Annotated in this window: 50 protein-coding genes, 3 tRNA genes and 1 pseudogene (1 of these 54 running past the window's edge); 34 read left to right on the forward strand and 20 right to left on the reverse strand. The window is 61.6% G+C overall.

Translation table 11 applies throughout. From position 1 onward, the window contains the following. Positions 1-26 precede the first annotated feature (26 nt). The 3 genes from VMP31_RS11240 to VMP31_RS11250 form a co-directional block, all read right to left on the reverse strand. Positions 27-111 (reverse strand) — tRNA-Leu (locus VMP31_RS11240). Between the two features lie 55 nt (positions 112-166). Continuing rightward, positions 167-242 (reverse strand) — tRNA-His (locus VMP31_RS11245). A 34-nt stretch (positions 243-276) separates the two neighbouring features. Next, positions 277-353: transfer RNA gene (locus VMP31_RS11250), tRNA-Arg, on the reverse strand. Between the two features lie 270 nt (positions 354-623). Here VMP31_RS11250 and folD point away from each other — a divergent pair. The 7 genes from folD (at position 624) to VMP31_RS11285 (ending at position 5,085) form a co-directional block, all read left to right on the forward strand. Next, positions 624-1,478, forward strand: coding sequence for a bifunctional methylenetetrahydrofolate dehydrogenase/methenyltetrahydrofolate cyclohydrolase FolD (gene folD, locus VMP31_RS11255; RefSeq protein ID WP_325507092.1), 855 nt, complete (start codon positions 624-626; stop codon positions 1,476-1,478). Positions 1,479-1,634: 156 nt separating this feature from the next. Further along, positions 1,635-2,027 (forward strand): sulfurtransferase complex subunit TusD, encoded by a 393-nt coding sequence (gene tusD / locus VMP31_RS11260; protein ID WP_325507093.1) that lies wholly within the window; start codon positions 1,635-1,637, stop codon positions 2,025-2,027. 1 nt (position 2,028) lies between these two features. Then, a complete protein-coding gene (gene tusC, locus VMP31_RS11265; RefSeq protein ID WP_325507095.1) occupies positions 2,029-2,388 on the forward strand; it encodes a sulfurtransferase complex subunit TusC in 360 nt (119 codons plus the stop codon). After that, the gene (gene tusB / locus VMP31_RS11270; protein WP_325507096.1) at positions 2,388-2,687 is read left to right on the forward strand and encodes a sulfurtransferase complex subunit TusB; all 300 of its coding nucleotides are present in this window, start codon (positions 2,388-2,390) and stop codon (positions 2,685-2,687) included. Before tusC ends, tusB begins: the two co-directional genes overlap by 1 nt. Beyond that, on the forward strand, positions 2,684-3,019 hold the full coding sequence (locus VMP31_RS11275) for a TusE/DsrC/DsvC family sulfur relay protein (RefSeq protein WP_325507098.1): 336 nt from the start codon (positions 2,684-2,686) through the stop codon (positions 3,017-3,019). Before tusB ends, VMP31_RS11275 begins: the two co-directional genes overlap by 4 nt. Then, on the forward strand, positions 3,016-3,999 hold the full coding sequence (locus VMP31_RS11280) for a glycosyl transferase family protein (RefSeq protein WP_325507100.1): 984 nt from the start codon (positions 3,016-3,018) through the stop codon (positions 3,997-3,999). Before VMP31_RS11275 ends, VMP31_RS11280 begins: the two co-directional genes overlap by 4 nt. 87 nt (positions 4,000-4,086) lie before the next feature. Beyond that, positions 4,087-5,085, forward strand: a complete 999-nt coding sequence (locus VMP31_RS11285; protein ID WP_325507102.1) for a glutathione S-transferase family protein — start codon at positions 4,087-4,089, stop codon at positions 5,083-5,085. Positions 5,086-5,109: 24 nt separating this feature from the next. Here VMP31_RS11285 and cysG read toward each other — a convergent pair whose 3' ends face one another. From cysG to ftsK, 6 genes are all read right to left on the reverse strand, one after another. Then, positions 5,110-6,498 (reverse strand): siroheme synthase CysG, encoded by a 1,389-nt coding sequence (cysG, locus tag VMP31_RS11290; RefSeq protein ID WP_325507104.1) that lies wholly within the window; start codon positions 6,496-6,498, stop codon positions 5,110-5,112. A 71-nt stretch (positions 6,499-6,569) separates the two neighbouring features. Beyond that, on the reverse strand, positions 6,570-7,850 hold the full coding sequence (gene serS, locus VMP31_RS11295; RefSeq protein WP_325507107.1) for a serine--tRNA ligase: 1,281 nt from the start codon (positions 7,848-7,850) through the stop codon (positions 6,570-6,572). A 124-nt stretch (positions 7,851-7,974) separates the two neighbouring features. Next, the gene (gene crcB, locus VMP31_RS11300) at positions 7,975-8,355 is read right to left on the reverse strand and encodes a fluoride efflux transporter CrcB (RefSeq protein ID WP_325507109.1); all 381 of its coding nucleotides are present in this window, start codon (positions 8,353-8,355) and stop codon (positions 7,975-7,977) included. Then, entirely contained in the window at positions 8,352-9,677 is a 1,326-nt protein-coding gene (locus tag VMP31_RS11305; protein WP_325507111.1) for a replication-associated recombination protein A, read from the reverse strand. Before VMP31_RS11305 ends, crcB begins: the two co-directional genes overlap by 4 nt. Positions 9,678-9,709: 32 nt before the next feature. Next, positions 9,710-10,336: an outer membrane lipoprotein chaperone LolA gene (gene lolA / locus VMP31_RS11310; protein WP_325507113.1), complete on the reverse strand. Its 627-nt coding sequence runs from the start codon at positions 10,334-10,336 to the stop codon at positions 9,710-9,712. Positions 10,337-10,365: 29 nt separating this feature from the next. Further along, a complete protein-coding gene (gene ftsK, locus VMP31_RS11315; protein ID WP_325507115.1) occupies positions 10,366-12,771 on the reverse strand; it encodes a DNA translocase FtsK in 2,406 nt (801 codons plus the stop codon). 229 nt (positions 12,772-13,000) lie between these two features. Here ftsK and trxB point away from each other — a divergent pair, with 229 nt between their 5' ends. From trxB to infA, 4 genes are all read left to right on the forward strand, one after another. Further along, entirely contained in the window at positions 13,001-13,951 is a 951-nt protein-coding gene (trxB, locus tag VMP31_RS11320; protein WP_325507117.1) for a thioredoxin-disulfide reductase, read from the forward strand. A 54-nt stretch (positions 13,952-14,005) separates the two neighbouring features. After that, positions 14,006-14,686, forward strand: coding sequence for a leucyl/phenylalanyl-tRNA--protein transferase (gene aat / locus VMP31_RS11325; RefSeq protein ID WP_325507119.1), 681 nt, complete (start codon positions 14,006-14,008; stop codon positions 14,684-14,686). A gap of 54 nt (positions 14,687-14,740) precedes the next feature. Beyond that, positions 14,741-15,448, forward strand: coding sequence for an arginyltransferase (locus tag VMP31_RS11330; protein ID WP_325507121.1), 708 nt, complete (start codon positions 14,741-14,743; stop codon positions 15,446-15,448). Between the two features lie 100 nt (positions 15,449-15,548). Continuing rightward, the gene (gene infA / locus VMP31_RS11335) at positions 15,549-15,767 is read left to right on the forward strand and encodes a translation initiation factor IF-1 (RefSeq protein ID WP_002553999.1); all 219 of its coding nucleotides are present in this window, start codon (positions 15,549-15,551) and stop codon (positions 15,765-15,767) included. Between the two features lie 120 nt (positions 15,768-15,887). Here the strand turns inward: infA and clpA are convergent, their stop codons facing one another. Together clpA and clpS are read right to left on the reverse strand one after the other, a co-directional pair. Beyond that, the gene (clpA, locus tag VMP31_RS11340; RefSeq protein WP_325507126.1) at positions 15,888-18,158 is read right to left on the reverse strand and encodes an ATP-dependent Clp protease ATP-binding subunit ClpA; all 2,271 of its coding nucleotides are present in this window, start codon (positions 18,156-18,158) and stop codon (positions 15,888-15,890) included. A 29-nt stretch (positions 18,159-18,187) separates the two neighbouring features. Then, positions 18,188-18,550, reverse strand: a complete 363-nt coding sequence (gene clpS / locus VMP31_RS11345; protein WP_325507128.1) for an ATP-dependent Clp protease adapter ClpS — start codon at positions 18,548-18,550, stop codon at positions 18,188-18,190. Positions 18,551-18,777: 227 nt separating this feature from the next. Here clpS and cspD point away from each other — a divergent pair, with 227 nt between their 5' ends. Then, positions 18,778-19,041 (forward strand): cold shock domain-containing protein CspD, encoded by a 264-nt coding sequence (gene cspD, locus VMP31_RS11350; RefSeq protein WP_325507130.1) that lies wholly within the window; start codon positions 18,778-18,780, stop codon positions 19,039-19,041. A 289-nt stretch (positions 19,042-19,330) separates the two neighbouring features. Here the strand turns inward: cspD and icd are convergent, their stop codons facing one another. Further along, on the reverse strand, positions 19,331-20,587 hold the full coding sequence (gene icd, locus VMP31_RS11355) for an NADP-dependent isocitrate dehydrogenase (protein ID WP_325507132.1): 1,257 nt from the start codon (positions 20,585-20,587) through the stop codon (positions 19,331-19,333). A 363-nt stretch (positions 20,588-20,950) separates the two neighbouring features. Between icd and VMP31_RS11360 the strand changes: the two genes are divergently transcribed. The 12 genes from VMP31_RS11360 to VMP31_RS11415 all read left to right on the forward strand — a co-directional run bounded on the left by VMP31_RS11360 (position 20,951) and on the right by VMP31_RS11415 (position 35,392). After that, the gene (locus VMP31_RS11360) at positions 20,951-23,176 is read left to right on the forward strand and encodes an NADP-dependent isocitrate dehydrogenase (RefSeq protein WP_325507134.1); all 2,226 of its coding nucleotides are present in this window, start codon (positions 20,951-20,953) and stop codon (positions 23,174-23,176) included. A 121-nt stretch (positions 23,177-23,297) separates the two neighbouring features. Further along, positions 23,298-23,738: an NUDIX hydrolase gene (locus VMP31_RS11365; protein WP_325507136.1), complete on the forward strand. Its 441-nt coding sequence runs from the start codon at positions 23,298-23,300 to the stop codon at positions 23,736-23,738. 60 nt (positions 23,739-23,798) lie between these two features. Then, positions 23,799-24,917: a tRNA 2-thiouridine(34) synthase MnmA gene (gene mnmA, locus VMP31_RS11370; protein ID WP_325507138.1), complete on the forward strand. Its 1,119-nt coding sequence runs from the start codon at positions 23,799-23,801 to the stop codon at positions 24,915-24,917. Beyond that, positions 24,914-25,534 carry a high frequency lysogenization protein HflD gene (hflD, locus tag VMP31_RS11375; protein ID WP_325507140.1) on the forward strand — a complete coding sequence of 207 codons (621 nt, stop codon included), beginning with the start codon at positions 24,914-24,916 and terminating at the stop codon, positions 25,532-25,534. Before mnmA ends, hflD begins: the two co-directional genes overlap by 4 nt. Further along, positions 25,531-26,391 (forward strand): DMT family transporter, encoded by an 861-nt coding sequence (locus tag VMP31_RS11380; RefSeq protein ID WP_325507142.1) that lies wholly within the window; start codon positions 25,531-25,533, stop codon positions 26,389-26,391. Before hflD ends, VMP31_RS11380 begins: the two co-directional genes overlap by 4 nt. A 228-nt stretch (positions 26,392-26,619) precedes the next feature. Further along, on the forward strand, positions 26,620-27,990 hold the full coding sequence (gene purB, locus VMP31_RS11385; RefSeq protein WP_325507144.1) for an adenylosuccinate lyase: 1,371 nt from the start codon (positions 26,620-26,622) through the stop codon (positions 27,988-27,990). A gap of 77 nt (positions 27,991-28,067) precedes the next feature. Further along, on the forward strand, positions 28,068-29,234 hold the full coding sequence (locus VMP31_RS11390) for a cupin domain-containing protein (protein WP_325507146.1): 1,167 nt from the start codon (positions 28,068-28,070) through the stop codon (positions 29,232-29,234). Then, entirely contained in the window at positions 29,227-29,649 is a 423-nt protein-coding gene (locus tag VMP31_RS11395) for a GNAT family N-acetyltransferase (protein ID WP_325507148.1), read from the forward strand. Before VMP31_RS11390 ends, VMP31_RS11395 begins: the two co-directional genes overlap by 8 nt. Before the next feature lie 8 nt (positions 29,650-29,657). Beyond that, entirely contained in the window at positions 29,658-30,299 is a 642-nt protein-coding gene (locus VMP31_RS11400; protein WP_325507150.1) for a histone acetyltransferase HPA2, read from the forward strand. Then, a complete protein-coding gene (locus VMP31_RS11405) occupies positions 30,296-31,105 on the forward strand; it encodes a secretin N-terminal domain-containing protein (protein WP_325507152.1) in 810 nt (269 codons plus the stop codon). Before VMP31_RS11400 ends, VMP31_RS11405 begins: the two co-directional genes overlap by 4 nt. Positions 31,106-31,605: 500 nt before the next feature. Beyond that, positions 31,606-33,201: an isocitrate lyase gene (locus VMP31_RS11410; RefSeq protein WP_325507154.1), complete on the forward strand. Its 1,596-nt coding sequence runs from the start codon at positions 31,606-31,608 to the stop codon at positions 33,199-33,201. A gap of 196 nt (positions 33,202-33,397) precedes the next feature. Continuing rightward, positions 33,398-35,392 (forward strand): PhoX family phosphatase, encoded by a 1,995-nt coding sequence (locus VMP31_RS11415; protein ID WP_325507156.1) that lies wholly within the window; start codon positions 33,398-33,400, stop codon positions 35,390-35,392. Positions 35,393-35,500: 108 nt separating this feature from the next. Here the strand turns inward: VMP31_RS11415 and VMP31_RS11420 are convergent, their stop codons facing one another. Both VMP31_RS11420 and VMP31_RS11425 read right to left on the reverse strand, forming a co-directional pair. Continuing rightward, entirely contained in the window at positions 35,501-37,183 is a 1,683-nt protein-coding gene (locus VMP31_RS11420; protein WP_325507158.1) for a methyl-accepting chemotaxis protein, read from the reverse strand. Positions 37,184-37,302: 119 nt separating this feature from the next. After that, entirely contained in the window at positions 37,303-38,622 is a 1,320-nt protein-coding gene (locus VMP31_RS11425; protein ID WP_325507160.1) for a Na+/H+ antiporter family protein, read from the reverse strand. A 474-nt stretch (positions 38,623-39,096) separates the two neighbouring features. Between VMP31_RS11425 and VMP31_RS23380 the strand changes: the two are divergent. From VMP31_RS23380 to VMP31_RS11435, 3 genes and pseudogenes are all read left to right on the forward strand, one after another. Further along, positions 39,097-40,164: pseudogene (locus VMP31_RS23380) on the forward strand (HAMP domain-containing protein); the annotation flags it as partial. A 102-nt stretch (positions 40,165-40,266) separates the two neighbouring features. Continuing rightward, positions 40,267-41,022, forward strand: a complete 756-nt coding sequence (locus tag VMP31_RS23385) for a methyl-accepting chemotaxis protein (RefSeq protein ID WP_414705452.1) — start codon at positions 40,267-40,269, stop codon at positions 41,020-41,022. Positions 41,023-41,116: 94 nt separating this feature from the next. Further along, complete coding sequence (locus tag VMP31_RS11435) at positions 41,117-41,713, forward strand: NADPH-dependent FMN reductase (protein ID WP_325507164.1); 597 nt, start codon at positions 41,117-41,119, stop codon at positions 41,711-41,713. Between the two features lie 179 nt (positions 41,714-41,892). On the opposite strand, the gene VMP31_RS11440 is transcribed toward VMP31_RS11435, so the two are convergent. The 4 genes from VMP31_RS11440 to VMP31_RS11455 are packed head-to-tail and all read right to left on the reverse strand — an operon-like array spanning position 41,893 to position 44,500. Beyond that, on the reverse strand, positions 41,893-43,212 hold the full coding sequence (locus VMP31_RS11440) for a sensor histidine kinase (protein ID WP_325507166.1): 1,320 nt from the start codon (positions 43,210-43,212) through the stop codon (positions 41,893-41,895). Further along, the gene (locus VMP31_RS11445; protein ID WP_325507168.1) at positions 43,209-43,877 is read right to left on the reverse strand and encodes a response regulator transcription factor; all 669 of its coding nucleotides are present in this window, start codon (positions 43,875-43,877) and stop codon (positions 43,209-43,211) included. The genes VMP31_RS11440 and VMP31_RS11445 overlap by 4 nt, the downstream gene beginning before the upstream one ends. Next, on the reverse strand, positions 43,878-44,186 hold the full coding sequence (locus VMP31_RS11450; RefSeq protein ID WP_325507209.1) for a PepSY domain-containing protein: 309 nt from the start codon (positions 44,184-44,186) through the stop codon (positions 43,878-43,880). Positions 44,187-44,191: 5 nt separating this feature from the next. Then, positions 44,192-44,500, reverse strand: a complete 309-nt coding sequence (locus VMP31_RS11455) for a PepSY domain-containing protein (protein ID WP_325507170.1) — start codon at positions 44,498-44,500, stop codon at positions 44,192-44,194. A 183-nt stretch (positions 44,501-44,683) separates the two neighbouring features. Here VMP31_RS11455 and VMP31_RS11460 point away from each other — a divergent pair, with 183 nt between their 5' ends. From VMP31_RS11460 to VMP31_RS11485, 6 genes are all read left to right on the forward strand, one after another. Further along, entirely contained in the window at positions 44,684-45,763 is a 1,080-nt protein-coding gene (locus tag VMP31_RS11460; RefSeq protein ID WP_325507172.1) for a patatin-like phospholipase family protein, read from the forward strand. A 51-nt stretch (positions 45,764-45,814) separates the two neighbouring features. Beyond that, on the forward strand, positions 45,815-46,636 hold the full coding sequence (locus VMP31_RS11465; RefSeq protein ID WP_325507211.1) for a hypothetical protein: 822 nt from the start codon (positions 45,815-45,817) through the stop codon (positions 46,634-46,636). A gap of 206 nt (positions 46,637-46,842) precedes the next feature. Continuing rightward, a complete protein-coding gene (locus VMP31_RS11470) occupies positions 46,843-47,112 on the forward strand; it encodes a hypothetical protein (protein WP_325507174.1) in 270 nt (89 codons plus the stop codon). 123 nt (positions 47,113-47,235) lie between these two features. After that, positions 47,236-48,231 (forward strand): GlxA family transcriptional regulator, encoded by a 996-nt coding sequence (locus tag VMP31_RS11475; RefSeq protein ID WP_325507176.1) that lies wholly within the window; start codon positions 47,236-47,238, stop codon positions 48,229-48,231. A gap of 26 nt (positions 48,232-48,257) precedes the next feature. Then, a complete protein-coding gene (locus VMP31_RS11480; protein WP_325507178.1) occupies positions 48,258-48,506 on the forward strand; it encodes a DUF1272 domain-containing protein in 249 nt (82 codons plus the stop codon). Positions 48,507-48,546: 40 nt separating this feature from the next. Next, entirely contained in the window at positions 48,547-49,719 is a 1,173-nt protein-coding gene (locus tag VMP31_RS11485; RefSeq protein ID WP_325507213.1) for an MFS transporter, read from the forward strand. Positions 49,720-49,995: 276 nt separating this feature from the next. Here VMP31_RS11485 and nfuA read toward each other — a convergent pair whose 3' ends face one another. Both nfuA and VMP31_RS11495 read right to left on the reverse strand, forming a co-directional pair. Beyond that, positions 49,996-50,580 carry a Fe-S biogenesis protein NfuA gene (gene nfuA, locus VMP31_RS11490; RefSeq protein ID WP_325507180.1) on the reverse strand — a complete coding sequence of 195 codons (585 nt, stop codon included), beginning with the start codon at positions 50,578-50,580 and terminating at the stop codon, positions 49,996-49,998. 103 nt (positions 50,581-50,683) lie between these two features. Further along, complete coding sequence (locus VMP31_RS11495; RefSeq protein WP_325507215.1) at positions 50,684-52,963, reverse strand: fatty acid cis/trans isomerase; 2,280 nt, start codon at positions 52,961-52,963, stop codon at positions 50,684-50,686. 168 nt (positions 52,964-53,131) lie between these two features. On the opposite strand from VMP31_RS11495, the gene metH reads away from it, so the two are divergent. After that, positions 53,132-56,812, forward strand: partial view of a methionine synthase gene (metH, locus tag VMP31_RS11500; RefSeq protein ID WP_325507182.1) — the 5' portion only. 36 nt of this gene lie beyond the right edge of the window; 3,681 of the gene's 3,717 nt are visible here — the first part of the coding sequence; its start codon is at positions 53,132-53,134; its stop codon lies beyond the right edge, outside the window.

Genomic DNA, 56,812 nt, shown 5'->3' on the forward strand with positions numbered 1-56,812 from the left:
GCAAACGGGAGGGAGCTAAAGAAAGATGGTGCGGACGGAGAGACTCGAACTCTCACGCCTTGCGGCGCTGGAACCTAAATCCAGTGTGTCTACCAATTCCACCACGTCCGCAGAGGTAAAACCTTGTATACAAAAACGCCAGGCTTTCACCTGGCGCTTTGGAATATGGGGTGGACGATGGGAATCGAACCCACGACAACAGGAGTCACAATCCTGCGCTCTACCAACTGAGCTACGCCCACCATATTGCATGTTGCTTGCGCCAAGACTGCCAAATGGCACGCCCGGCAGGACTCGAACCTGCGACCATCCGCTTAGAAGGCGGATGCTCTATCCAGCTGAGCTACGGGCGCCTATCCATCTGCAGCGCAGACTTAAAGCTTTCGGCTTAGGAAAAAACCTTGCGACTCTTACCTTTGCCGTCTTACCCAGCGACTGGCTGTGCTCGACAAGCGGGGCGAATGTTATAGAGGTGATTAACGGTCGTCAACAGGGAAGATCAAAAAAATTCAGCTATATAAAGGAGTTACGCGAAAACCGCGGCATGCGCCTTTGCCCCATCGCACGGTCATGCGAGAATGCGCGTCCTTTTTCCATCCTTTCTTTATGGTTAACCAAGCGCAATGACCGCACAACTGATCGACGGCAAAGCGATTGCCGCCAGCCTCCGCCAGCAGATCGCGCAACGCGTCGCCGAACGACGCCAGCAGGGCCTGCGCGCACCGGGTCTGGCTGTAATTCTGGTTGGTAGCGACCCGGCTTCCCAGGTCTACGTCTCGCACAAGCGCAAGGACTGCGAAGAGGTCGGCTTTGTTTCCCAGGCCTACGACCTGCCGGCCACCACCAGCCAGGACGAGTTGATGGCGCTGATCGAGCGCCTCAACGACGAGCCGAGCATCGATGGCATCCTGGTTCAGCTGCCGCTGCCCGAGCACCTCGACTCATCCCTGTTATTGGAGCGTATTCGCCCGGACAAGGATGTAGACGGCTTCCATCCGTACAATATCGGTCGCCTGGCCCAGCGCATGCCACTCCTGCGCCCCTGCACCCCAAAAGGCATCATGACCCTGCTCGAAAGCACCGGCGCCGACCTTTATGGCATGCATGCCGTGGTGGTGGGTGCCTCCAACATAGTCGGCCGCCCCATGGCCATGGAGCTGCTGCTGGCCGGTTGCACCGTCACGGTTACGCACCGCTTCACCAAGGACCTGCCAACCCACGTCGGCCAGGCTGATATCGTCGTGGTAGCCGCCGGCAAGCCTGGCCTGGTCAAGGGCGAGTGGATAAAGGAAGGGGCCATCGTTATCGACGTGGGCATCAATCGCCAGGCCGATGGCAAGCTGATCGGCGATGTGGTGTATGAAACCGCCCTTCCCCGCGCCGGCTGGATCACCCCGGTACCCGGCGGTGTTGGCCCAATGACACGCGCCGGCCTGCTGGAGAACACCCTGCACGCGGCGGAACACCTGCATAGCTGATTCGCCTCGTCCCGCCAGCAATAGACAGCGCCCCGACCCGCTCGGGGCTGTTTACCGACCTTGCGCTCACGCCTTCCCCTGGTTTTTTCCAGCCCTGATGCGCATGCTGGCCGCTCAGGCCTTATCATTTCGCCAGATGTCCTTGCCGGGTTTGCCATGAAATTCGCCATTGCCCTGTTCGCCCCTCCTCACGCGCCCTCCTCACGCCGCGCCCTGCGCTTCGCCCAGGCGGTGCAGGCGGGCGGGCACGAGATCGTCAGGTTGTTCTTCTATCAGGATGGCGTGCACAGCGCCTCGAGCAACGTGGTCAGCCCCCAGGACGAATTGGATTTAACCAGCGAATGGCGCGACTTCGTCCACACCCAGCAGCTCGACGGCGTGGTGTGCATTGCCGCCGCCCTGCGCCGCGGCGTTCTCGATGCCCAGGAAGCCCAGCGTTATGCAGCGGGTAGCGCCAACCTGCAGGCTCCCTGGGAGCTGTCGGGGCTTGGTCAACTGCATGAGGCGACGCAGCTGGCCGACCGCCTGGTGTGCTTCGGAGGGTCTTGAGATGAGCAAATCCCTGCTGATTATCAGCCGTCAACCGCCCTGGTCTGGCCCAACAGCCCGCGAAGCCCTGGATATCGCCCTGGCCGGCGGAGCCTTCGACCTGCCGATCGGCATGCTGTTTCTCGATGACGGAGTGTTTCAACTGAGCACGGCCCAGCAGCCCGCGACCCTGCAGCAGAAGGATCTCGGTGCCAATCTGCAGGCGCTGCCGATGTTCGGCGTGGAGTCACTCTACGCCTCGACCCGCAGCCTGCAGGAACGCGGCCTTGAGCAACAGAAGCTGCACCTGGCCGTTGAACTGCTGGATGACGCCGGCCTGACGGCGCTTGTCGCCCGCTACGATCAGGTGATAACCCTCTGATGACGACCCTGCATATGCTTTCCCATTCGCCCTTCAGCGATAGCCGTCTGAGCAGCTGCTTGCGCCTGCTTGGCCCCGGCGACGGCCTGCTGTTGTGTGGCGATGCCGTCTATGCCTTGCAACCGGGCAGCGCCCAGTGCCAGGCCCTGGAACTGATGCCCGAAAGCATTGGCCTGTTCGCCCTGGACGAAGACCTCAGCGCCCGCGCCATCACCGGCCCGCAACGCCTGCAGGCCGTCGACTACCCGGGCCTGGTGGAACTCAGCTGCCGTTTCGACAAGGTCAATAGCTGGCTATGAGCACCCTGGAGATCGACAACCACCACATTGCCCTGGACAAGGACGGCTACCTGCTCGACCTGGCCGACTGGTCGCCGGCGGTGGCTGAAGCCCTGGCCTGTCAGGAGCAGATCAGCCTGAGCGACGAACACTGGGAGATACTGCATCTGCTGCGCGACTTCTACGCCGAGTTCCAGCTGGCCCCGGCCAATCGCCCACTGATCAAATACGCCGCCCTCAAACTCGGCCCGAGCAAGGGCAACAGCCTGCACCTCAACCAGTTATTCAAAGGCACTCCCGCCAAACTTGCCGCCAAGCTGGCGGGCCTGCCCAAGCCGACCAATTGCCTATGAACCTCAGCACTCCAGCAGAACACCCCTTCGCCCAGTTCGTGCGCATCCTCGGCAAGGGCAAGCGCGGCGCGCGCAACCTGACCCGCGAAGAAGCCCGCGAAGCCATGGGCATGCTGCTCGATGACAAAGCCGAAGACAGCCAGCTGGGAGCCTTTCTGATGCTGCTGCGGCACAAGGAAGAAAGCGCCGAGGAAATGGCCGGCTTTGCCGAAGCAGTGCGCGAGCGCCTGCAAGTACCGAGCTTGCAGATCGACCTGGACTGGCCAAGCTATGCCGGCAAGAAGCGCCATCTGCCCTGGTTTCTGCTCGCCGCCAAGGCCCTGGCCAATAGCGGCGTCAAAATTCTTCTGCATGGCGGCGGTGCCCATACCGCCGGGCGCATGTACAGCGAACAGCTGCTCGAACAACTGCAGATCCCGCTATGCCGCAATTGGCGCGACGTGGAGCAGGCGATAAACACCCAGCACCTGGCCTTTATCCCCCTGGGCGACTGGATGCCACAGCTGCAGAAGATGATCGACCTGCGCAATATCCTTGGCCTGCGCTCCCCGATTCACTCGCTAACGCGCATCCTCAATCCGCTGAGCGCGCGCTGCGGCCTGCAGAGCATCTTCCACCCCGGCTATCAGGCGGTGCACCGCGAGGCCAGCCAGTTGCTCGGCGATAGCGCCATAGTGATCAAGGGCGAAGGTGGCGAGATCGAAATCAACCCGGATGCCACCAGCCACCTCTATGGCACGGCCAATGGCGAGAACTGGGATGAAGACTGGCCGGCACTGGCCGCTCAGCGCCACGTCAAGCCGCAGTCGCTGGACCCCGCCCACCTGACGGCCTTCTGGCGCGGTGAAACCAGCGATGATTACGGCCAGCTGGCCGTGCTAAGCACCATGGCCCTGGCCCTGCGCGGCCTGGGGCTTACTCGCGAGGATGCCCTGCAGCAGGCGCAGCAGCGCTGGGATGCGCGTCTTATATCGAATTAGTGAATATACCAGGGCAACTTTTTCCGCCTTTCTATCGATTCAAACCAGTTAGACTGATTGCCTCAGTGCACGCCAGAGGAATCGACTATGGGCTTGTTGATCGAAGGACGCTGGCATGACCAGTGGTACGACACCGCCGCAGACGGCCGCTTCCAGCGCGAAAACGCCCAGCGCCGTCACTGGATCACGACCGATGGCAGCCCTGGCCCCAGCGGTGAAGGCAACTTCAAGGCAGAGGCCGGGCGCTACCACCTGTATGTCTCCCTCGCCTGCCCCTGGGCCCACCGCACCCTGATTCTGCGCCAACTCAAGGGCCTGGATAAGTTGATCGATGTATCGGTCGTCAGCTGGCTGATGGCCGAGCACGGCTGGACATTCGACCAAAGCCACGGCTCCACCGGCGACTCTCTGGGTGGCTTCGAGTACCTGCATCAGCGCTACAGCGCCGACGACGCCCAGTACAGCGGACGGGTAACCGTGCCCCTGCTATGGGACAAACAGCAGCAACGCATCGTCAGCAATGAGTCCGCGGAAATCATCCGCATGTTCAACTCGGCTTTCGACGAGCTGACCGGCAATACCCTGGATTTCTACCCGACCGCCCTGCGAGGCGAGATCGAAGCGCTCAACCAGCGCATCTATCCCGCCATCAATAACGGGGTGTACCGCGCCGGTTTCGCCACCACCCAGGCCGCCTACGAGGAAGCCTTTATCGAGCTGTTCGCCGAACTGGACGCACTGGAAACACGGCTCGGCGAACAACGCTACCTAACCGGCGAATACCTGACAGAAGCCGACTGGCGGTTATTTACCAGCCTGATCCGCTTCGATGCCGTGTATTACGGCCACTTCAAGTGCAACCTGCGGCGTATTGAGGATTACCCGCAGCTCTCCAACTGGCTACGCGAGCTGTACCAATGGCCCGGCGTGGCGCAGACGGTAAACCTGCAGCACATCAAGCAGCATTACTACGGCAGCCACCGCAATCTCAACCCCAGCGGCATAGTGCCAAGCGGTCCGGCTCTGGACTTTGACCGCCCGCATGATCGCGCCCGCCTACCGGGCAAAGGCGTTGTGCGGCGCTAAACGGCGCTCGTCAGACAGGCAGAATCAGACGCCAGCTTGAGCGCCTTCGAACCAGGCCAGTTTTTCCCGCAACTGCACCACCTCGCCGACGATCACCAGGGTTGGCGCGTGCACCTCATGCTCGGCCACCAGTTGCGGAAGATTCGCCAAAGTGCCGGTAAACACCCGCTGGTTCTGCGTGGTGCCCTGCTGGATCAGCGCGGCCGGGGTCTCAGCGGCGCGTCCATGGGCAATCAGTTGCTGGCAAATCATCGGCAAGCCGACCAGGCCCATATAGAACACCAGGGTCTGGCTGGCAGCGGTGAGTTCCGCCCAGGGTAAATCGCAGCTGCCGTCCTTGAGGTGGCCGGTGACGAAGCGAACCGACTGCGCATGGTCGCGGTGGGTCAGCGGAATCCCGGCATAGGCGGCGCAGCCAGAGGCCGCAGTAATGCCCGGCACCACCTGAAAGGGAATGCCGTGGGCCGCCAGCTCTTCGATTTCCTCACCGCCGCGACCGAAGATAAAGGGGTCGCCGCCCTTCAGACGCAGCACGCGCTTGCCTTCTTTGGCCAGGCTGACCAGGCGTTGATTGATCTGTTCCTGGGGCAGTGCATGCGCCGAACGCTGCTTACCGACATAGATACGCTCGGCATCACGGCGGCACAGCTCGATGATGGCCGGTGCCACCAGGCGGTCGTAGAGCACCACATCGGCCTGCTGCATCAGGCGCAAGGCGCGGAAGGTCAGCAGATCCGGATCGCCCGGCCCGGCCCCCACCAGATACACCTCACCCAAGGCGCGCGGTGCAATACCGGCGATCTTTTCCTCGAGCAGGCGCTCGCCTTCCTGCTGCTTACCGGCGAACACGCTTTCGGCGATCTGACCCTGGAACACGTCTTCCCAGAACACCCGGCGTTGCTGCACATCGGGAAACAAGCCTTTGACCTGAGCGCGAAAACGCTTGGCCAGGCCGGCCAGCTGACCGTAGGTGGCGGGAATCCAGGTCTCGATCTTGGCGCGAATCAGGCGTGCCAGCACCGGCGCGTCGCCACCACTGGTGACGGCGATGATCAGCGGCGAGCGGTCGACGATGGCCGGGAAGATCACGCTGCACAGCTTCGGCGCATCCACCACATTGACCGGCAGCCCCAAAGCCTGGGCCTGGCGAGAAATCTCGGCATTCAGCGGCTCGTCGTCGGTGGCGGCGATGATCAGTGCCACCCCCTGCAAGTCTTCCGGCTGGTAACCACGCAGGAAAAACCCGCCGTCGCCGGCCAGGCTCTGCAGCTCGGCCCGAACCTCGGGGGCGACCACCCGCAGACGCGCCCCGGCATCGACCAGCAGACGCGCCTTGCGCAACGCCACTTCGCCACCGCCGACCACCAGCACCAGGCGATCCTGCAATTTATGGAACAGGGGAAGGAAGTCCATGGGTCAATCTCGCCAGAGGTAAAAAAACGGGGCGGCCATCGCCACCCCGTATTGTGCAGCCGAATTGCCTGTTAGCCGATTACTTCGATGCCGCCCATATAGGGCTTAAGCACCTCAGGCACACGGATACTGCCATCGGCCTGCTGGTAGTTCTCCAGCACCGCGACCAGGGTACGGCCCACCGCCAGGCCAGAGCCGTTGAGGGTGTGCACCAGCTCGGGCTTGCCGGTTTCCGGGTTGCGGTAGCGCGCCTGCATACGGCGCGCCTGGAAGTCGCCGCAGTTGGAGCACGAAGAAATCTCGCGGTACTTGTCCTGGCTCGGCACCCAGACTTCCAGGTCGTAGGTCTTAACCGCACCGAAACCCATATCACCAGTGCACAGCGCCAGCTTGCGGTACGGCAGCTCAAGCAGCTGCAGCACGCGCTCGGCGTTGGCGGTCAGACTTTCCAACGCTTCGAAGGATTTGCTCGGCTCGACGACCTGCACCATCTCGACCTTGTCGAACTGGTGCTGACGGATCATGCCGCGGGTATCACGGCCGGATGCGCCGGCTTCGCTGCGGAAACACGGGGTGTGGGCCACCAGTTTCAGCGGCAGTTGCTTGGCATCGAGAATTTCGCCGGCGACGATATTGGTCAGCGACACTTCGGCGGTTGGGATCAGGTACAGATCGGCTTCACCTTCGCGGCTGATCTTGAACAGGTCTTCCTCGAATTTTGGCAGTTGACCGGTGCCCTGCAGCGCCGGAGCCTGCACCAGATACGGCGTGTAGGCTTCTTCGTAGCCATGCTCGCCGGTGTGCAGGTTGATCATAAATTGCGCCAGAGCGCGGTGCATACGAGCGATAGGGCCGCGCAGCAAAGCAAAGCGCGCACCGGACAGCTTGGCCGCGGTTTCGAAATCCAGCCAGCCGTATTTCTCGCCCAGAGCCACATGATCCTGAATCGGGAAATCGAAGCTGCGCGGCGTGCCCCAGCGCGAGACCTCAACGTTGCCCTCTTCATCTGCGCCGACCGGTACCGACTCATGCGGCAGATTGGGGATATTCAGCAGCAGGTTGTCGAGCTCGCTCTGAATGCTGTCGAGCTCACGCTTGCCCTGCTCCAGATCGCTGCCCATCTGGTCCACTTCCGCCAACAACGGCGCAATGTCCTCACCGCGCTGCTTGGCCTGGCCAATGGATTTGGAGCGACTGTTGCGTTCGGCCTGCAACTGCTCGGTGCGGGTCTGCACGGTCTTGCGCTGGGCTTCGAGCGCTTCGAAGCGCGCAACATCAAGGACAAAGCCACGGGCGGCCAGGCGCTCGGCCACTTCATGGAGCTGGATACGAACGAGTTTGGAATCAAGCATGTTCTGGTCTCAACACATCACAAGGGTTTGCATGGCCTTGGCCATGACGCGCAATGCCGCGCAATGCCGCGCAGTTTAAGGCTTTAACAGGGTTGGGTGCCACACCACGCGTTAGCTGGCGCGGCTACTGGTAGAGACGCGCCAGGGCAAATCCGCCCCAGACGGCGAGCACGCCGCCGATCACGCTGCACAGCAGGTAGGCAAAGGCTTCATTGTGGCGGCCACCTTCAAACAGCTTGAGCAGCTCAAGGCTGAAGGAGGAAAAGGTGGTAAAGCCGCCGAGCAGGCCGATGATCAGGCCGCTACGCAATTCGATTGGCAGGTCGCTGCGCAGCAGAAACAGGCCGGACAACAGACCGATCAGCAGGCAGCCGACAATATTGACGGTGAAGGTGCCCAGGTAGAAATGTCGTGGCCACTGCGCCACCACCCAGCTGGCGGTAAGAAAGCGCAGCACAGAACCCACAGCACCACCGAGCGCAACCGCCATGGCCACGCGAATCATGGTTTTCTCCGCTGGCGAGGGCTGTTGCGGTCCTGGTTTTTCAAGTGCTGCAGCTTGTCGCGAATCTTCAGCTCCAGACCACGCGGCACCGGTTGGTAGTACTCGCGTGGCTCGAAGGTGTCGGGAAAGTAATCCTCGCCTGCCGCATAGGCATCGGGCTCATCGTGGGCGTAGCGGTATTCGTCGCCATAGCCCAGCTCCTTCAGAAGCTTGGTCGGGGCGTTGCGCAGATGCAGCGGGACTTCCTGCGAGCCATGTTCGGCGGCATCGCGCATGGCGGCATTGAAGGCGTTGTAGACCGCATTGCTTTTCGGCGCGCAGGCCAGATAGACAATCGCCTGGGCCACGGCCAGCTCGCCCTCGGGACTGCCCAGGCGCTCCTGCACATCCCAGGCGTTAAGACACAGAGTCAGCGCCCGCGGGTCGGCATTGCCGATGTCTTCGCTGGCCATGCGCACCACGCGTCGGGCGATATACAGCGGATCACAGCCACCATCGAGCATGCGCGCAAACCAGTACAGCGCACCGTCCGGGCTGGAGCCGCGCACGGATTTGTGCAGCGCCGATATCTGGTCGTAGAAGGCTTCGCCGCCCTTGTCGAAGCGCCGACGGGTATCGCCAAGCAGATTGAGCAGCAGTTCGCTACCGATCTCGCTGCCGTCTTCGGCCAGGTCGGCGGCGTTTTCCAGAAAATTGAGCAAGCGCCGGCCGTCACCATCGGCGGCGGCCTGGAGAATCTTGAAGCTTTCTTCCGGCAGGGTCAGCTGGCGTTCGCCCAGGCCTTTCGGGTCGCTCAAGGCGCGATCGACCAGCTTGCGCAGCGCGGTCTCATCCAGGCTTTTCAGCACGTACACGCGAGCCCGTGAGAGCAAGGCGTTGTTCAGCTCGAAAGAAGGATTTTCCGTGGTGGCACCGATAAAGATCAGCGTGCCGTCTTCCACGTAGGGCAAGAAGGCATCCTGCTGCGACTTGTTGAAGCGGTGCACTTCATCGACAAACAGGATGGTCTGGCGGCCATATTGCGCGGCGTGTTGCTGCGCCACTTCCACGGCCTGACGAATCTCCTTGACCCCGGAGAGCACCGCAGAAATCGTCTCGAAATGCGCATCGGAGACTTGCGCCAGCAGCCGCGCCAGGGTGGTCTTGCCGACGCCTGGCGGGCCCCAGAAGATCATCGAGTGCAGTGCACCCTGCTCCAGGGCTTCGCGCAACGGCTTGCCGCGCGCCAGCAAGTGCTCCTGACCGACATACTCGTCCAGGCTGGCAGCGCGCAGGCGGGCGGCCAGCGGCTGGGCAACGGGAGCCTTGCGAAACAGATCCATGACGGGGTTAAAGCCTCTTGCTGTAGGGCGCTCTACTCTTGAATCACGTCCGCGCCTTCGGGAACATCGAAGGTGAACAGGCCGTCATCCAGCGCCTCATTCATCTTCACCCCGAGGAACAGGATATTGGTGCGCTGACCGATGCTGTCGATCAGCTGCATATCGTTGAGCACCTTGTTGCGGAACGACAGACGCAGGCTGTCGAACAGGCTGTCCTTGGATTTTGGCTTGAGAATGAAATCGACCACATTGCCACTTTCGCTGTGGCTGATCTCGAAGTTCTCGCTGATCTTCGACACGTCACCGGACAACAGCAGGGCCGGGGTGTGGGTCAGGCGCTGATCCAGGGTCTGGATGGTGACCTGCTCAAGATCCGGGTCATACAGCCAGACTTTTTCGCCATTGGAGACCAGCAGCTGCTCCATCGGCGCATCGGTGTGCCAGCGGAACAGGCCAGGGCGCTTGAGCGCCAGCTGGCCGGCGGTTTCCTGCAACTGGGTGCCGCTGCCGTCCAGGGTCAGCTGGGAAAAGCGCGCACTGATGGTTTGCGCCTGGTTGAGCAACTCGGTCAGACGCTGCACGGCAAGCGAATCGTCGGCCACGGCGGCCACACTGGAAAAACTCAAAACTGTCAGCAACAACATGCGAATCAGGCGCATGGGACTCCTTATCAACAGGGATTGAAGCGTTAATCGCGATTGGGGCCTGGAGCTATGACCTCACGGGAGCCATTGGTGTTCATTGAGGTCACCACACCGGCCATCTCCATGGCTTCGATCATTCGCGCGGCGCGGTTATAGCCGATCTTCAGCTTGCGCTGCACCGAGGAAATTGACGCGCGGCGGCTTTCCAGAACGAAATTGACCGCTTCGTCATAGAGCGGGTCCGCCTCGCTGTCTTCACTGCCGCCTTCACCGCTGCTGCCATCGAAGCCGCTGCCGGCTTCTTCGACACCGGCCAGGATATCTTCGATGTAATCCGGCGTGCCGCGCTGCTTCCAGGCCTCGACCACGCGATGCACTTCCTCGTCGGAAACGAAGGCACCGTGCACGCGAATCGGCAAACCGGTGCCCGGCGGCATATAGAGCATGTCGCCATGGCCGAGCAGCTGTTCGGCACCGCCCTGATCGAGGATGGTGCGCGAGTCGATCTTGCTCGATACCTGGAAGGCCATACGGGTCGGGATATTGGCCTTGATCAGGCCGGTAATCACGTCCACCGACGGCCGCTGGGTCGCGAGAATCAGGTGGATACCCGCCGCACGGGCCTTCTGCGCGATACGTGCGATCAGCTCTTCGACCTTCTTGCCGACGATCATCATCATGTCGGCGAATTCGTCGACCACCACTACGATGGTCGGCAGGGTTTTCAGCAGCGGCGCTTCGTCGTGCATGCTTTCGCGCTTGTACAGCGGGTCAGAGAGCGGCTCGCCGGCCTCTTCGGCATCCTTGACCTTGCGGTTGAAGCCGGCCAGGTTGCGCACGCCCATCTTCGACATCAGCTTGTAACGCCGCTCCATCTCGGCCACCGACCAGCGCAGGGCGTTGGCGGCCTCCTTCATGTCGGTCACCACCGGGCAGAGCAGGTGCGGAATGCCTTCGTAGATCGACAGTTCGAGCATCTTCGGGTCGATCATGATCAACCGCGCCTCTTCCGGCGTGGATTTGAACAGGATCGACAGGATCATCGCGTTAACCCCCACCGACTTACCGGAACCGGTGGTACCGGCGACCAGCAGGTGTGGCATGCGCGCCAGGTCGGTAATCACCGGCTTGCCGCCAATATCATGGCCCAGGGCCAGGGTCACCGGCGACTTGGCATCATCATACTCGGGCGACGACAGCACCTCAGAGAAGCGCACGATCTGCCTGTCTTCGTTGGGGATTTCGATACCGACGGTGGTCTTGCCCGGGATCACTTCCACCACCCGCACGCTGATCACCGCCAGCGAGCGCGCCAGGTCCTTGGCCAGGTTGGAGATACGGCTGACCTTGACCCCGGCGGCCGGCTGAATCTCGAAGCGGGTGATCACCGGCCCCGGATGCACGGACTCGACGATGACCTCGACACCAAACTCCTTGAGTTTGATCTCCACCAGCCGCGACATGGCCTCCAGGGACTCGGGGGAATACTTCTTCTGGATCTTTTCCGCCACATCGAGAATCGAGATAGGCGGCAGACTGCCGGCCAGGGCGCTGTCTTCGAACAGATTGACCTGTTTCTCTTTCAGCACTCGCTTGCTCGGCTCGGCCGCCTTGGGCGCGGCCGGCGGGGTGATTTGCGGAGCCGGGCGATTGACTCGCTCGCTCATATGTTTGCTCAGCGATTCCTCGCGCTCGATCAAGCGTTCCTTGACCCGGGCCTGCTCGCGGCGATCAAGCACGATGGGGGCAGACACCTCGGTGACGCGCTCATCAACCTCGCGCAACTGGGCGACCAGCTGTTTGCGCTCGACCCGGGCATTCCACCAGCGATTGCTCAGGCCCTGGATCAGCTCGAACAGGTCCAGGGTGATCTTGCCGGTCAGATCCATCACCTTGAACCAGGACAGGTCGGTAAATACGGTCAGACCGAAGAGAAACAGCGCGATAAACAGCAGGGTACTGCCCTGTATGTTGAGCGCAGCAGTGGCCAGCTCTCCGATACTTTCACCTAGAGCGCCACCGGCAGAGGCCGGCATGGAGGTGTTTGCATCAAAATGGATATAAGCCAGCGCAGCGCCCGAAAGCACCAGGAACACCAGGCCGATCAGGCGCCAGGAGAACAGCCAGCCGCTCCACTGCCAGGGCTGATGACGGGCGCGGAACACCTGCAGGGTCTTTACCCCCAGCAACAGCGGGAACAGGTAGGCGAAGTAACCCAGGGCCATAAACAGGATATCGGCGAACCAGGCACCGGCACGCCCGGCGGCATTGTGCACCTGCTCGACATTGCTGGTATGGGTCCAGCCTGGGTCGGCCGCATCGTAGGTCAGCAGCGCCATCCACAGGTAAAGGCAGAGTGCACCCAGGCCGATCAGCGCCCCCTCCTTGAGTCGGTAAGGCAATTGCTGACGCCAGACGGGGGCTTGTGCGGTTGGGCTAGAGTTCTTCAAAACGCATCTGTTCCTGCGCCGGGGCGCCGAATAATTGGTTAAAGGCGGAGCAAGCGCCGATTGTACGGGTTTAGCCGCGCCGTGCCACGCAATCGCCCGCGGCAATTGGGCAACGGCGCTCGACTCCCGCTCGCCACCTGCTTCGGTGTAGCATATCCGCCAACATCTTCCGTGCGGCTCAATTGGAGCATGCATTCTCTTTTGTGACAAAGGCTTATGAGGTGTTTTTATGAGCGAAGTCAAGCATTCACGCCTGATCATCCTGGGCTCTGGCCCCGCCGGTTATAGCGCCGCCGTCTATGCCGCCCGGGCCAATCTCAAGCCCGTGGTGATCACCGGCATTCAGCCTGGCGGTCAGCTCACCACCACCACCGAAGTGGACAACTGGCCGGGCGACGTCGAAGGCCTGACCGGCCCAGCCCTGATGGAGCGCATGCAGAAGCATGCCGAGCGCTTTGAAACCGAGATTGTCTACGACCACATCCATACCGCCGAGTTGCAGTCGCGCCCCTTTACCCTCAAGGGCGACAGCGGCACCTATACCTGCGACGCCCTGATTATTGCCACTGGCGCATCCGCCCAGTACCTGGGCCTACCGTCGGAAGAAGCCTTTTCCGGCAAGGGCGTGTCGGCTTGCGCCACCTGCGATGGCTTCTTCTACCGTAACCAGGTGGTCGCCGTGATCGGCGGCGGCAACACCGCCGTTGAAGAAGCGCTGTATCTGGCCAATATCGCCAAGGAAGTGCACTTGGTGCACCGTCGCGACAAGCTGCGTTCCGAGAAAATTCTTCAGGACAAGCTGTTCGACAAGGCGGCCAACGGCAACGTGGTGCTGCACTGGAATCATGCGCTGGAAGAAGTGCTGGGCGACAACACCGGGGTGACCGGCGCACGCTTGAAAGACACCCAGACCGGCGTGACCAAGGACCTGCCGCTGGCCGGCGTGTTTATCGCCATCGGGCACAAGCCCAATACCGAGCTGTTCCAGGGCCAGCTGGAAATGCGTGACGGCTATCTGCTGATCAAGGGCGGCAACGAAGGCAATGCCACCGCCACCAGCATCGAAGGCGTCTTCGCCGCTGGCGATGTGGCCGACCACGTCTATCGCCAGGCCATCACCTCGGCCGGCGCAGGCTGCATGGCGGCACTCGACGTCGAGAAGTTCCTCGACGACAACTGATAGCCTTAAGGGCGGCCACTTAGCGACCGCCCTACCCTCCTCCGGCCGCGCCTCATGCTGACCTGGCTACAACGCGATTCACTGGATTTTCCGCCCCTCGACAAGGCGCTGCGCGATCCCAACGGACTGCTCGCCGCCGGCGGCGACCTGAGCCCCGAACGCCTGATCCAGGCTTACCGCCACGGCTGCTTTCCCTGGTTTCAGGAAGGCCAGCCGATTCTCTGGTGGTCGCCTGACCCACGCACTGTTTTGCTTCCCGAAGAACTGCACCTCTCCCGCAGCCTCGCCAAGCTATTGCGCCAGGGCCGCTACCGAGTCACCTTCGACCAGGCCTTCACCGAGGTCATCCAGGCCTGCGCCGCACCGCGCAGTTACGCCGCGGACACCTGGATCACCACACCAATGCAAGCCGCCTACCTGGAGCTGCATAAGCGCGGCATCGCCCATTCAGTCGAGGTCTGGCAGGGCGAGGAAATGGTCGGCGGCCTCTACGGATTGGCCATGGGCCAGCTGTTTTTCGGCGAGTCGATGTTCAGTCGCGCCGACAATGCCTCCAAAGTGGGCTTTGCCACCCTGGTACAACACCTCAAAGCCTGGGGCTTCGTGCTGATCGACTGCCAGATGCCGACACAGCACCTGCACAACTTCGGTGCCAGAGCCATCTCCCGCCAGCAGTTCGCCGCTTATCTGCGTCGCCATCTCGATCAGGCCAGTCAAGCCGACTGGGTTGCCTAGGCGAGTTTGCCTGCCTGGCATACACTTGAATAAGACTGATCCCGAGAGCCGATCATGACCGAGCTGGCCCGCCTGAAGTTTTATGCCACTCAACCGCACCCGTGCAGCTACCTGCCCGATGAACAAGCCACCACCCTGTTCCTCGACCCCAGCCAGCCCATGGACGCGGAGGTTTACGCTGAGCTTTCGGAAATGGGCTTTCGGCGCAGCGGCGAGCACCTCTATCGCCCGCACTGCCAGCGCTGCACCGCCTGCATGCCGGCACGTATCCCCGCAGCGCAGTTCATCCCCAATCGCCAGCAGCGGCGCATTCTCAAGCGCAACCAGGACCTTCAGGTACGCCCAGTGCGCCCAACTTTCACCGAAGAGTATTACAGCCTCTACGTGCGCTATATCGAGCAACGCCATGCCGATGGCGACATGTACCCGCCCAGCCGCGAACAATTTTCGACCTTTCTCGTCCGTGACCTGGCATTTTCCCGCTTCTACGAGTTCCGCCACCAAGGCCGCCTGCTCGCCATCGCGGTCACCGACGTGCTGCCCAACGGGCTTTCCGCGGTCTACACCTTCTACGATCCTAATGAGGAACGACGCAGCCTGGGCCGCTTCGCCATTCTCTGGCAAATCGCCGAAACCGCCCGCCTGGGCCTACACGCCGTCTACCTGGGTTACTGGATCAAGAACTGCCGCAAGATGAACTACAAGACCCAATATCGGCCGATTGAACTCTTCGTAAATCAACGTTGGGTCAGCCTTATCTGAAGCCCTTGGCGCAAACCCCAATTTTCGGGCACAATGCACGCCGCTTTTGCCTGGCGCCAGTTGCACCGGGCCATTCATTGGATACCGAGGGCTTTACTGCATGTCGAAAGAAGACAGCTTCGAAATGGAAGGCACTGTCGTCGACACCCTGCCCAACACCATGTTCCGTGTGGAGTTGGAAAATGGGCACGTCGTTACCGCGCACATCTCCGGAAAGATGCGCAAGAACTACATCCGCATTCTGACTGGTGACAAGGTTCGCGTTGAGCTGACACCTTATGACCTGAGCAAGGGTCGTATCACCTACCGCGCCCGTTAATCACGCAGGTCAACTGTCAGGAGCCCGATCAAGGCAAACGACAGTTGACGGCAAGTTAACCCAGGCTGCAAATGAAAACGCCCGGCATTGCCGGGCGTTTTTGTTGCTTAGTGATGTGGATCAGGCCATTTCCGCCGTGGTTTCAAAGTCGAAGGTCAGCTCACCATCGCTGATATCGACATGCACCACGCCACCATGCTCGGACAACTCGCCGAACAGAATCTCCTCCGCCAGCGGACGCTTGATCTTGTCCTGAATCAGGCGCGCCATCGGCCGAGCCCCCATCTGTACGTCGTAGCCCTGCTCCGCCAACCAGTTACGCGCCGCATCGCTGACCTCGAGCATGACCCGCTTGTCCTCCAGCTGCGCCTGCAGCTCGGTGAGGAACTTGTCGACGATGCTCTTGATCACCTCGTGGCTCAGGCGGCCGAACTGGATAATGGTGTCCAGACGGTTACGGAACTCCGGCGTGAAGCTCTTCTTGATCACTTCCATGGCATCGGATGAGTGATCCTGGTGAGTGAAACCAATAGAAGCCCGCGCAGCCGTCTCGGCACCCGCGTTGGTGGTCATGATCACGATCACATTGCGGAAATCCGCCTTGCGCCCGTTGTTGTCGGTCAGGGTGCCGTGGTCCATCACCTGCAGCAGCAGGTTGAAGACTTCCGGGTGAGCCTTCTCGATTTCATCGAGCAGCAATACGCAGTGCGGTGTTTTGGTGATGGCCTCAGTTAGTAGACCGCCCTGATCAAAGCCGACATAGCCCGGCGGTGCACCGATCAGGCGCGAAACCGTGTGACGCTCCATGTACTCGGACATGTCGAAACGAACCAGCTCAACCCCCATGGCCTTGGCCAGCTGGCGAGCAGCTTCAGTTTTACCAACACCCGTAGGGCCGGCAAAGAGGAAGGAGCCTACAGGCTTGTCAGGTGCCTTGAGCCCTGCACGCGACAGCTTGATCGCGGTCGACAGCGAGTCAATCGCAGCGTCCTGGCCAAACACCGTGAGCTTCAGGTCACGCTCAAGGTTGCGCAGTAGTTCTTTATCCGAGCTGCTGACATGTTTTGGCGGAATACGGGCAATTTTCGCCACGATATCCTCGACCTGCGCCACATCAATGCGCGCCAGGCGTTTTTCCACCGGCTGCAGGCGCTGATAGGCACCCGCTTCATCGATCACGTCGATGGCCTTGTCCGGCATATGCCGGTCATTGATATAACGCGAGGCCAGCTCGGCCGCTGCACGCAGCGCCTCATCGCTGTACTCGATGCTGTGATGCTGCTCGAAGCGCCCCTTGAGGCCTCGCAGAATGCCGATGGTGTCTTCCACCGACGGCTCGACCACATCGACCTTCTGGAAGCGCCGCGCCAGGGCGCGATCCTTCTCAAAAATGCCACGAAACTCCTGGAAGGTGGTGGAGCCTATGCAGCGAATCTCACCCGAGGAGAGCATCGGCTTAAGCAGATTGGAGGCGTCCATCACCCCGCCGGATGCCGCGCCGGCCCCGATGATGGTGTGGATCTCGTCGATAAACAGAATGGCGTGCGGCCGCTTGCGCAGCTCGTTGAGCAACGCCTTGAGGCGCTTCTCGAAGTCGCCGCGGTATTTGGTGCCCGCCAGCAACGCCCCCAGATCCAGGGAGTAGACCACGCTGTCAGCCAGCAGGTCGGGCACCTGGTTGTCGACGATACGCTTGGCCAGGCCTTCGGCAATCGCGGTTTTACCCACGCCGGCCTCGCCGACCAGCAGCGGGTTGTTCTTGCGCCGGCGCGCGAGGATCTGCGCAACCCGCTCGACTTCCAGCTCGCGGCCGACCAGTGGGTCGATGCGCCCCTGCCGAGCCAGTTCATTAAGGTTGCTGGCATAGGCGTCCAGCGGATTGCTGGAGCCGGAGGGTTCACCACCCTCTTCGTCCTGCATTTCCTGCTCAGCTTCGGAATGGCCACCATGGCCCGGCACCTTGGAGATGCCATGGGCGATAAAGTTGACCACATCAATCCGCGCGACGCTCTGCTGCTTGAGCAGGAACACCGCCTGGCTTTCCTGTTCGCTGAAGATGGCCACCAGCACGTTGGCTCCGGTCACTTCACGCTTGCCCGAGCTTTGCACGTGGAATACCGCGCGCTGCAATACCCGCTGAAAACCCAGGGTTGGCTGAGTTTCGCGCTCTTCATCGTGCTGAGGAATCAGTGGTGTGGTGGAGTCGATAAATTCTTGCAGGTCATGCCGCAATTTATCCAGATTGGCACCGCAGGCGCGCAACACGCTTGCCGCGGCTTCATTATCCAGAAGCGCCAGCAGGAGGTGCTCAACCGTCATGAATTCATGACGCTTGGTGCGAGCCTCCTTGAAAGCCAGATTGAGGGTGACTTCGAGCTCTCGATTTAACATAGCTTCACCTCATGCCCAAGCGGCCGGCGTTAACCGTCCTTCTCTATTTCACAGAGTAGCGGATGCTGGCTCTCTCTCGCATATTGATTCACCTGCGTAGCCTTGGTTTCAGCAATATCGCGGGTAAACACTCCACACACTGCTCGTCCTTCGGTATGAACGGTCAGCATGAGCTTGGTCGCCAGCTCTCGATTCAGGTTGAAAAAAACCTCGAGAACCTCGACCACAAAATCCATGGGCGTGTAGTCATCGTTAAATATGACCACTTTATACATAGGAGGTGCCTGCAATGCCGGCTTGGACTCCTGAACGGCGACACCGAAGGAATCGTCCTCATGCTCTGCAGGGCGATCCTGATTGAATGTTAGTCGAATCTGGCTACGTGCATGCATGGTGAATAGGGTTCGTTGATAGGCGAAAAGGAGATGTCAGGCAGAGCTTGAACGGCTTCTCAGCCAGATGCAGCATTGCCTTGACTATCGGCAAAACAGTGTTACAAACAATAAATACCCTGTCAGGGGTATAAGGGGTTCCACATCACCAGCGTGATGCCAGTCTATGTGTGGAATTTAAGTGGATGATACTCCAGTGATGGAGTCCTTTGCAGAGGGATATCAGCATGGTTAGCGGTAAGGTCAAGTGGTTCAACAACGCCAAAGGCTATGGATTCATCGTCGCCGACGGTCGAGATGAGGACCTGTTCGCCCATTACTCGGCTATCCAGATGGACGGCTATAAAACGCTGAAAGCGGGTCAGCCAGTAAGCTTCGATATTATTCAAGGTCCTAAAGGACTCCACGCCGTCAATATCAGCGCGGCCACTGCCGCCACTGACACCCCGGCTGCGGTCAAGCAGCCCCAGGGCGCAACGGTAGAAGTCTGACTTACCGGGTTATTGCTTACCCACAAAAAGGCCGGTCAATTGACCGGCCTTTCTTTATGGCTATGTCTGAGTTGGCTGTTGTCGACATGCTCAGCCCTTGTAGGAGCGGGCTTGCCCGCGAATCGCGGCGCAATAGAAAAACATCGCGGCCAAGGCCGCTCCTACGGGTTTCACAGCACCCGCCAGCACTGCTGGCAACACTTAATTGGTACATAGCCTTCTTTATTCGGCTACCGCCCCATGGCGACCACCCTGGAGGTCGTCGTCACGGAGCGTTAAAGCAGCTCGCTTACATATGCGAGATCAATGCATCGCCGAATTCCGAGCAGGACAGCAGCTTGGCACCGTCCATCAGACGCTCGAAGTCATAGGTCACGGTCTTGGCCGAAATAGCGCCATTGGTGCCCTTGATGATCAGATCGGCCGCTTCAATCCAGCCCATATGGCGTAGCATCATTTCCGCGGAAAGGATCAGAGAACCCGGGTTTACCTGGTCCTTGCCAGCGTACTTGGGCGCGGTGCCGTGGGTGGCCTCGAACATGGCCACGGTGTCGGACAGGTTGGCACCCGGCGCGATACCGATACCGCCCACTTCGGCCGCCAGGGCGTCGGACAGGTAGTCACCGTTGAGGTTGAGGGTCGCGATCACATCGTATTCGGCCGGACGCAGCAGGATCTGCTGCAGCATGGCGTCGGCGATAGCGTCCTTGACGATGACGTTCTTGCCAGTGCGCGGATTCTTGAACTGCATCCACGGACCGCCATCAAGCAGGGTTGCGCCGAACTCTTCAGCGGCAATTTCGTAGGCCCACTCTTTGAAGGCCCCTTCGGTGAACTTCATGATGTTGCCTTTGTGCACGATGGTCAGCGAGTCGCGGTCGTTATCGACCACATACTGCAGGGCCTTGCGCGCCAGGCGGCGAGTACCTTCTCTGGAAACCGGCTTGACGCCGATACCGCAGTTTTCGTCGAAACGAATCTTGGTAACACCCATTTCCTCTTTGAGGAACTTGATGACCTTGGTCGCTTCCGGGGAACCGGCTTTCCACTCGATACCGGCGTAGATGTCTTCCGAGTTCTCGCGGAAGATGGTCATATCGACATCACCTGGCTTCTTCACCGGGCTTGGCACGCCTTCAAACCAGCGCACCGGGCGCAGGCAGACGTACAGGTCGAGCTGCTGACGCAGGGCAACGTTGAGGGAGCGGATACCGCCACCGACTGGCGTGGTCAGCGGGCCCTTGATGGAAACGACGTAATCCTTGACCGCATCCAGGGTTTCCTGAGGCAGCCAGGTGTCCTGATCGTAGACCTGAGTGGCTTTCTCGCCGGCATAGACCTCCATCCAGGAAATCTTGCGCTCGCCGCCATAGGCCTTCTCGACCGCCGCATCAACCACTTTGATCATGACCGGGCTGATATCGACGCCGATACCGTCACCTTCGATATACGGGATGATCGGGTTGTTCGGTACGTTCAGGGATGTATCGGCATTAACGGTGATTTTGTCACCGGTTGCTGGCACCTGGATCTTTTGGTATCCCATGCTGGACTCCGTCTCGTGGTTAAAACAGTCATATCGCCCGAGAGTAACCCACTTGAATCGGGCGAAACCATATGTTCGTTGGTCTTATGTGCCTGGGCATTCTGCGGCGCGCTGCCGCAGTGGTATACTGCCTCGATGACTAACAGGTCATAAGGAGCAGGCTACCTCAGCGAGGTGCCTGCCTCTTGAATCCGTCGAATTGCCACCGCGATTCGCGCGGCTCGAAATACTCGACACTCTACTGGTGCATCCAACATCACCGCGGCAAAACCTCGACTGCGGGTTCGTTCACACGAACCTCGGCGCCTACCTGCGCATGTCGGGCGTTTGTGCACGCTCAGCGAAGAAGAGAGTTAATTCCAAATGTCCACCCCTTCGAAGATCATCTATACCTTCACCGACGAAGCCCCAGCCCTTGCGACCTATTCGCTTCTTCCTATTGTAGAAGCCTTCGCAGCCTCTGCTGGCATTGCCGTCGAAACCCGCGACATCTCTCTTGCAGGCCGCATCCTTGCAAGCTTTGCCGACCAGTTGGATGCCGACAAGCAGATCGACGACGATCTCGCCAAGCTGGCCGTGCTGGCCACCTCGCCAGACGCCAACATCATCAAATTGCCGAACATCAGCGCCTCGGTGCCGCAGCTCAAAGGCGCAATCGCCGAGCTGCAGGCCCAGGGCTATAACATCCCGAACCTCCCGGAAGATCCGCAAACTGATGCCGAGAAAGAAGCCAGCGCTCGCTACAGCAAGGTGCTCGGCAGTGCGGTAAACCCTGTGCTGCGTGAAGGCAACTCTGACCGCCGCGCACCTGCAGCCGTCAAGGCTTTCGTGCGCAAGCATCCGCACTCCATGGGCAAGTGGAGCATGGCGTCGCAGTCCCACGCTGACTATATGCGCGGCGGCGATTTCTTCTCCAGCGAGCAGTCGATCACCATGGCCAAGGCCGGTGACGTGCGCATCGAATTCGTAGGCAAGAACGGCCAGGCCGTGGTCAAGAAGCAGCTCGCCCTGCAGGAAGGCGAAGTCTTCGACAGCATGTTTATGAGCTGCCGCAAGCTGCGCGAGTTCTTCGAGAAGACCCTGCAGGACTGCAAGGAAACCGGCGTGATGTGGTCCCTGCACGTCAAGGCGACCATGATGAAGGTCTCCCACCCGATCGTCTTCGGTCACGCCGTCAGCGTCTACTACAAGGACGTGTTCGACAAATACGGCGAGCTGTTCAAGGAGCTGGGCGTCAACCCGAACAACGGCATCAGCAGTGTCTACGACAAGATCAAGTCCCTGCCCGCCTCGCGCCAGGAAGAAATTCTCGATGACATCCACGCCTGCTACAGCCATCGCCCTGAAATGGCCATGGTCGACTCGGTCAAGGGCGTCACCAACCTGCACATCCCTAGCGACGTAATCGTCGACGCCTCGATGCCGGCAATGATTCGCAGCTCCGGGCAGATGTGGGGCAAGGACGGCAAGCTCAAGGACACCAAGGCGGTGATGCCGGAGAGCACCTACGCCCGCATCTACCAGGAAATGATCAACTTCTGCAAAACCAACGGCGCGTTCGACCCGACCACCATGGGCAGCGTACCGAACGTCGGCCTGATGGCGCAGAAAGCCGAAGAATACGGCTCCCACGACAAGACCTTCGAATTGACCGAAAACGGCATCATGCGCGTCGTCGCAGCCGACGGCACTGTGCTGATGCAGCATGAAGTCGAAGCCGGCGACATCTGGCGCGCCTGCCAGACCAAGGACGCGCCGATCCGCGACTGGGTCAAGCTGGCCGTCACCCGCGCCCGTCAGTCCGCCACCCCGGCGATCTTCTGGCTCGACCCGGAGCGCGCCCACGACCGCGAATTGCAGAAGAAGGTTGAAGCCTACCTGCAGGAACACGACCTGACCGGTCTGGACATTCGCGTCATGGACTACAACCAGGCCATTCGCGTGAGCATGGAGCGCCTGATCCGCGGCCAGGACACCATTTCGGTGACCGGCAACGTACTGCGCGACTACCTGACCGACCTGTTCCCGATCATGGAACTGGGCACCTCGGCCAAGATGCTCTCTATCGTTCCGCTGATGGCCGGCGGCGGCATGTACGAAACCGGTGCTGGCGGCTCCGCGCCCAAGCACGTGCAGCAGCTGATCGAAGAAAACCACCTGCGCTGGGACTCGCTGGGCGAATTCCTGGCCCTGGCGGTTTCCCTGGAAGAAACCGGGATCAAGACCAACAACCCGAAAGCCAAGCTCCTGGGCACCACCCTCGACGCGGCCACCGGCAAGCTGCTGGACAACAACAAGTCGCCATCGCGCAAGACCGGCGAACTGGACAACCGCGGCAGCCACTTCTACCTGGCCCTGTACTGGGCTCAGGAACTGGCCGCACAGCAGGAAGATCCAGAGCTGCAGGCGCAGTTCGCGCCACTGGCAAAACTCCTTAGCGAGAACGAAGCAACCATCGTTGCCGAACTCAGCGCCGTACAGGGCAAGCCCGTGGACATCGGCGGCTACTACCGCTCCAACCCGCAGCTGACCAGCCAGGTCATGCGTCCAAGCACGACTTTCAACGCCGCGCTGTCCGCCCTGGTCTAAACACCCAGTGCCCCTTGGGCGCTGCAACAGCACAAACCCCGGCCCCGCGCCGGGGTTTGTGCATTCAGGGCAGTGAGAATCAGGATAAGATCGCCCTTTCTCATAAGCAGGTAGCACTTTCATGCAGTGGCAGCCGCATATCACCGTGGCCACGGTCATCGAAGACCGGGGCCGTTTTCTGCTGGTTGAAGAAATGGCCGAAGGCCGGGCCGTGTTCAACCAGCCTGCCGGGCACCTGGAGGCCAACGAAAGCCTGCTCCAGGCCGCCCTGCGCGAAACCCTCGAAGAAACCGGCTGGGATGTCGAGCTGACCGGCGTTACTGGCATCTATCTATACACCGCGCCGAGCAATGGCATTACTTACCAGCGCGTGTGCTTTGCCGCCAAAGCGCTGCAACAACGGCCTGACTATCCGCTGGATGACGGCATTATCGGGCCGCGCTGGCTAAGCCGCGACGAACTGGCCGCACAACCCGAACGCTGGCGCAGTGAGCTGGTGTTGCGCTGCATTGACGATTACCTGAGCGGTCAGTGTTTTCCCCTGAGCCTGATCCGCGATTAACGGCCACCCCTCTGCGCCTGCTAGAATCGCGCTCTTTTCAACCCTGTGCCCAGTATCCCCATGCCAGATCCAACTACTCAGCGCGTAATCGTCGGCATGTCCGGCGGCGTCGACTCCTCCGTTTCCGCCCTGCTGCTGCTCGAACAGGGCTATCAGGTCGAAGGCCTGTTTATGAAGAACTGGGACGAGGACGACGGCACCGAATACTGCACCGCCATGGACGACCTGGCCGATGCCCAGGCCGTGTGCGACAAGATCGGTATCAAGCTGCATACCGCCAACTTCGCCGCCGAGTACTGGGACAACGTGTTCGAGCACTTCCTCGCCGAATACAAGGCCGGGCGCACGCCCAACCCGGACATCCTCTGCAACCGCGAAATCAAGTTCAAAGCCTTTCTCGACTATGCGCTGATGCTCGGAGCCGACCTGATCGCCACCGGCCACTATGTGCGCCGCCGCGATATCGACGGGCGCACCGAGCTGCTCAAGGGCCTCGATCCGAACAAGGATCAGAGCTACTTCCTGCATGCAGTGGGCGGCGAGCAGATCGCCAAAACCCTGTTCCCGGTCGGCGAACTGGAGAAACCGGCAGTGCGGGCGATTGCCGAGAAATATGAGCTGGCCACCGCGAAGAAGAAGGACTCCACCGGCATCTGCTTTATCGGCGAGCGGCGCTTTAGTGACTTCCTCAAGCAGTACCTGCCGGCCCAACCGGGTAATATCGAGACCACCGAAGGCGAAGTTATCGGCCGCCACCACGGCCTGATGTATCACACCATTGGCCAACGTCAGGGCCTGGGCATCGGCGGCTTGAAAGACGCCAGCGATGAACCCTGGTATGTGCTGCACAAGGACCTCGAGCGCAATGTGCTGGTGGTCGGCCAGGGCAACGAACACCCCTGGCTGTTCTCCCGCGCCCTGCTCGCCTCGGAGATCTACTGGGTCAACCCCATCGACCTGAGCAGCCCGCGCCAACTGACCGCCAAGGTGCGCTATCGCCAGGGCGACCAGGCCTGCACCCTGGAAAAGACCGCCAGCGGCTATCGCGCGGTCTTCGCCATGCCGCAGCGCGCGGTTACCCCAGGGCAGTCCGTGGTGTTCTATGAGGGCGAGGTGTGCCTGGGCGGCGGCGTGATCGAAGTGGCCGAGCCCTGGAGCAGCAAGGAGCCGCAACAATGAGCCCGACCCAGGAGCAGCTAATCGCGCTGGGCGCGGTATTCGAGTCCGCAGTGCTGGTCGACAAGCTCGCCCGCACCGGCCAGGTGAGTGAGCCCGCAGTGGCCTGCCTGATTGGCAGCCTGCTGGTGCGCAACCCGCCAGGCACCCTGGATGTGTACGGCGGCAGCGACCTCAACCTGCGCGACGGCTACCGCGCCCTGGTCAGTGCCCTGGAACGCGACCCGGCCAGCCTGCAACGCGACCCGCTGCGCTATGCCCTGGCATTGCTGGCACTGGAACGGCAGCTGAACAAGCGCGACGACATGCTGCAGGTAATGGGCAGCCGCCTGGACCAGGTCCAGCAGCAGGTCGAGCACTTCGGCCCGACTCATGAAAACGTGATTGCCAACTGCGGCAGCCTGTATCAGGACACCATCAGCACTTTCCGTCAGCGCATCCAGGTTCAGGGCGACTCGCGCCACCTGCAGCAAGCCAACAATGCCGCGAAGATTCGCGCCCTGCTGCTGGCCGGCATCCGCTCGGCGCGCCTGTGGCGACAACTGGGCGGGCACCGCTGGCAACTGGTGTTCAGCCGCAGCAAGCTGCTCAAGGAACTCTACCCGCTGCTGCGCGGGTGACAGGCCGCTCGGTAAAACCACTGCAGGGGGCCGTATTGCTGGCCCTTTCGGCCCTGCTATTCGCTCTGATGGGCGCGGCTATCCGCGAGGTGTCCGCCAGCGTCAACACCGAGTCGGTGGTGTTCTTCCGCAGCCTGGTGGGCGTGCTGTTCTTTCTGCCGCTGCTCCTGCTCAGGGGCGTCCGACCGCTTAAAACCACTCGAATCAAATCGCACCTGTGGCGTACCGTCTACGGCCTCACGGCGATGTACTGCTTCTTCTACGCCATCGCCCACCTGCCGCTGGCCGACGCCATGCTGTTCACCTACTCCGCGCCGCTGTTCACCCCGCTGATTGCCTGGTGGTGGCTCAAGGAGCCCCTGACCCGACGCATGCTGCTGACCACCACCGTCGGCCTGTTTGGCGTGCTACTGGTGGCCAAACCCTCCGCCGCCCTGCTCGACAGCCAGACCCTGATCGGCATGGCCGCAAGCATCCTGGCGGCTTTCGCCTTCGTGTCGATCCGCGAGATGAGCGACACCGAGCCGGCCTTTCGCATCGTCTTCTATTTCTCGCTGTTCAGCGCGCTGGTTTCCGCCATCCCCTTGGCCTGGGCCTGGCAACCGCTGGCAACTGCCGAACTCAAGCTGCTGCTGTTTATCGGCCTGCTGGCCACCGCCAGCCAGATCATCATGTCCAAGGCCTACGGCCTGGCACCGCCGGGCCTGATCGGGCCCTTCTCCTACCTGGCGATTGTCTTCGCCGGGGTGCTCGCCTGGTTGCGCTGGGGCGAGACACCGGACGTGACTTCATTGATTGGCGCGGCGCTGATTTTCAGCGCCAGTCTGCTGTCGATTGCGCGAAGCAAGCGCGGCTGAACGGTCGCAGCCAATCGCAATAAAACTGGCGATTTCATGTATGATATGCGCCCTTTTCAACAGAGGCTGTCTAGTATCTCGCGAGCTAGAGTCATGCAAGGCGAAAACAGGCGAGGAAGCGGAGTGTACTTTTGTACATGAGCATTCCGAGTCTGTTTTCAACGCAGCAGGGCCGACGCGCAGCAGATACTAGATAGTCTCTTAGCCCGACTGCCCGAGAACGCCCCTATGCAGCTCTCCTCGCTCACCGCGGTTTCCCCCGTTGATGGCCGCTATGCCGGCAAAACCAGCGCCCTGCGCCCGATCTTCAGCGAATACGGCCTAATCCGTTTCCGCGTCCTGGTTGAGGTGCGCTGGCTGCAGCGTCTGGCCGCCCATGAAGGCGTTGCGGAAGTCGCGCCCTTCTCCGCCGAAGCCAACGCCGTGCTCAATGAACTGGCTGAAAACTTCGCCGTCGAGCACGCCGAGCGCGTGAAAGAAATCGAGCGCACCACCAACCACGACGTTAAAGCCGTGGAATACCTGCTCAAGGAACAAGCCGCCAAGCTGCCGGAGCTGGACAAGGTCAGCGAATTTATCCACTTCGCCTGCACCAGCGAGGACATCAACAACCTGTCCCACGCGCTGATGCTGCGTGAAGGCCGTGACACTGTGCTGCTGCCGCTGATGCGTCAGACTGCCGAAGCCATCCGCGAATTGGCGATCAAATTCGCCGACGTGCCGATGCTTTCGCGCACCCACGGTCAGCCGGCGTCGCCGACCACCCTGGGCAAGGAACTGGCCAACGTGGTCTACCGCCTGGAGCGGCAGATCGCTCAGGTCGCGTCCGTACCGCTGCTGGGCAAGATCAACGGCGCCGTGGGCAACTACAACGCCCACCTCTCCGCTTACCCGCAGATCGACTGGGAGGCCAACGCGCGTCAGTTCATCGAAGGCGACCTGGGCCTGCAGTTCAACCCCTACACCACGCAGATCGAGCCGCACGACTACATCGCCGAGCTGTTCGACGCCATCGCACGCTTCAACACCATCCTGATCGACTTCGATCGCGATATCTGGGGCTATATCTCCCTGGGCTATTTCAAGCAGCGCACCATTGCTGGCGAAATCGGTTCCTCGACCATGCCGCACAAGGTCAACCCGATCGACTTCGAGAACTCCGAAGGCAACTTAGGCATCGCCAACGCGCTGTTCCAGCATCTGGCCAGCAAGCTGCCGATCTCACGCTGGCAGCGCGACCTGACCGACTCCACCGTGCTGCGCAACCTCGGTGTCGGCTTCGCCCACAGCGTTATCGCTTACGAAGCCAGCCTCAAGGGCATCGGCAAGCTGGAGCTGAACGAAGCGCGGATCGCCGCTGATCTGGACGCCTGCTGGGAAGTCCTCGCCGAGCCGATCCAGACCGTGATGCGCCGCTACGCCATCGAGAACCCCTACGAGAAGCTCAAAGAGTTGACCCGCGGCAAGGGCATCAGCCCTGAAGCGCTGCAGACTTTTATCGACGGTCTGGATATGCCAGCCGCCGCCAAGGCCGAGCTCAAGCTGCTGACCCCGGCCAGCTACATCGGCAACGCAGTGGCCCAGGCCAAGCGCATCTAAACGGCAGTAGCCCTCTGACGCCCGGCTATGCCGGGCGTTTTCTTTTCCAGGCTTTTATTTATTTCAAGGGCTTAGCAATGAATCCTGATACTCCGCTGCAACTGCTGGGCGGCATTACTGCCCGCGAGTTCATGCGTGACTACTGGCAGAAGAAACCCCTGCTGGTACGCCAGGCCATCCCTGGCTTCGAAAGCCCGATTTCCCCGGACGAGCTGGCCGGCCTGGCGCTGGAAGAAGAAATCGAGTCGCGCCTGGTCATCGAGCACGGCGAACGCCCATGGGAACTGCGCCGTGGCCCCTTCGCCGAAGACGCCTTTGCCGAACTGCCCGAGCGTGACTGGACTCTGCTGGTGCAGGCCGTCGACCAGTTCGTCCCGGAAGTGGCCGAGCTGCTCGAGCAGTTCAAGTTTCTGCCCAAGTGGCGCATCGACGACGTGATGATCAGCTTCGCCGCACCTGGCGGCGGCGTTGGCCCGCATTTCGACAACTACGACGTGTTCCTCCTGCAGGGCCACGGCAAGCGCCTCTGGCAAGTCGGCCAGATGTGCAACTCGGACAGCCCGCTGCTGCCCCACGCGGATCTGAGGATCCTCGCCGAATTCGTTAAAACTGAAGAATGGGTCCTGGAGCCCGGCGACATGCTCTATCTGCCGCCGCTTCTGGCCCACTGTGGTACCGCTGAGGATGACTGTATGACATATTCCGTAGGCTTCCGCGCGCCGAGCGCCGCCGAAGTTCTGACCCATTTCACCGATTTTCTCGGCCAGTTCCTCCCCGATGAGGAACGCTACAGCGACGCCGACGCACAGCCGACCGACGACCCCACACAGATCCAGCGCGACGCCCTGGACCGCCTCAAGGCCCTGCTCACCGAGCATATGAGCGACGAGCGCCTGCTGATGACCTGGTTCGGCCAGTTTATGACCGAGCCCAAGTATCCGGAGCTGATTGCCGGCATCGAAATCGACGAAGAAACCTTCCTCGCCGGCCTGGAAGATGGCGCAGTGCTGGTGCGCAACCCCAGCGCGCGTATGGCCTGGTCGGAAGTCGGCGAAGATCTGGTGCTGTTCGCCAGCGGCCAGAGCCGCCTGCTCTCGGCCAGCCTGCGAGAGCTGCTGAAACTGGTGTGCTCGGCCGATGCCCTGCATATCGACAATCTCGGCGCGTGGCTTGCCGATGACGAAGGGCGTAATCTGTTGGTGGAACTGGTCAAACAAGGCAGCCTGGAGTTTGCTGATGAGTGAGATTCACGTCCGCCTGGCCGACTGGCAGAAGGACAATGCCGATCTGCGGCGCATTCGCGAAACCGTGTTTATCGCTGAACAAGCGGTACCACCGGAACTCGAATGGGACGCCGAAGACGCCGATGCCGTGCATTTTCTCGCCTACGAGGGCGACTACCCAATCGGCACCGCGCGCCTGCTGCCCGACGGCCATATCGGTCGGGTCTCGGTGCTCAAGGACTGGCGTGGCCTGAATGTCGGAGCCGCACTGATCAATGCGGTGGTCGCAGAAGCGGAAAAACGCGGGCTCGAGCAGCAAATGCTCAGCGCCCAGGTGCAGGCCACCGCCTTCTATGAAAAGCTCGGCTTCGCCATTGTCAGTGGCGAGTACCTGGACGCCGGCATCCCCCACGTGGATATGGTGCGACACAGCTAGAGGCCAAGATGAACGACAAAAACGCCCCGTCAGACGCAACCGAAAGCCAAGAGCCCACAGAGCTCCCCGCCATCGAGTTTCAGTCTCCGGGGCGTTTTGCCGTGCACAACCCGCCCAGCCAGCCAGGCGACAGCCCCCGCGCGGAGCCTGCGCCCTTTATCCTCGGCCAGCATCCGGATCTGGAACGTTTCAGCCAGCCCGAGCAGGCACGCGCTCACGCCCTCGCCCTGCTCCAGCAAGCCCAGCGCAGCCTGTGCATCTACAGCCATGACCTGGAGCCCTGGCTCTATCACCACAGCAGCGTGCAGGAGGCCTGCACCCGGTTTCTTCTGGCCAGCCCGCGCAACCAGCTGCGCATCCTGCTCAGGGACACCAGCCGCGCGACCCGCGAAGGCCATCGCCTGCTCAGCCTGTCGCGCCGCCTGTCCTCTAACCTGCAGATCCGCAAGCTCAACCCGGACCACCCCAGCGAGGAGCTTGGGTTTCTGCTGGCCGATGACTGCGGTTTGCTGCTGCTCCCGGAAATCAGCCAGTTCAGTGGCTACGCCCTGTACCAGGACCCCGGCCGGGTCCGCCTGCGCCGCACCCAGTTCGACCAAGCCTGGGATATCAGCACCACCGATGCCGACTTACGGAGTTTTCTGCTATGACGCTGCGTACCCTGCTTGCCGCAACCCTGCTGAGCTGCAGCCTGTCGCTCAGCGCCGCCACCGAAGTGATTCCGCTGAATTTCCGCACGGCAGATGAAGTGCTCAGCGTGGTGCAATCGGTGCTCGGTCATGAGGGCAAGGTCAACGCCTATGGCAACCAGTTGATCGTCAATGCCGCGCCGGCGAAGATCGAGGAAGTTCGCAACCTGTTGCTGCAACTGGACACCCAACCGCGCCGTCTGCTGATCAGCGTCGACAGCAGCGAATCCAGCCAGCAGAACGACCAGGGCTACCGCGTGGATGGCAGCATCAGCGCCGGCGATGCTCAGGCGCAGATCGGCCGGGGCGAGATTCAGGGCCGTGATCAGGTGCGCATCATCCGCCGCAGCACCGACAGCCGGGGCGGCGGCACCCAACAGGTGCAGGCCACCGAAGGCTACCCGGCGCTGATCCAGGTCGGCCAGAGCGTGCCCCTGACCAGCTACGGTCACGACGCCTACGGCCAGCCCTACCACAACACCCAATACCGCGATGTAACCCGCGGCTTCTATGTCAGCGCCAGCCTTAGCGGCGAGCGGGTACATATCAGCATCAGCAGTAACCGCGACCGCTTGAGCCAGTCCCAGCCGGGTGCCATCGACGTGCAAAGCACCGACACCCGGGTCAGCGGCCGCCTTGGCGAATGGATCAGCATCGGCGGCGTCAGCGAACAGAGCCAGGTCGATCGCGACGGTTTTCTGCAACGCCGCTCGACCCAGGGTCGCGAGGACATGAGCCTGCGGGTGATGGTTGAAGTCGTCGACTGAAGCAGCTGCAGCCTGACTTGCCAGTCGCTATAGGACTTATGTAGTAGTACGTAAAAAGCACTACAAAATAATTGACGAACACTTTTGGCGGAGGCATGATGGCCCCGCTCCCGCTAATCAGAGGTACCGAAAGGACCTCCGAATCGCGCTCCAACTTACCGTCCGAGCCGATTTGCGTTGTAAAGCCCACAAGGCGGTTCGATGAGATTGCGACTGGAACGAAGTTGTCCTGAGGGACGGGGAAGCGTTTGAATCAGCCAGCATGAGTCGCAGCATCTGAGTCGCCCGCCGGCATCCTTGATCCGGTAAGCGCCAAATGACCCAGTCATTTGCAGTAGCTGACCATCAGCAGACTGTTTAGCTCGTCACCCTCCTCCCGGATCAATTCCGTCTTAGTCGACCTCTCGACGTTCTGCAGTGCGCCACAACACCCTCCGGCTACACAGGTGTTCAGTGGGGAAGTCGGTGCTCAACCAAACACATACTTTGAAGGATTGACCATGTCAGCTTATCAAAACGACATCAAAGCCGTTGCCGCCCTTAAAGCCGCCGCAGGCAGCAGCTGGAGCGCTATTGACCCTGAGTCCGTGGCCCGCATGCGCGCCCAGAACCGCTTCAAAACCGGTCTGGAAATCGCTCAGTACACTGCCGATATCATGCGCAAAGACATGGCTGAGTACGATGCTGACTCCTCCGTCTACACCCAGTCCCTGGGCTGCTGGCATGGTTTCATCGGTCAGCAGAAGCTGATTTCGATCAAGAAGCACCTGAAGACCACCAACAAGCGCTACCTCTACCTGTCGGGCTGGATGGTTGCTGCTCTGCGTTCGGACTTCGGTCCGCTGCCGGATCAGTCCATGCACGAGAAAACTTCGGTTTCCGGCCTGATCGAAGAGCTGTACACCTTCCTGCGCCAGGCTGATGCCCGTGAGCTGGACCTGCTGTTCACCGCTATGGACGCTGCTCGCGCTGCTGGCGACAACGCCAAAGCGGCTGACCTGCAGGAGCAGATCGACAACTACGAAACCCACGTAGTGCCAATCATCGCCGACATCGACGCTGGTTTCGGTAACCCGGAAGCCACCTACCTGCTGGCCAAGAAGATGATCGAAGCGGGTGCTTGCTGCATCCAGATCGAAAACCAGGTTTCCGACGAGAAGCAGTGCGGCCACCAGGACGGTAAAGTGACCGTTCCTCACGCCGACTTCCTGGCCAAGATCAACGCTGTTCGCTACGCATTCCTCGAGCTGGGCATCGACAACGGCGTGATCGTTGCGCGTACCGACTCCCTGGGTGCTGGCCTGACCAAGCAGATCGCTGTTACCAACGAGCCGGGCGACCTGGGCGACCAGTACAACTCCTTCCTGGATTGCGAAGAAGTCTCCCCTGCCGACCTGAAGAACGGCGACGTGGTTCTGAACCGCGAAGGCAAGCTGCTGCGTCCTAAGCGTCTGCCGTCCAACCTGTTCCAGTTCCGTGCTGGCACCGGTGAGGCGCGCTGCGTACTGGACAGCATCACTTCGCTGCAGAACGGCGCTGACATGCTGTGGATCGAAACCGAGAAGCCACACGTCGGCCAGATCGCAGAAATGGTTAACGAAATCCGTAAAACCATCCCGAACGCCAAGCTGGTTTACAACAACAGCCCATCGTTCAACTGGACCCTGAACTTCCGCCAGCAGGTATTCGATACCTTTGTTGCTGAAGGCAAGGACGTTTCCGCCTACGACCGCACCAAGCTGATGAGCGTCGACTACGACGAAACCGAGCTGGCTCAGGTTGCTGACGAGAAGATCCGTACCTTCCAGCGTGATGGTTCCGCTCAGGCTGGTATCTTCCACCACCTGATCACTCTGCCGACCTACCACACCGCCGCGCTGTCCACCGACAACCTGGCCAAAGGTTACTTCGCAGAGCAAGGCATGCTGGCCTACGTGAAAGGCGTTCAGCGTCAGGAGATCCGTCAAGGCATCGCCTGCGTTAAGCACCAGAACATGTCCGGTTCCGACATCGGCGACGCTCACAAAGAGTACTTCGCTGGTGAAGCGGCCCTGAAAGCCGGCGGCAAAGACAACACCATGAACCAGTTCAGCTAAGAACCGGCTCACTCAACCGAGACCACGATCAAGGTTGAGGGTGTTTAAAGAAGAACCCCGGCAGAAATGCTGGGGTTTTTTTTTGCGTTGTATTTTAGTCGCTGGTTTTGTGCGCCGCGACACAGGGCCTGTCATGGTTTCGTCGCAATCCTTGGTTAGCGTCAAGGACCCGTCGATTAACCTGAAGGAGCCTTGCATGAGCCCCCATGATGACCAGAGCACCACGCTGTTCGGCAACGGTGATGAACTCCCCAGCAACCATTCCGGCAACCCCCATATCAACCAGCTAATCAACCCGAGTCTGGCGCGCCGCCAGGTCGTTGCTGGCGGGGCCGCCATTGGTGCCATGGCATTTCTCGGCATTGGCCTGTCGACTAGCGCCGAAGCCGCCGAGCCACTGGATGCATTGCAAGAACGCCTCAAGGGCCAGCCGTTCAAGCGTAATCGTCTGCCCTTCGCGCCCGTGGCGGTAACCCGCGCCGACACCATTACGGTGCCCGCAGGCTTCAAGGCCAAGCCCTTTATCCCTTGGGGCACACCGCTCACCGGCAGCTACCCGGCATTCGCCGAGGACGCCAGCAACAGCGCCCAGGATCAGGCCGAGCAGCTCGGCATGCACCACGACGGCATGCACTTCTTCCCCATCGATACCCAGTCGGGCAAAGGCACGCGCTCCGATCATGGCTTGCTGGTTCTCAATCACGAGTACATCGATGCACAACTGCTGCATCCCAACGGCCCTACTACGGTCGCCGGCAAACGCACCATTGCCGACGAAGTGCGTAAGGAGATCAACGCCCACGGCGTGTCCGTGGTGGAGATCCGTCGCAACAAACGCGGCGATTGGGCCGTTGTGCCGAGCGCGCGTAACCGCCGCATCACCGCGGCCACGCCAATGACCATCGCCGGCCCAGCCCGCGGCAACGCGCTGATGAAAACCCGCCACAGCAAGAGCGGCACCTGGGCGCGCGGCACCCAGAACAACTGCGCAAATGGCCATACGCCCTGGGGTACATACCTTACCTGCGAGGAAAACTGGGCCGGCTATTTTGCCAGCCAAGACAGCGAGCAACCGCGCGAACACAGCCGCTACGGTATCCGCAAAACCAGCCGCTACGGTTGGGAAACCCTGGCAGGTGATGAGTTCCAGCGCTTCGACGCCAGCCAACGCGGCAGCGATGCCAGCGAAGACTATCGCAACGAGCCGAACCAATTCGGCTGGATTGTCGAGATCGACCCCTTCGACCCGCAATCGGTGCCTGTCAAACGTACCGCCCTGGGCCGCTTCGCCCATGAGGGCCTGGTGTTCGCCCCGGTCAAGCCCGGCAAACGCCTGGTCTGCTATTCCGGCGACGATGCGCAGAACGAGTACATCTACAAATACGTCAGCCGCGACAAGTACCAGCGCGGCAAAGCAAAAAACTACCTATTGGACAAGGGCACCCTCTACGTCGCGCGCTTCGATGCCGACGGCACTGGCACCTGGCTGGCATTGGACTTCGCCGACCCGGCCTTCCAGGCTGCCTGCGCCGCCGCAGGGGTAAGCTTTGCCGATCAGGGCGAGGTGCTGATCAACACCCGTCTGGCCGCCGATATCGTCGGCGCGACCAAGATGGACCGTCCGGAATGGGGTGCGGTCAACCCGGATACCGGCGACGTCTACTTCACCCTGACCAACAACAGCAGCCGCACCACCAGCGACGCTGCCAACCCACGCAGCCCGAACCCTTACGGGCACATCATTCGTTGGCGCGAAGCCAGCAAGGATTTCGCCGGCAACCGTTTTGCCTGGGATATCTTCCTGCTCGGCGGCACCCAGGACGACAGCCGCGACCCGCGCGGCCGAGCCCTGAACGACAGCAACATTTTCGCCAGCCCGGATGGTCTGTGGTTCGATGATGAGGGGCGGTTGTGGATTCAAACCGACATGAGCGGCGGCCAGCTCGGCAGCGGCCCGTTCGGCAACAACCAGATGCTCGTGGCCGACCCGAAAACCGGCGAGGTCAAGCGCTTCCTGGTCGGGCCAGTTGGCTGCGAAGTCACTGGCATCAGCCAGACACCGGACTTCAAGACGCTGTTCGTCAATATCCAGCACCCGGACGATGGCAGCACTTGGCCCGATGGCCCGGGCAAACGACCACGCTCGGCCACGGTGATCATCACCCGCGAAGATGGTCGGCGGCTGCTCTAGGAGCCTGTTGAACGAGTAACCAGCGGGTCATGGCCCTTCGGGGCCATGACCCGCTTTTTGCTTGCACCGGCAGGGCCGCGATCTAATCCGCACACCGGCAGCCCTTCACTAGATACGGAACTGGCGCACCAGCGCGCCCAGGCGGTCGCCTAGGGCATTGAGATTGCGCGCGGTTTGCGCGCCCTGCTGGGTTTCGTCGGCCACGCTGTCCACCGCCACGGCGATCTTGTGCACGCTGCGATTGATTTCCTCGGCCACCGCGGTCTGTTCCTCGGCGGCGCTGGCAATCTGCGCGTTCATTGCATTGATGGTGGCAATCAGCTGGGCAATGGCGTCCAGCGACTGGCCAGCCTTGTTGGCCTGTTCGCTGGTCACATCGCCGGCATCGCTGGAGCGGCGCATCGAGGTCACCGCATCCTCAGTACCCTTCTGCAGGCGGTCGATCATGCCCTGAATTTCCTGGGTGCTCTGCTGGGTCCGGCTGGCCAGCGCGCGCACCTCGTCGGCAACCACCGCAAAACCGCGCCCCGCTTCACCGGCCCGGGCCGCCTCGATGGCGGCATTGAGCGCCAGCAGGTTGGTCTGCTCGGCAATCGAGCGAATCACGTCGAGCACACTGACAATCGAAGCGACATCCTTCTGCAGGTTGTCGAGGGACACCCCGCTGCCGCGGATATCGTCCACCAGGGTGTGGATGCGCGCGATGCTGCCATCGACCACCAGTTTTGCCGCCTGGCCTTCGGTGTCAGTCTTCTGCGCCGCCTCCGCCGCACCCTGGGCACTTTGCGCGACCTCGTGGGCCGCAGCCGACATTTCATTGATGGCGGTGGCCACCTGATCGGTCTCATGGCGCTGACGCTCCATGGCCTCTTCCGAGCGCTGCGCCTGGGCCGAGACCTGGCCGACCAGCTCGGTCAACTGCTCAGTCATATCGACGATCTGCCGCACTAGGCCGTGAATCTTCTCGACAAAGCGGTTGAAGGAGCCCGCCAGCTGGCCCAACTCGTCATCGCCATTGATCGGCAGACGGCGGGTTAGATCGCCCTCGCCCGCGGCGATATCGTCGAGGTTGTTCTTGATCTGCTGCAGCGGGCGCAGGAAGGTGTTGCTCAGCACCACCCCGGCTATGCCGAACACCACCAGCAGCACCGCGGCAATCACCAGGATGCTGGTGATCAGGGTGCCGATGCGCTGGTCGATCTCGACCTGCACCTTGGCAATTTGCGCCTCGACGCCATCCAGGTTGATCGCCGTGCCCAGGGCCATGTCCCATTTCGGCAGGTAGTAGCTGTAGGCCATTTTCGGCACCAGGACCGAATCATCGGTCGGCAGTGGCGAACTGTAATTGACGTAGTAGGTGTTGTTCTTGGCGACGTTCACCAGCTCACGGTTGATATATACGCCATTGGGGTCGCGGCGATCGGTCAGGCTCTTGCCGACATCCACCGGGCTGTCGCCGCGGAACAGGCGCACTACATTGGAGTCATGGCCGAAGAAATAGCCATCCTTGCCGTACTTGATCTTCGACAACACGGCGATGGCCTGTTCGCGGCTGGCCATATCGCCTTGCGCGGCACCGTCATACAGCGTCTGCACCGAACCCAGGGCAATCTGCACATAGTGCTGCAACTCGCTGCGGCTTTCCTCCAGCAGGCGCTCGCGGGTTTCCTCGACCTCCTGGGCGGCCAGGTTCTGCAGAACCTTGGCTGCCGCGCCACTGAGCACCAGGGCAAACAGCACCACGGGAACCAGGGCAAGCAGTACCACTTTCATCTTCAATGTCAGGCGCATCGGACTGATCCTTGCTTAGCGGTAAGGCCAAATAAAAACGGGGCTACCGATTTATCGGTAGCCCCGCTGAAAGGTTGAGTCGTCTGCCACCATCACGCAGCGGACAAACCATGCCCCGGTTAAATCACCATAGCTGCTGCCCATCCGAATACCAGCAGCGGCAGGTTGTAGTGCAGGAAGGTCGGCACCACGCTGTCCCAGATATGGTTGTGCTGACCATCGACATTCAGCCCCGAGGTAGGCCCCAGGGTGGAGTCGGAAGCGGGCGAGCCGGCATCGCCCAGCGCCCCTGCAGTGCCGACGATGCACAGGATGGCCAGCGGGCTGAAGCCCAGCGTCAGCCCCAGAGGCACGAAGATCGCCGCGATAATCGGCACCGTGGAGAAAGACGAACCGATACCCATGGTCACCAGCAGGCCAACCAGCAGCATCAGCAGTGCGCCCAGGGCCTTGTTGTGGCCAATCAGCTCGGCCGAACTGTCGACCAGGGTCTGCACCTGACCCGTGGCTTTCATCACCTCGGCAAAACCGGCGGCGGCGATCATGATAAAGCCGATCATCGCCATCATCTTCATGCCTTCGGTAAACAGGCCGTCGGCCTCTTTCCAGCGCACTACGCCGGACACCGAGAACACCACGAAACCCACCAGGGCACCGATGATCATCGAGTCCAGCCACAGCTGCACGACAAAGGCGGCGACTATGGCCACGCCCGCCGCCAGTAGGCTCCAGGGGTTGTAGCTCACCTCGACACGCTCGACCTGCTCGATCTTCTGCAAGTCATACACACGTTTTTTCCGGTAGCTGAACAGCACCGCCACCAGCAACCCACAAAGCATACCCAGAGCCGGAATCGCCATGGCCCGGGTAACGCTCAGCCCCGTGGTGTCGACACCGGCCTTGGCCACATTGGCTAATAGGATTTCGTTGAGGAAGATCCCGCCAAAGCCCACCGGCAGAAACATATAGGGGGTGATCAGACCGAAGGTCAGCACGCAGGCAATCAGCCGTCGATCCAGCTGCAGCTTGCTCAGCACATAGAGCAATGGCGGCACCAGCAACGGAATAAAGGCGATATGGATCGGCAGAACGTTCTGCGACGAAATGGCCACCGCCAGCAGCAGCAGAATCAACAACCACTTGAGCAGGCCCGCACCCTGCCCCTCCTGCCGGCCCACCATGGCCAGCGCCTTGTCCGCCAGGGCATGGGCCAGGCCGGACTTGGCAATTGCCACAGCAAAAGCCCCGAGCAAGGCGTAGGACAGCGCCACGGTGGCCCCGCCCCCCAGGCCCTTGTTGAAGGCCGCCAACGCACCATCAACTCCCAGGCCGCCGAGCAGGCCACCGGCCAGCGCGCCGACGATCAGGGCCACCACAACGTGCACACGGCACAAGCTGAGGATCAGCATGATCCCCACTGCCGCAACGACTGCGTTCATCTGTTTACTCCCGCAATTAGGTAGGTCCGCGAGGGCCGATGCCCTCTATGAATGCAGCGCCTGTTCGGCGAAGGGCGCGTACTCTGCCCAATGCTGACTAAACTGTCAAAACAGCTGTAAATTATTTTACACGCCACGATCAGAATTTCGTTTAACCTCGGCTGCACTGGCCTGCACCTTGCCGGCTCAGCACCTCAAGAAATCCGTACCCGCGCCGATAGGCGCTTCAGTCTCGCCAATAAAAAGGTCCTGAAAATGCTGTTCAGCCGCCTCTCCATCCAGCTCAAAATCACCCTGCTCGCCGGCCTCTGCCTACTGACCATCGTGGCCGTCCTGGTCGGTGCCTCCGTGGTCCAGGCCTCACGCAGCGCCGAGCTGGTAAAAGAGGCCAGCAGCAGCATGCTCGAGGAGTCGGCACAATTGCGCATGGAAGCCCGCGGTCAGGCCCAAGCGCTGCAGATCCAGCGCTACTTTATGGATGCCTATCAATACGGCAGAGGGGCCGCCACCCAGGTGCTGTTTATCCGCGAGCAGGCCGCAAAACGCTTTCTCGATGCCTTCGACCTGCGTGAAGACCTCACCCGTCAGGTGCGCAGTGCCTTGCAAGCCAACCGCAGCCTGCTCGGCATCTATGTCGCCTTCGAAGCCAATGCCCTGGATGGCAAGGACGAGCTGTTTACCGACCAGGAGAACCTGAGCAGCAACGACCAGGGCCGCTTCGCCCTGTACTGGTCGCAGGACGCCAGTGGCGAGCTGAGTGCCGAAACCATGACCGAGGCAATGCTGAGCGACAGCACCCCGGGCATCAGCGGCGCGCCCTATAACGCCTGGTACAGCTGCCCGCTGCAGAGCAAAGAGGTGTGCCTGCTCGATCCCTATATCGACGAGGCCGACGGGGTAAAAACCCTGATGACCAGTATTGCCTTCCCTCTCGAACAGGACGGCAAGATCATCGGCGTACTGGGCGTCGACATCAGCCTGGCCAGCGTCCAGGAACTGAGCAGCAGCGCGAGCAAGGGCCTGTTCGACGGAGCCGGACACGTCAGCATCATCAGTCCCGCCGGCCTTCTTGCCGGCCATAGCCGTGACAGCAGCCTGCTCGGCGGCAAGCTGGAAAAAGCCTTTAGCGACCAGCACGGCGAAATACTGCGCCTGCTGCAGAGCAATCGACCGGAAGTGCTACACCACAATGACACCATGCAAGTGCTGCAGCCGTTGCTGCCGATTCCCACGTCCAAACCCTGGGGTGTGTTGATGGAAGTGCCCGAGCAGGTGCTGCTCGAGCCGGCCACCCGCCTGGAAGCCCAGATGGACGCCTTGGACAGTCGCAGCACCGCAGTGTCACTGGGCCTGGGTCTGGCCGCCGGGGTGGTCGGGATCCTGCTGATCTGGCTCACCGCCCTGGGCGTGACCAAGCCGATTCTAGGTGTGGCGGCCATGCTCAAGGATATCGCCAGTGGCGAGGGCGACCTGACCCGCCGCCTGGACTACGCCAAGCAGGATGAACTGGGCGAACTGGCCAGCTGGTTCAACCGCTTCCTCGACAAGCTGCAGCCGATCATCGCCGACGTAAAACTCAGCGTGCAGGACGCCCGCAGCACGGCCGACCAGTCGGCCATGATTGCCAGCCAGACCAGCAGCGGCATGCAGCAGCAGTTCCGCGAGGTCGATCAGGTGGCCACCGCCTTCCAGGAAATGAGCGCCACCGCACAGGATGTCGCGCACAACGCCGCCCAAGCCGCGGAAGCGGCGCGCACCGCCGACCAGGCCAGCCGCGAAGGCATGAGCGTGATCGGCAAGACCACCGCAACCATCGAACTGCTGGCGGGCGAAATGAACGTGGCCATGCAGGAGGTCGAAGGGCTGGCCAACAGCAGCCAGCAGATCGGCTCGGTGCTGGAGGTGATCCGCTCGATCGCCGAACAGACCAACCTGCTGGCACTCAACGCCGCCATCGAAGCGGCCCGCGCCGGGGACGCCGGCCGCGGCTTCGCGGTGGTCGCCGACGAGGTGCGCAACCTGGCCAAACGCACCCAGGACTCGGTGGAGGAAATCCGCCAGGTGATCGAGGGTCTGCAGAATGGCACCAAGGAAGTGGTCAGCACCATGCACAGCAGCCATCGCCAGGCCCAGGGCAGCGTCGAACAGGTCGAGCTGGCGGTGGTGGTGCTGCAGCGCATCAGCCAGGCGGTCAGCGTGATCACCGACATGAACCTGCAGATCGCCAGCGCCGCCGAGGAGCAGAGCTCGGTGGCCGAGGAGATCAACCGCAACGTCGCCTCGATCCGCGATGTCACCGAATCGATCTCAGGCCAAGCCGATGAGTCGGCGAAAATCAGCCAGAACCTCAACAAGCTGGCCAACCACCAGCAGAGTCTGATGGATCAGTTCCGCGTCTGAACTGTCACTAAAAGACCGCCGCTTTGGCGGCTCCTTCCTTGCGACGCAGACTGGCCGCCGGCTAGTCTGCGTTTTTCATTTATGGGGGTTCCACATGCTCAATATCGCTTTGGCTGCCGGCTCCGGCCGTAGCAACAGCCAGTCAGGCAAGGTCGCACGCTTTATTCGCCAGCGTCTGATTCAGTTGGGCCATACCGATGATGCGCAGAGCAATGTCATTGACCTGGGCCTGGCTCCACTGCCGCTCTGGCCCGCGGACGACACCGGCCCCTGGGGCCTGTACAGCAAGCAACTGGCGGCCGCCGATGCCGTGGTGATCATCTCCCCGGAGTGGAATGGCATGGCCTGCCCGGCGATCAAGAACTTCTTTATCTACGCCAGCAAGGCCGAGCTGGCGCACAAGCCGGCGCTGCTGGTGGGGGTTTCGTCCGGCATCGGCGGTGCCTACCCGATCAGTGAGCTGCGCGCGTCCAGCTACAAGAACTGTCGCCTCTGCTACCTGCCCGAGCACCTGATCGTGCGCCGAGTCGAACAGGTGATGAACAGCGTGGAGCCGAGCAGCGAGGACGACCAGCGCCTGCACGCGCGCCTCGATTACGACCTGGATATTCTGGTCAAGTACGCCCATGCCCTGCGTCCCGTGCGCGAGGCTATCGACATGAGCCTCCCGGCATTTGCCAACGGCATGTGAGAGGGTGTTTACAAACTACTGCGCTCGGCCATGCTGCGTTGAAATCAACCTCAAAATGCTCATGTACTACTCGTACACTCCGCTTTCTCGGCTGATTTCGCCTTGCCTGGCCATCGCTCGCTACTTTTGTAAACACCCTCTGATCCGGCCCGCCCTTGAGTGCCAGCACATGCCGTGACTCAAGGGCTGCGGGCGGGCAGCTCGATCGATACCGCCAGGCCGCCCAGGGCGCTCTCGGTCAGCTGCAGTTGCCCGCCCCAGGCATCGACAATATCGCGCACGATGCCCAGGCCCAGACCATGACCGGCGACCTGCTCGTCCAGGCGACTGCCGCGGCCGAGCACCTCATCGCGCTGCGCCGGATTGATGCCAGGGCCGTCGTCCTCGATACGGATCAGATACCCCGCCGCCGCCCGCTCGATCTGCAGGCGCACCTGGCTGTCGGCCCACTTACAGGCGTTATCCAGCAGATTGCCGAGCAGCTCCAGCAGGTCCTCGCGGTCCCAGGGCAAACGCAAGCCGGCAGCGGCCTGCCAGTCCAGCTGCAGATGGTGGCCGTGGATCATGCGCAGGGTAGCGAACAGCCCGGGCAACTCCACCGCGCAGTCGAAATGCGCGCCTGGCAAGGCTTCGCCGGCCAGGCGCGCGCGCCCCAACTCGCGCGCCACCCGCTGCTCGATCTGCTGCAACTGACTGTGCAAACTGGCCTGCAGCTCCGGTAACTGCCGCAGTTCTTCCCGTGAAGCCAGGCTGACCAGCACCGCTAATGGCGTTTTCAGGGCGTGGCCGAGGTTGCCCAGCGCATTGCGCGAGCGCTTGAGCGTGGCCTCGGTATGGGTCAGCAGATGGTTGATCTGCGCCACCAGCGGCTCCAGTTCCTGCGGCACCTGCTGATCGAGCTGGCTGCGCTGGCCCTGCTGCAGCTGCATGATCTGCTGGCGAACCCGCTCCAGCGGCCGCAACGCGCGGCTGACGATCAGCCGCTGGAACAGCAGGATCAGCACCAGCGCGGCCAGGCCAAGCCCCAGGACGATGCGCTGCACGCGCCGGAAACTGTCCAGCACCGGGGTGTAATCGCGGGCTACATGAATCGTGATCTGCTGGCCAAAGCGTTGGTAATCCGCCCGGTAGATCAGCCATAGCTGGCCCTGCGGCCCTTCACCGAGGGCCTGTTGCAGGCCGGGCTCGGCCATCGGCGACAGCTCGCGATCCCACAAGGAGCGCGAGCGCCAGGTTTGCCCGGCAAAATCGATACGAAAATACAGCCCCGAATAGGGCCGCTGGAACGCCGCACTCAGGCGCTGCTCGTCCAGCTGCACACCAACCGGGCCACGCACCAGGGCGCTCAACAGGGTCTGGGTTTCATCCTGCAGGCCGTCCTGCAGATAGCTCCGCAGGCTGCGGTCAAACAGCCATAGGCTGCCCTGCGCCAGCACCAGGCCGATGGCCAGCAATACGCCGGCCAGGCCGAGACTCAGGCGGCGCTGAATAGACCTCAAGCAACTGCCCCACTGAAGCGATAACCCTGGCCGCGGCGGGTTTCTATCACCTCGCGGCCCAGCTTGCGCCGCAGGTGGTTGACGTGCACCTCGATAACGTTCGAGTCGCGCTCGCTTTCGCCGTCATACAGGTGCTCGGCCAGGTGACTCTTGGACAGTATCTGGCCGACATGCAGCATGAAATAACGCAACAGCCGAAACTCCGCGGCCGTCAGCTCGATCTTCTGGTCGCCGCGGCTGACGCACTGCTGGCGCTCGTCCAGCTGCCAGCCCGCCGCGTGCAGCTGTGGCTGGTTGGCCAGGCCATGGGCACGACGCAGCAGCGCCTGAATACGCAGGTGCAACTCTTCGGGGTGAAAGGGTTTGCTCAGATAGTCGTCGGCCCCGGCCTTGAGCCCCTCGATACGCTCAGCCCAGGAACCGCGTGCGGTGAGAATCAGCACCGGGGTGATCACGCCCCCTGCTCGCCACTCCTGCAACACCTGCAGGCCCGGTTTACCAGGCAGGCCGAGGTCGAGAATGATCAGGTCATAGGGTTCGCTCGCCCCCTGATAGGCCGCATCGCGACCATCGGCCAGCCAGTCGATTGCATAGCCCTGGCGAGTCAGGTCGGCGACTAACTCATCGGCTAGCGGTACATGGTCTTCAACCAGCAACAGGCGCATTCAGTCATCCACCTCGTCCTTGAGCACTTCAGCGGTGCCGGCATGCAGCTCCAGCTCGCGCACCACACCCTGCTGGGTCACCAGCTCCACCTCATAAACCAGCACGCCATCCTCCTCTTCCAGCTCGACTTCGAGCAGCACGGCACCGGGGTAACGCTGCATCGCCACCTGCATCAGCTGATCGAGGGGCAGAATCAACCCCTCGCGGCGCAGGCGCAGGGCCTCATCCTGGTTCAGGTCGCGGGCATTGCTTAAGGTCGGCACGACCAGCAGCGCAGCCAGCAGCGTGCGGTAAAGGGCCGCTCGGATAGTCATCAGTCGTCCTGCTGGTTCTTCAGAATTTGCCCGTTGGTGGCGTCCAGTTCGACGTCCCATTGCACGCCCTGGGCGTCGCGAACTTCGACCTGATAGATATAGCGACCGTACTCTTCTTCCAGCTCGGTCTCCTCGAGCGTGCCGCCGGGATGTTGGGTCAGAATTGCGGCATTGAGTTTTTCGAAGGTCTGGATGGTGCCGGCGTCACGCAGTTTGAGCGCCTCGTCCGGGCCGAGATCGCGAGCCTGGGCCAGGCCCGCAGTTAGGGTCAGGGCAGCGGCGGTGAATACAGCGGTCAATCGGTTCATCGTGAATATCCTTACGCAATGGCTTTCTACGCAGCCCAAGGTACTGCCGCGGACTTAATCCAAGCTTAAAACCCGGGCGGGTGCCAATTACTCGCCTGCATGCTTGCATCATTCATGCGCTGAAGTGGCTTGGCCTGAGAAAGCAGCGCTCTATAATCGCTGCCTTGCGCGACGGAGGCCAGCATGAGTGCGATCTTGATCAAGTCCCCTGCCCTGACCATCAAAGCCGGTAAGCGGGCACTTGCGCGTATTCGCGAGTATGGCCTGCAACCGGCGGATGTGGGCATTCTGCCCGGTGCCGCCGGCGGCCCCAAGGCACTGGGTATCCAGGGTCTGGACCTGGCCCTGTTCGGCGACTGGCTATTGCGTGCGCCACGCGAACGCGCGCTGATCGGCGCGTCCATCGGTTCCTGGCGCTTTGCCAGTGCCTGCCTGCCCGATGCCGCTGCCGGTATTCGCCGCCTGGGCGACCTCTATACCGCCCAGCGCTTTGCCAAGGGCGTGAGCATGGCCGAGGTGTCACAGAGCTGCAGCCTGATGCTCGAACAGCTGCTGCAGGCCCAGGATGCCAGCATCCTCAGCAATGCCCATTACCGCCTGAATATCGTGGTGGTGAAGAGCCACGGCCTGCTCCAGCATGACCATCGTGGGGCCCTCGGCCTGGGCCTGTCGTCGGTGATCGGCAACAACCTGCTCGGCCGTTCGCGCCTGGCCCGGCACTTCGAGCGGGTGATCCTCCACGATGCCCGCCAGGCACCGCCGCTGACTGCGCTGCACGACTTCCCCTCGCGCTACCTGCAACTCGATAGCAGCAACCTGCGCCACGCCCTGCTCGCCTCCGGCTCCATCCCTATGGTCATGCAGGGCGTGCGCGACATTCCAGGGGCCGGCCCCGGCACCTACCGCGATGGCGGCCTGCTCGACTACCACCTGGACCTGCCCTACAGCGGCAACGACATCGTGCTTTACCCGCACTTCACCGACAAAGTGATCCCTGGCTGGTTCGACAAGGGCATGCCCTGGCGTCGTGGCGACCGCGACCGTTTGCAGGATGTCGTCCTGCTGGCCCCCTCACGCGACTACCTGGCCCGCCTGCCTCATGGCAAACTGCCAGACCGCAAGGACTTCAGCCGCTACCTGGGCGACGATGCCGGCCGCCAGCGTTACTGGCAGCAGGCCATGGCCGAAAGCCAGCGCCTGGGCGACGAGTTTCTCGAACTGGTCGACAGCGGCCGTCTGGGCGAACGCCTGCAAGCGCTTTAACAGGCCATTATCAATCGAGCAGTAACCGAGGCATGACCACGGATGGCCAGGATAAAACTCGCAGTCGCCATTATTCATGGCATCGGCACCCAGCCCGACCTACGTAATGACGAGGGCCAGCACGTTTTTGCCGAGGGCCTGATTGCCGGCCTGCGCCAGCAACTTGGCATTGAAGCCAGCGACGTGGCCTTCCAGAGCCTGTACTGGGCCAGCGTGCTGGACAACCGCCAGTACGCCTACCTGCAGAGCCTGCGCGACCAACCGGTGCGTTGGCGCTGGCTCCGACGCATCGTTACCCTGTTTCTCGGCGACGCCAGCGGTTACCGCAAGGTCAGCCAGGCCTACGACACCACCTACGAAGAAGTGCATCAGTGCCTGCGCAACGGCCTGCTGGCCCTGCGTGCCAAGGTCGATGCCGACACCCCGCTGGTGGTGCTGGCGCATTCGTTGGGCGGGCATATCTTTTCCAACTTCGCCTGGGACCAGCAACGCATCAACCAGGCCGAAAGCTGCCCGCTGGACCCTTTCCTGGCCCTGGAAACCCTCAGCGGCCTGATCACTTTCGGCTGCAATATCCCGCTGTTCACCTTCGCCTGCGACCCGGTGATACCGATCCGCTTTCCCGGCAACTGCCTGCCCAACGCAGTACGCGAGCAGGCGCGCTGGCTCAATCTCTATGCCCCGGCGGACCCGCTGGGCTATCCGCTAAGGCCCTTGCCCAGCTACGCCGCGGTGGTCGCCGAGGACCGCGCCATGCCGGTCGGCCCCTGGTACGCCCGGCACACGCCCCTGAGCCACCTGACCTATTGGCACGACAAGCGCTTTCAGCGCTATATCGGCCGTTACCTGCGCCAACTGCTCAGCGCTTGTTAAGCCTGTGGGGCGAACCGGTAGATCGCTCACAGGTCACGCCAACCGCGGCATTGCCCGTGAAAATGTGATTAAACGGACAATTTCTTGCATTTTTAATCAACTATGTGACTTGAGGGTCAGGGTCGGTCATCAACACCTATGACTGGCAAGCGTGTATTGACCGCCTGCCCTTGTAGATTTGGGATCAACTCGGAGAAACCGACCCCATGAACGCCCCGCTGCGTTTTAACGAAGCACTGCTGATTGCCGGCCGCGCCTTTCAACCTTTCCAGTGTGTTGCCTGGGCACCCCAGGATGGCACTGGTAACCTCAGCCTTAGCGTGATTGACCGCACCAGCACCCGCCTGCTCGGTCGCGCCCAGCTGTCGAGCACGGTCTACAGCGACCCGGTGCAGTTCGCCAACCTGTTGCAACAGTCCCGCGAACAGCTCAGCCAGCAAGGTTTCGCCCTGGAACCCTGGAGCATGCCGGAGTAATCCGCCCCTCGCTCGCGCCCACCCGGCGCGAGCGAAAAATGGCAATATCTGTGGGTTTAATGTCCTTGTTGCCATTTACTCGATCGGCGCACACTGCATCCCTCGCCGCTCGAGAACGCCTCCATGGATGCCCTGAAAACCATCGCCTGCCTGCTCTACCCCCACGTCATGAGCCTGGACCTGAGCGGCCCGCTACAGGTCTTCGCCTCGGCCAATGACGAGCGTCAACGTCAGGGCCTACCGCCTTTCTATCGGCTGTTGGTACTTGCTGAACAACCGGGGGCCATTGCCACCTCGGCCGGCTTTCAGCTGGTGGCCGAGCAGGCCTGGGGCAAAACCGATCCGGCGCAGATCGACACCCTGCTTATTCCTGGCGGCTTGGGTGAACAGGCGCAATGTCAGAACAAGCCACTACTGGCCTGGCTAGGCGCTGCCGCCCCTCAGGTGCGTCGCCTCGGCTCGGTTTGCTCCGGCGCGCTGATCCTCGCCGCCGCCGGCCTGCTCGATGGCCGTCGCGCCACCACCCACTGGGCCGATGTCGAGCAGCTGCGTACACGCCACCCGCAGGTCGAAATAGCCGACGACTGCCTGCACACCTACGACCCCCAAGACCCTGCTGGCAACGGCCATATCTTCACCTCGGCCGGGGTCACAGCCGGCATCGACCTGGCACTGGCCTTGGTCGAAGCTGACCTGGGCCGACCCATCGCCCTGGCGGTGGCCAGACGCCTGGTGATGTTTCTGCGCCGTCCCGGCGGACAGGCCCAATTCAGCGCCCTGCTGACCCCGGAACCCAGCCGGGTGCCGCGCCTGACCGCCCTGCTCGAATGGATCCCCCTGCACCTGAGCGATGACCTGTCCCTGCCGGCCCTGGCCACGCAGGCCCATATGACCCCGCGCACGCTGTCGCGGGTGTTTGTTCAGGAGCTGGGCATGGGGCCTGGCCGCTATGTCGAACGTATCCGCCTGGAAACCGCGCGCACTCTGTTGCAGAGCGCCCAGGCCTCGATCGGCACCGTGGCCCGCCTGAGTGGCTTTGCCCATGCGGAAAACCTGCGGCGCAGCTTTCACAAACACCTGGGCATCAGCCCCCAGGAATACAGCGAACGCTTCGCCTGACCGACCTCAAACCCAAGGAGCCCGCCATGCTGCAACTGCGCCCCAACTGCGAATGCTGCGACCGCGACCTGCCCGGCGACTCGCCAGATGCGCTGATCTGCTCGTTCGAGTGCACCTTCTGCCGCGCTTGCAACGAACAGGTCCTGCACGGGAGCTGCCCAAACTGCGGCGGCGAACTGCTAAGCCGCCCGCGCCGCCCAGCCGCCAAACTGGAACACTTCCCCGCCTCCAGTGAGCGGGTACTCAAACCCGCCGGCTGTGGTGACAAGGTTTAACCATCGCTATCGCCAAATTCGCCCTGGGAGCACGCCGATGCTGCTGTTACGTAACTCCGCGATCCGCTTGTTGTTTGCCGGCCAGGCGTTGTATTGGTCGTGCTCGATGATCGGCATCACCCTTACCGCCCTGGTGGGGCTGCAACTGGCCCCGTTCAATAGCCTGGCCACTCTGCCGCTGGGCCTGTGGATGCTGGGCAACCTGTTTACCGTACAGCCCCTGTCGCTGTTTATGCAGCGCCATGGCCGCCGTCCCGGCTTGATGCTCGGTGCTGGCGCAGGGGTGTTGGGCGGCCTGCTTAGCGCACTGGGCGTGTGGCTGGGCGACTTTCTTCTGTTCTGCCTGGGAGCCCTGCCCATCGGCGTTTATCAGGCGTCGGCGATGTACTACCGGTTTGCCGCGCTGGAAGCCGTCGATGTGACAGAAAAGGGTCGCGCCAGCGCCTATGTCATTGGTGGCGGCGTACTAGCGGCCCTGCTGGTGCCAAGCCTGCTGCTGGGGGCCGGCAGCCTGCTGGACAGGCCCTTTGTCGGGGCCTACCTGCTGATCGCAGTTCTCGCCCTGCTGGCCCTGCTACTGCTGAGCAGATTGCGCGAAGGTGCTGCACCGCCCAGGGCCAAGGCCGGGCTCAAGGAGTTACGCCAGCTTCTGAGCAACCCGGTGATACGCGCAGCCATCGCCACCACCGCGGTGGGCAATGGCCTGATGGTCCTGGTGATGAATGCCACGCCCCTGGCCATGAACTTCTGCGGCTTTGCCCTGGAAAACAGCGCCCAGGTCATCCAGTGGCATATGCTCGGCATGTTCCTCCCCGCCTTCCTCGCCGGCCCTTTGGTCGACCGCCTCGGCAGTCGCCGGGTGGCCCTGCTGGGCGGGCTGATACTGCTGGCTAGCGCCACGGTCGCCCTCAGTGGCCTGCAGCAGTTGCACTTTCTATTCAGCTCGTTGCTGCTCGGGCTGGGCTGGAACCTGATGCTGGTCGCCGGCACCACGCTGCTTGCCGAAGGCCATAACGAAACCCAGCGCGGCCAGGCCCAGGGCCTGATGGAGCTGCTCAACGGCATACTGGCCGCTGGGGCCGCATTCAGCGCCGGTGTTTTGATCAGCGGCCTCGGCTGGAGCGCGCTCAATCTGGTGATCCTGCCCCTGGTCGGCCTGGCCATGCTGATGCTGCTGCCGGCCAGACGCAGCCTGCTACCCGCCTCGTCTTAAGGCCTAGCCACAGCCCCCAGACAGCAAAAAGGCGACCCTATGGGTAATGCCGTTCATTTAAGCGGAGCAGCATTGCGGTCGCTAAATAACGGACCGTGGAAATCTTTACCCTCCTTCGCCGTGATGGCCTTGAACAGTGGTCCAGGACGTAGGATGGGTGGTAACCCATCAATTGGCCGATGGGTTACCACCCATCCTACTGTTCTATCCACAGATCACAGACAGCAAGAAGGCGACCTTAAGGTCGCCTTCTTGTTTGGGCCGCATCTCAATGCCTTAGTAGTAGGCGTTTTCCTTGATGCTGTGATCGGTCACATCACGCACACCTTTGAGCTCGGGAATGCGCTCGAGCAGGGTCTTCTCGATACCTTCCTTGAGGGTCAGGTCGACCTGGCCGCAGCCCTGGCAACCGCCGCCGAACTTGAGCACGGCAATTCCGTCCTCAACCACATCGATCAGGCTGACTTCGCCACCGTGGCTGGCCAGACCTGGGTTGATCTCGGTCTGCAAGTAGTAGCTGATGCGCTCGTTGATCGGGCTGTCTTCGTTGACCATCGGCACCTTGGCGTTCGGGGCCTTGATGGTCAGCTGGCCGCCCATACGGTCGGTGGCGTAGTCGACCACGGCGTCTTCCAGGAAGGGCTCGCTGACTGCGTCGATCCAGGCGGTAAAGCTGGCCAGCCCAAAGGCGGTGTCTTCAGCCTTCTGCTCGCCCGGCTTGCAGTAGGCAATGCAGGTTTCGGCGTACTGGGTGCCCGGCTGGGTGATAAACACACGGATGCCGATGCCCGGGGTGTTCTGCTTGCTCAGCAGATCAGCCAGATAGTCGTGGGCAGCGTCGGTAATGGTAATGGTGCTCATGGCAACTCCTCGCAAACATGGACGCAGTGTACGCCAGTCGGCCATGCCGGCAAAGTCCTAGTAAATTGGTAGGGATAATGCCGCAGCGATAATCCCACCGGTTTCAAAGGTTCTGATAACGATTCATATCCAGCACACCGGCCTCGACCGGCTCGGTTTGCTGGATATACGCCGACATATCGTGGAAATAGCGCCAGAACTCCGGATGCGTGCGGCGAATGCCCCAACGCTCGACGACTTTCTCGAAAGCCACTGAATCACGGGCCTGCTCCAGCGCCGCAACAAACTCCGCCGTCTGCTCAACCTGAACATTGAAGATAAAGTTCGGGTAGCTGCTGAGCACGCCCGGATACACCGTCAGGGTATCCAACGCCGGCTGATAGCGCAGTTCCTCGCCCAGCAGAAAGGCCACGTTGCTGTGCGCACGGTTGCGCAACAGGCTGTACACCTCGCGCCGGCCATCGGCCCTTTCCAGCCGCAACAGGCTTGCCTCCGGTAGCTGCTCGATCACCTTAAGTCCGCCGGCCGGTTTTGCCGTCAGGCGACTCAAGGACTGCTCGGCGCGCTGCAAATCAGCGTCCAGCCCCGGCCGATGGCAATGCGCACCTGTACAGCGGTTGATCGGATCCGGCCGCGCATTCAGGCTGCCGTAGCGCGCAAGCAAGGTCTCGACAAAGCTGCGCTTGGGATCGCTGCCGGCCAGACGCAAGGCGCTTGGGCTTTTTGTATCGATGGATTGGTAATCCAGCCATATCTTCAATTTCCCGCCGCTCTGGTACCAGTCGTTCAGGTAGCCCTGGCGCGACTCAGCCGGCATCAAACGCAGAAAATTGACCTCGGCGCCGTTGCGAATCAAATCGAAGTACAGCCGCGTTTGCGCCTGGTGCGATACGTTGCCAAACACGTCGAAATTCACCACCAGCTGATAATAGGTGCGCTCCAGCAGCGGAAAGTCCAGCCACCAGAGGGTTTGCGGCACCTCGCCAATCAAGCCTTTGCGCACTGAGGCGCTGTCGTGCTGGCGAAAGATCGACAGCAGCGCGTTGTCGTTACCGGCCCAGATATGCGACCAGCTCGGCGCGGGGGCATCAGCATAGCGCTGCATGCGCAGCGCTTCGTAGTCATTGCGCTTGTCGCGGTAGGTGCGCCACAGGCCGAGAAAGTCACCGATGCTGTCCAGTTGGCCGGGCATGGCCAGCAGCTCCTTGGCCTGCTCACGGTACTCGGGGTCGGTGATATAGAGGTCGTGCTGCGGGTCCTGGAAAACGGTCCAGAAGTTATCGCGGATCACATCCGTGGCAATCTGCCCACGGCACACCGGGCCGCGGATAAAGGTGCGTACAAAGTATTCGGCGTTATCCAGCATAAATTGGTAACGCGCCTGCGCCGGGATCGCGGCAAAAGTCTCGAACGGGTTGGCGCGGCGCAGCAGGCTATAGCCCGGCACGGCGTCCGCCTGCCAATCGCTGGCGAAAAACAGCTCTTTGACCCGCGCCAGCTTCGCCGCGCTCAGCCCATAAGTGATATGGGTCTTGTGCACGATTACGCCCTGCACCGGCATCAGGCGGTAATGGAACTCGCTGCCAGGATCCTCGTTGGGCAGGCGTGTGGCGATGACGTCCACCGGCTGACCGCTGGGGGTGCGCGAACGGACCATCTGAAAGAAATGCCCCGGCTCGCCGCCGGCAAAATGCAGATGGGCGAGAAACAAATGCTCATACAGCCAGCGTGAAACCAGCGCCTCACGGGCACCGGAGGCGTTCATAAAGGCTTCCCAGGTGGCGATCTGCTGCGCCTCGGCCGCACTGGCCTGCAGCGCCTGCTGATCGACCGGCGCGCCCTGTTCCAGCCAGTTCTGCAGCGTCTGGTAGTCGGCCTCGCTCAATCCGGTCACCGCGAACGGCATACCGGCTTGCGGATTCTTCCGGGCAAACCCGTCGAACTCCTGCGGCAGCGGGCATTGGCTGATCCGCTTGATGCCGATATCCAGCGTCGACGGCAATTTGCTGTTGGCGGTAAACGGCTGCTGATGGCCCAACTCCAGCATGCGCGCCAACAGAGCGGCCTGACTGCCCTGCGCTTCCAGCACCGAAGTAAAGCCCTTGCGCTGCCAGGCCGCCGGGCCATGGGCATCGACAAACAAGCGCGTGGTGGCCTGCGCCTGGGTGCGCGTGCCGTTGTACACCGTGGCCTTGCTAGCACCGCGCTGCACGCCTTCGCCGCTGCCCAGGTTGAGCTGGCAGGCAGCGTCATAACAGGCGTGGCAGGCCACACAGTACTGGGTAAAAATCGGCTGGATGTCGCGGCTGTAGGAGATGGGTTCAGCCGCCTGTAATGAGCCAATGAGCAAACAACACACGCCAAGCAGTAAGCGGCAGACCATGGAAACGTCTCTAAAATGGCTCAAGCGCCGATTCTAGCCGGCGCGGGCTTAGCAAGGCCAATCGGCGAACATGAGCGGAATTCATGTAAAAGCACAGGCCACTGCAAAAGCGTGCAGCTTTGTTATCATCGCGCATCTTTTTTTCACGCGTCCCAGGTAGTTCTCCCCATGTCTCTGTCCGATCGCAGCGCCCGCCTCCAAGCTCTCCAGCAAGCCCTGAAGGAACGCATCCTGATCCTCGACGGCGGCATGGGCACCATGATCCAGAGCTACAAACTGGAGGAAGAGGACTACCGCGGCGCACGCTTCGCCGATTGGCCGCAGGATGTAAAAGGCAACAACGACCTGCTGATCTTGAGCCGCCCGGACGTAATCGGTGCCATCGAAAAGGCCTACCTGGATGCCGGTGCCGACATCCTGGAGACCAACACCTTCAACGCCACCCAGGTGTCGCAAGCCGACTACGGCATGCAAGCACTGGCCTATGAGCTGAACGTGGAAGGCGCACGCCTGGCCCGTAAAGTGGCCGATGCCAAAACCCTGGAAACCCCGGATCGTCCGCGCTTTGTCGCAGGCGTGCTCGGTCCTACTAGCCGCACCTGCTCGATCTCTCCGGATGTGAACAACCCCGGCTACCGCAACGTCACCTTCGACGAGCTGGTGGAAAACTACGTAGAAGCCACCCGCGGCCTGATCGAAGGCGGCGCGGACATGATCCTGATCGAGACCATCTTCGACACGCTCAATGCCAAGGCGGCGATTTTCGCCGTGCAGCAGGTGTTCGAGGACGACGGCGTCGAGCTGCCGATCATGATCTCCGGCACCATCACCGACGCCTCCGGCCGCACCCTGTCCGGCCAAACCACCGAAGCTTTCTGGAACTCGGTGCGCCACGCCAACCCGATCTCCGTGGGGCTGAACTGCGCCCTCGGTGCCAAGGACCTGCGCCCGTATCTGGAAGAGCTGGCGGCCAAGGCGGAAACCAACGTCTCCGCCCACCCCAACGCCGGCCTGCCGAATGCCTTTGGTGAATACGATGAAACCCCGGCGGAAATGGCCGTGGTGGTCGAAGAGTTCGCCGCCTCGGGCTTTTTGAACATCGTGGGCGGCTGCTGCGGCACCACGCCTGCGCATATCCAGGCGATTGCCGAAGCGGTGAGCAAGTACCCGCCGCGTGCCATCCCGGATATTCCCAAGGCCTGTCGCCTGTCGGGCCTGGAGCCCTTCACCATCGACCGCAACTCGCTGTTTATCAACGTCGGCGAGCGCACCAATATCACCGGCTCGGCCAAGTTCGCCCGGCTGATCCGTGAGGACAACTACACCGAAGCCCTTGAAGTCGCCCTGCAGCAGGTGGAAGCCGGTGCCCAGGTGATCGACATCAACATGGACGAGGGCATGCTCGATTCGCAGAAGGCCATGGTCACCTTCTTGAATCTGATCGCTGGCGAGCCGGATATCTCCCGCGTACCGATCATGATCGACTCCTCCAAGTGGGAGGTGATCGAAGCCGGCCTCAAATGCATCCAGGGCAAGGGCATCGTCAACTCGATTTCGATGAAGGAAGGCGTCGAGCAGTTCAAGCACCACGCCAAGCTGTGCAAGCGCTACGGCGCTGCCGTGGTGGTGATGGCCTTCGACGAAGCCGGCCAGGCCGATACCGCCGAGCGCAAGCGCGAAATCTGCAAACGCAGCTACGACATCCTGGTCGACGAAGTGGGCTTCCCGCCGGAAGACATTATCTTCGACCCGAACATTTTCGCCGTGGCCACGGGTATCGAGGAACACAACAACTACGCGGTCGACTTTATCGAGGCCTGCGCCTATATCCGCGACCATTTGCCCCACGCCCTGTCCTCGGGCGGGGTGTCCAACGTGTCGTTCTCCTTCCGTGGCAACAACCCGGTGCGTGAAGCCATTCACTCGGTGTTCTTGTACTACGCGATCCAGAACGGCCTGACCATGGGCATCGTCAACGCCGGCCAGCTGGAAATCTACGACGAGATTCCCAAAGAACTGCGCGACGCGGTGGAAGACGTGGTGCTTAACCGCCATGAAGGCACCACCGAAGCGCTGCTGGCGATTGCCGACAACTACAAGGGCGACGGCAGCGTCAAGGAAGTCGAAACCGAAGAATGGCGCACCTGGAGCGTGGTCGATCGCCTCAAGCACGCGCTGGTCAAGGGCATCACCAGCCATATCATCGAAGACACCGAAGAGTGCCGTCAGCAATGCACACGGCCCATCGAAGTCATCGAAGGCCCGCTGATGAGCGGGATGAACGTGGTCGGTGACCTGTTCGGCGCCGGCAAGATGTTCCTGCCCCAGGTGGTGAAATCCGCTCGGGTGATGAAGCAGGCGGTCGGTCATCTGATCCCCTTTATCGAACTGGAAAAGGGCGACAAGCCGGAAGCCAAGGGCAAGATCCTGATGGCTACGGTCAAGGGCGACGTGCACGATATCGGCAAAAATATTGTCGGCGTGGTCTTGGGCTGTAACGGCTACGACATCGTCGACCTGGGCGTGATGGTGCCGGCGGAGAAGATTCTGCAAACCGCCATCGCCGAGAAGTGCGACATCATCGGCCTGTCCGGCCTGATCACCCCGTCACTTGACGAAATGGTGCATGTCGCCCGCGAAATGCAGCGCCAGGGCTTTAGCCTGCCACTGATGATCGGCGGCGCCACCACCTCGAAAGCCCACACCGCGGTGAAGATCGAGCCCAAATATCAGAACGATGCGGTGGTCTATGTCACCGACGCGTCGCGCGCGGTCGGCGTGGCCACCCAGTTGCTGTCCAAGGAACTCAAGGCCGACTTTGTCGAGCGTACCCGCCTGGACTACATCGAAGTACGTGAGCGCACCGCCAACCGCAGCGCACGCACCGAGCGCCTAAGCTACGCCGCTTCTGTCGCCAACAAACCCAAGTTCGACTGGGCGACGTATCAGCCCACCGTACCGAGCTTTACCGGCGTAAAAGTGCTGGAGAATATCGACCTCAAGGTGCTGGCCGAATATATCGACTGGACGCCGTTCTTTATCTCCTGGGACCTGGCTGGCAAATTCCCGCGCATCCTCACCGATGAAGTGGTCGGCGAAGCCGCTACCGCCTTGTTCGCAGATGCTCAGGCGATGCTGAAAAAGCTGATAGACGAAAAACTGATCAGCGCCCGTGCCGTGCTGGGTTTCTGGCCGGCCAACCAGGTGCAGGACGATGACCTAGAGCTGTATGGCGACGACGGCCAGCCCCTGGCCAAACTGCACCACCTGCGCCAACAAACCATCAAGCCCGACGGTAAGCCGAACCTGTCTCTGGCCGACTTCGTTGCGCCGAAAGACAGTGGCATCACCGATTACGTCGGCGGCTTTATCACCACCGCCGGCATCGGTGCCGAGGAAGTGGCCAAGGCCTATCAGAACGCTGGCGATGACTACAACTCGATCATGGTCAAAGCCCTCGCCGACCGTCTGGCCGAAGCCTGCGCCGAATGGCTGCACCGCGAAGTGCGCACGAACTACTGGGGTTACGACCCAGAAGAGCAGCTGTCCAACGACGAGCTGATCAAGGAAGCCTACAAAGGCATCCGCCCTGCTCCTGGCTACCCGGCCTGCCCCGATCACACCGAGAAGAAGACCCTGTTCAACCTGCTCGACCCCATCGCCGAATTCGACAAGGCCGGCCGCAGCGGCGTGTTCCTCACCGAACACTACGCCATGTTCCCCGCCGCCTCCGTCAGCGGCTGGTACTTCGCCCATCCCCAGGCGCAGTACTTCGCCGTCGGCAAGATCGACAAGGACCAGGTGGAAAGCTACACCGCGCGCAAGAAGCAGGATCTCAATGTCAGCGAA

It is taken from the genome of Pseudomonas sp. (assembly GCF_035512415.1).
Lineage (GTDB): Bacteria > Pseudomonadota > Gammaproteobacteria > Pseudomonadales > Pseudomonadaceae > Aquipseudomonas.

What these genes read in the sequence shown, in the direction of transcription:
- serS (WP_325507107.1), bottom strand. Translation starts at nt 7,850, where the DNA reads ATGCTTGATTCCAAACTCGTTCGTATCCAGCTCCATGAAGTGGCCGAG.
- hflD (WP_325507140.1), top strand. Translation starts at nt 24,914, where the DNA reads ATGAGCCCGACCCAGGAGCAGCTAATCGCGCTGGGCGCGGTATTCGAG.
- nfuA (WP_325507180.1), bottom strand. Translation starts at nt 50,580, where the DNA reads ATGAGCACCATTACCATTACCGACGCTGCCCACGACTATCTGGCTGAT.
- VMP31_RS11360 (WP_325507134.1), top strand. Translation starts at nt 20,951, where the DNA reads ATGTCCACCCCTTCGAAGATCATCTATACCTTCACCGACGAAGCCCCA.
- clpA (WP_325507126.1), bottom strand. Translation starts at nt 18,158, where the DNA reads ATGTTAAATCGAGAGCTCGAAGTCACCCTCAATCTGGCTTTCAAGGAG.
- VMP31_RS11480 (WP_325507178.1), top strand. Translation starts at nt 48,258, where the DNA reads ATGCTGCAACTGCGCCCCAACTGCGAATGCTGCGACCGCGACCTGCCC.
- tusB (WP_325507096.1), top strand. Translation starts at nt 2,388, where the DNA reads ATGACGACCCTGCATATGCTTTCCCATTCGCCCTTCAGCGATAGCCGT.
- mnmA (WP_325507138.1), top strand. Translation starts at nt 23,799, where the DNA reads ATGCCAGATCCAACTACTCAGCGCGTAATCGTCGGCATGTCCGGCGGC.
- crcB (WP_325507109.1), bottom strand. Translation starts at nt 8,355, where the DNA reads ATGATTCGCGTGGCCATGGCGGTTGCGCTCGGTGGTGCTGTGGGTTCT.
- VMP31_RS11275 (WP_325507098.1), top strand. Translation starts at nt 2,684, where the DNA reads ATGAGCACCCTGGAGATCGACAACCACCACATTGCCCTGGACAAGGAC.
- infA (WP_002553999.1), top strand. Translation starts at nt 15,549, where the DNA reads ATGTCGAAAGAAGACAGCTTCGAAATGGAAGGCACTGTCGTCGACACC.
- VMP31_RS11455 (WP_325507170.1), bottom strand. Translation starts at nt 44,500, where the DNA reads ATGAACCGATTGACCGCTGTATTCACCGCCGCTGCCCTGACCCTAACT.
- tusC (WP_325507095.1), top strand. Translation starts at nt 2,029, where the DNA reads ATGAGCAAATCCCTGCTGATTATCAGCCGTCAACCGCCCTGGTCTGGC.
- VMP31_RS11445 (WP_325507168.1), bottom strand. Translation starts at nt 43,877, where the DNA reads ATGCGCCTGTTGCTGGTTGAAGACCATGTACCGCTAGCCGATGAGTTA.
- VMP31_RS11495 (WP_325507215.1), bottom strand. Translation starts at nt 52,963, where the DNA reads ATGGTCTGCCGCTTACTGCTTGGCGTGTGTTGTTTGCTCATTGGCTCA.
- VMP31_RS11410 (WP_325507154.1), top strand. Translation starts at nt 31,606, where the DNA reads ATGTCAGCTTATCAAAACGACATCAAAGCCGTTGCCGCCCTTAAAGCC.
- VMP31_RS11365 (WP_325507136.1), top strand. Translation starts at nt 23,298, where the DNA reads ATGCAGTGGCAGCCGCATATCACCGTGGCCACGGTCATCGAAGACCGG.
- VMP31_RS11330 (WP_325507121.1), top strand. Translation starts at nt 14,741, where the DNA reads ATGACCGAGCTGGCCCGCCTGAAGTTTTATGCCACTCAACCGCACCCG.
- VMP31_RS11305 (WP_325507111.1), bottom strand. Translation starts at nt 9,677, where the DNA reads ATGGATCTGTTTCGCAAGGCTCCCGTTGCCCAGCCGCTGGCCGCCCGC.
- clpS (WP_325507128.1), bottom strand. Translation starts at nt 18,550, where the DNA reads ATGCATGCACGTAGCCAGATTCGACTAACATTCAATCAGGATCGCCCT.
- tusD (WP_325507093.1), top strand. Translation starts at nt 1,635, where the DNA reads ATGAAATTCGCCATTGCCCTGTTCGCCCCTCCTCACGCGCCCTCCTCA.
- VMP31_RS11420 (WP_325507158.1), bottom strand. Translation starts at nt 37,183, where the DNA reads ATGCGCCTGACATTGAAGATGAAAGTGGTACTGCTTGCCCTGGTTCCC.
- cysG (WP_325507104.1), bottom strand. Translation starts at nt 6,498, where the DNA reads ATGGACTTCCTTCCCCTGTTCCATAAATTGCAGGATCGCCTGGTGCTG.
- VMP31_RS11475 (WP_325507176.1), top strand. Translation starts at nt 47,236, where the DNA reads ATGGATGCCCTGAAAACCATCGCCTGCCTGCTCTACCCCCACGTCATG.
- VMP31_RS23385 (WP_414705452.1), top strand. Translation starts at nt 40,267, where the DNA reads ATGCAGCAGCAGTTCCGCGAGGTCGATCAGGTGGCCACCGCCTTCCAG.
- VMP31_RS11435 (WP_325507164.1), top strand. Translation starts at nt 41,117, where the DNA reads ATGCTCAATATCGCTTTGGCTGCCGGCTCCGGCCGTAGCAACAGCCAG.
- folD (WP_325507092.1), top strand. Translation starts at nt 624, where the DNA reads ATGACCGCACAACTGATCGACGGCAAAGCGATTGCCGCCAGCCTCCGC.
- aat (WP_325507119.1), top strand. Translation starts at nt 14,006, where the DNA reads ATGCTGACCTGGCTACAACGCGATTCACTGGATTTTCCGCCCCTCGAC.
- VMP31_RS11400 (WP_325507150.1), top strand. Translation starts at nt 29,658, where the DNA reads ATGAACGACAAAAACGCCCCGTCAGACGCAACCGAAAGCCAAGAGCCC.
- lolA (WP_325507113.1), bottom strand. Translation starts at nt 10,336, where the DNA reads ATGCGCCTGATTCGCATGTTGTTGCTGACAGTTTTGAGTTTTTCCAGT.
- VMP31_RS11280 (WP_325507100.1), top strand. Translation starts at nt 3,016, where the DNA reads ATGAACCTCAGCACTCCAGCAGAACACCCCTTCGCCCAGTTCGTGCGC.
- VMP31_RS11460 (WP_325507172.1), top strand. Translation starts at nt 44,684, where the DNA reads ATGAGTGCGATCTTGATCAAGTCCCCTGCCCTGACCATCAAAGCCGGT.
- trxB (WP_325507117.1), top strand. Translation starts at nt 13,001, where the DNA reads ATGAGCGAAGTCAAGCATTCACGCCTGATCATCCTGGGCTCTGGCCCC.
- VMP31_RS11470 (WP_325507174.1), top strand. Translation starts at nt 46,843, where the DNA reads ATGAACGCCCCGCTGCGTTTTAACGAAGCACTGCTGATTGCCGGCCGC.
- icd (WP_325507132.1), bottom strand. Translation starts at nt 20,587, where the DNA reads ATGGGATACCAAAAGATCCAGGTGCCAGCAACCGGTGACAAAATCACC.
- purB (WP_325507144.1), top strand. Translation starts at nt 26,620, where the DNA reads ATGCAGCTCTCCTCGCTCACCGCGGTTTCCCCCGTTGATGGCCGCTAT.
- VMP31_RS11415 (WP_325507156.1), top strand. Translation starts at nt 33,398, where the DNA reads ATGAGCCCCCATGATGACCAGAGCACCACGCTGTTCGGCAACGGTGAT.
- cspD (WP_325507130.1), top strand. Translation starts at nt 18,778, where the DNA reads ATGGTTAGCGGTAAGGTCAAGTGGTTCAACAACGCCAAAGGCTATGGA.
- VMP31_RS11390 (WP_325507146.1), top strand. Translation starts at nt 28,068, where the DNA reads ATGAATCCTGATACTCCGCTGCAACTGCTGGGCGGCATTACTGCCCGC.
- VMP31_RS11425 (WP_325507160.1), bottom strand. Translation starts at nt 38,622, where the DNA reads ATGAACGCAGTCGTTGCGGCAGTGGGGATCATGCTGATCCTCAGCTTG.
- VMP31_RS11395 (WP_325507148.1), top strand. Translation starts at nt 29,227, where the DNA reads ATGAGTGAGATTCACGTCCGCCTGGCCGACTGGCAGAAGGACAATGCC.
- VMP31_RS11285 (WP_325507102.1), top strand. Translation starts at nt 4,087, where the DNA reads ATGGGCTTGTTGATCGAAGGACGCTGGCATGACCAGTGGTACGACACC.
- VMP31_RS11405 (WP_325507152.1), top strand. Translation starts at nt 30,296, where the DNA reads ATGACGCTGCGTACCCTGCTTGCCGCAACCCTGCTGAGCTGCAGCCTG.